The sequence below is a fragment of the Nitrosomonas sp. JL21 genome (genome assembly GCF_009833095.1).
GTDB lineage: Bacteria > Pseudomonadota > Gammaproteobacteria > Burkholderiales > Nitrosomonadaceae > Nitrosomonas.
The window spans coordinates 1-57671 of the sequence record NZ_QRCB01000040.1 but is presented as its reverse complement, the minus strand read 5'-3'; the positions used below and the strand labels follow the sequence as shown (position 1 = coordinate 57671).

Sequence of the window (57671 nt, the reverse complement as noted above, 5' to 3'; positions counted from 1 at the left end):
TAAACCCAGAGATCCGTTTCAACCATTTATCATTTCAGCGTACTCTCAGACTGTATTGATTCGGAAGTATCGCCGCAATGCGGGTTTGGCGCTGATCTTGTGCTTAGTAGGCATTGCCGCTACCGGCTGGTTGGTGCGCATGCAGGGATGATCAGCGCCGCAACAGTCATTGCTTTTTTGAACGCCAGAATAATGTTGATTTCGCCAAGTGATTCCAGGTGCTGTCGGAAGGTGAAACTAATCTGCCGGCTTCGAGTTCGAGAGCGCCACAGATGCGGCCAAGTTCAAAACTGAGCAACGGCGATTGCTGCGGAAAAGAACGCAGTAGCTGCGTGCCAATGCGCAGGTCGTTTTCATACCCGAGCTGGTCTTGTAAAGCCGCCAATGCTGTGATGAACGGCTTGGTATGCTTTTCTTCATAGAGAGCGGCAAAAGTTTCCGCGGTGTAGCGCATCTTTTTAGCGGCAATCCGGGCTTGATGGCGTTGATCAGGATCGAGTTTGCTGAAATTGCGGCACCGCGTGCGCAATTTCTGCCAGCGGCGCTCGAGTGTGATTTTCGACCATGTTTTGACGCTCTGCGCCGTTTGAGAACAGGATGGGACTAATAGGCTGCGGCCGATATCGAGCACGACCTGGGTGAATGAAGGCGAGAGCAAGTGAGTCTGCGCTTGATGGCGAATATGCCGGGCGTGATCGGACAAGGCGTTTAATGCAGCCTGGTCCCAGCAGAAATCGGCAGGTGATGGCGCCAGCTTCGCTGCTAACCCAGGTAAGGAGTCATGCAGAAAAACGTCCCAATCGCGCGCCGCATTGAGGCCATTCATCAGTTTTCGTAACTGATGCTCCCACGGGAAGGTTGTTTGTCCCAGGGATTTAGCGAGCATTGCACCGGTGCGTAGTCGCCGCAATCCGATCCTGAGCTGATGCAAGTATTCGATATCAGGTTCATGTTCCAGAAAACCTGGGATATTGGTGACGGTATGCGCCAATGCATCATGCATGAGGATATGCCAGGCTTCGCTCGGAGTGTGGTGTGGGAGTATGTTGGCCGGCGTTGATTTGACGGGTTTGGCGTTGGTAATGCCGCTCAATAGATAACCGCGTTCCGCCTTGCTGCGCGGTTCGAGGTGCAGCGGCACATCCTGCAATAGTTGCGTGGCGATATCAAACAGAGATGCAGGCGCGCCGGATTTGAGCTCGATTTCCACTTCGCATAGGGCCTGCTGCTGCCCTCCGGCGGTTATATTGCCATGATCCAATGCCACTTCAGCGTCTCCCGCCGGGGTTTCGATGTGCCATGTCGTGCGCTGAAATTCAGTCGTGAATAAAGGTGCGACATGTTTCAACGTAATGCCCGTCAGTAAACTCATTGCGGTATCCGGGAGAAGCGAGAAATCGGGATGCCCGCCACCGGCAATGAGCACCTCCCATTCCGGGCGGCTTGTCAATGCACCAACCGATTGCGTTTCTGCTTTCAGCGTTTGTATCCATTGCCGGCCCACACGTCGCAGGCGTAACGCAATGCCGCGCCGCATCAACTCATGTTTGGGCGTATCAAAATAAATGCTGAGCAATCGCCTGCGTTGCGGGATCACTCCATTCAATACCGGATGACGCCGGATTCGGGCGGTGTGACGAGGCAGCAGCGCCAGTTTGAGTTCAATTTCCATTTCTATTTTCGTGTTCATACCCGGATGAGCCATAGCCCGTCAATTTCAGAGAGGCGGCTATAGCCCGAGCGGCTGCTGAATTATTCAATTTTCAGGGCATCGAAATCGATGCCCTCGGGAGGCGGTGGCGTTTTCAGCTTCATGCTTTCCACCGCTGCAACGACATGTTCGGCGACGATCAGATTGCGGTACCACTTATGATTGGCCGGAATGACATACCACGGCGCGCAATCGGTGCTGGTGGCCGACAGCATATCCTCGAATGCTTCAGTATATTTTGACCATAACTTCCGTTCTTCCAAATCGTGGATATTGAATTTCCAGCGTTTCTCAGGGTCGTCTATGCGTTCTTCGAGTCGTTGCTTCTGCTCATCCTTGGAGATATGCAGGAAAAATTTCCGGATCACCGTGCCGTTCTCGGTGAGTAATTCCTCAAATTCGTTGATCTGGTCGAACCGTTGCTTGATCTTTTTCGCTGAAATGAGCTGATGCACGCGGGTAATCAGCACATCTTCATAATGCGAGCGGTTAAAAATTCCGATCTGGCCTTTGGCAGGCGCTTTCTGATGGACGCGCCACAGGAAATCATGCGCCAGTTCTTCGGTGGAAGGCGTTTTGAAGGTAACCACCTTGCAGCCCTGTGGATTAACGCCGGACATGACGTTCTTGATGGTGCCGTCCTTGCCGCTGGTATCCATGCCCTGCAAAACGATCAGCAACGAATGACTGCCATGGGCATACAAGCGTTCTTGCAAATTGCTCAGTCTGCCGATCAATTTTTCGGTAGCGGTTCTGGCGTTCTCCTTGTCATCATCGCTCTTTTCGTAATCGCCGGTATCATCGGGATCGCAATCTGATAGTGCTAATGTGCTGGCAGGTTTTACTCGATAGTTTGTCATGATTGTTTAGAAGAGTTACACAGATGAAGGTGGGCAAAGAAGTCATCATCAAGCAGTCGATATCGTTGACATCGGTTCTTCAGCGCCGGGAAATATTCCGATCCGCGCCACGCCATCCTCGGTAATCAGACCGCGATACATGGCACTGGTGTTAAATCGCATGGCATGATTGCCGTGTGCATCCAGCACGATCAAACCGCCTTCACCACCAATGGCGGCAATTTCAGCCAGTGTTTGATCAACCGCCTGCAGCAGTGGCAGTCGTTGCAGGCGCACTTGTTCAGCGATATGAAATGCCGCGCAGGTACGTATGAACATTTCGCCGGTTCCGGTTGCGGAAACCGCTACAGAGCGATTATCGGCGTAGGTGCCCGCACCGATGATCGGGGAATCTCCGACGCGTCCGAAGCGCTTGTTGGTGAGTCCACCCGTTGAAGTGCCGGCAACCAGATTGCCATGGCAATCCAACGCTACAGCGCCGACGGTGCCGTGTTTCTGGTCGCTATCGTAAGGCGGGGGCGCGGCGTCGTTGTCATGGTCGAGCATCAGCCGATTTTTGGCGATAGCTTTTTGCAGTTGATCCCAGCGGTGCTGAGTGTGGAAATAGGATGTATCGACGATTTCCAGCCCCTGTTCAGCAGCAAATTGGTCAGCTCCCGCGCCAATCAACAGCACATGATCACCCTGGATCATCACGGCATGGGCTGCGCGGATCGGATTTCGGGTAGTAGTAACTCCAGCCACGGCACCGGCCATCCGGGTAGCACCGTCCATGATCGATGCGTCCAGTTCGATGCGTCCGGTATGTGTGAAAACGGCGCCCCGGCCGGCATTGAATAATGGCGAATCTTCCATCACGGCGATTGCGGCAATGACGGCATCGGCGCTGTTTCCGCCGGCTGCGAGGATAGCATGCCCTGCCATCAAGGATTGCGCCATAGACAGGTGATAAGCTAGCTCGCGCTCGGCTGAGAGTTTGTCGCGCTGAACTGCGCCGGCGCCGCCATGGATCAACAAGCGGAAGGGAGCGCCGCTGGTGAGTGTTTCTTGGGTGTGGGCAGTCATGGAGACAATAACGATAATCGAAGGTTGACGTTAACGATGATCGAATGTTAGCGGACAATCAGTACTAACACCACTGACGAATGGTGACGCAATCTCGGAGTCGTAAGATATTCACTCATGAGCTGCGCTTTTTCATCGATTCCATCTTGCCTGAACATCGTTCGCAACCTTCTTCAAGCGATCTTTAGGATGAGATCCGGAGCTTTTTGCCAGCAGTGTACTGCTGGCAAATTTATGTGATTCGCCCGTACCCGCTAAATCACGGCGATATCAGTATTTGTCATCGCTAATCCGATAGATAATGTGGCGATTTGCTGTGCCGCGGCGGCGCCAGTGCCGTCGGCATCGTAGAGTAATGCACCGGTTGCGCTGTTATAAATGATGTGATCGTTCGTATCCAGCGCCTTAATGCCCACTCTGAATTGCGCTGCTGGCAGTATGTTTGCCACTGCCCCCAATGCCGGGAACACGGCATTGTCGAGCTGGATCGTGTCATTGGCAACGTTAAAGTCGAAGATCGTATCGACATGCCCTTTCGTTGTGAACGTGAAAAAGTCATTGCCCACGCCGCCGGTCAGACGGTTCGAACCCAGTCCGCCATTGAGTGTGTCGTTGCCAGCTCCGCCATTCAACTGATTGGCGGCATTGTTGCCGGTGATGATGTTGTTCAATGCGTTGCCGGTGCCATTGGCTGCTGAGGTATCGGTCAGCACCAGATTCTCGATATTCGCAGGCAAAAGATAAGTCAAACGGCTGCTGACTGTGTCAACGCCTTCGTTGGCTTTTTCAAACACGACATCACCCGCATTCTCGACCAAATAGGTGTCATTTCCCGGGCCGCCGAGCATCGTATCGGCGCCGGACCAGCCCGCTAGCGTGTCATTGCCGGCATTGCCCACCAGTACATTATTAGCGGTATTGCCGGTCAGATTGTCATTGAACGCGCTGCCGATCAGATTTTCAACCTTGCTCAGCGTGTCCAGTCCAGAACCGCCGGTATTCTGCTGTGTGGTCAGATTCAGGTTGACCGTGACCGCGGATGCAGCGGCGGCATAGGTTATGGTATCGTTGTTCGACGCCGTGCCGGTTAGTACATTATTGACTGCCGTGGCGGTCAGGAATGAGCCAGCGCTCGAGGTAAAGCTTTTCGTTGCTGTCAGCGCCGCAGCGGTGCCATCTGAAATGCTGGCATCAACCGAGAAATTGCCGGTGAAATTAGCTGCTGGAATGAAAATGACGCTGGCGAGTAACGCATTCACATTGGCCAATGTGCCACTGGCGCTCCAGGTCCCGTTTGCGGCATTGTAAGTCGATGTCACCGTGCCCGAAGCGCCCGTACTCAAACTACCCGCAGTAGAATTAGACAATTTCAATGTCGCCGTAATCGCCGCGCTGTCGGGATCGCTTACGACGATATTCTGCAAATTCAGCGGAGTTCCCTTGGTATATTTCTCCGCAACCGTGAGGTTGGAGACGTTCGGGGCATTGTTGTTGATGTAAAAACCTGCAGCGAAATTAGAATAGCTACCATCACTATATTCACCAGTGACATAAGCATCTAAATCCCCATCGCCATCGATATCGGCTAAGGTATCAAGAGAAAAGAAACTATGCCGGCCATCACCTGCAGGAATACCAAATGGCGCACTAATTTCAAAAGTAAATAGCGGATTATTCGCCGCTCCGATATTTTTCCAAAAAGATGAATTTGTGAAGGCATCCAAATCTCCATCACGATCGACATCAATAAAATCTGGTGGAGCAAAAGCATTTAGACCAAAGGCATCGGTTTGCGGTGCAGAAAATACCGGGTTACTGGAAGTTCCGGTATTCCTAAAGAATAGGTGATTGATAAAGACGTCCATGTCCTGATCGTTATCGATATCCACAAAGCTTGGTCGCGCGTCGTAACCGGCATTGTTTAACCCGAACGGATTGTTCTGAGATAGGGAGAATATTGGATTTTTTGCAGTGCCTGCGTTGAGGTAAAAATTTGTATTACCTGCTGCGTCCCCAATAAATGCATCCAGATCCTTGTCATTATCAATATCTACAAAAGCAGGACTGGCGAATTCTCCCGCATCAGTTAAACCAAATGGATTCACGAGGGGGATATTAGTGAAAATACCATGTTGAACTGTTCCGGTATTTTTGAAAAAAAGTATGCTACCTTCTTCGTTTTTTTGGGAATACGAATAGTCCAACCCGACAAAAGCGTCCAAATCCCCATCGCCGTCGATATCAACGAACGTTGGATCCATTGAGTAATCAACCTGAGGCAAGCTCGTTCCCCAACTCTCGAAAAAAGGGCTAAAGCCTTCACCCTTATTTTCTAGTGGTTTTATGAGTTCATCCAAATCTCCATCACCATCGATATCTGCAAAAGTCGTACTTCCCATCTCCATATCTAAACCAAATGGATGACTGCCAACCGAATAAAACTTGGGATTTTGAGAAGTTCCGATATTTCGATAAAACCAGATGCCATCTCCATAATAGCTATCCCATCCCGCAAAAACATCCAAATCGCTGTCACCATCGATATCAACAAAGGAAGAACTGGTACTATTTATTGAATCGCTTAAACCGAAGGGGTTAATAATCGAAGCAGCAAAAGCAGGAGCTTGAGCCGTTCCAATATTCTTAAAAAACGAGGTATTACCTCTATAGCTACCCACAAATACATCCATATCGCCATCGCCATCGATATCTACAAAAGTGGGATTCGCTGCGTAATCTGCGATTGAAGTCAAACCGAAAGGATTGGCTTGAGGAATGGCAAATCGAGGAGTAGTGCTCGTGCCTATGTTTTTAAAAAATTGTATCGTACCGTTATATTGACCTATGAATGCATCCATATCGCCATCACCATCGATATCGATAAATGTTGCTTTGGCCTCAAAACCCATATTCACGAGACCGAATGGATTGGTCTGTGGGGGAGCAAACACGGGATTCCTTACTGTTCCGGTATTCCTAGAAAACAGCGTATTCCCATCGCCATCATTTGAAAAAATATCCAGATCCCCATCATGATCGATATCAACTGCACTTTCCGGTTTAATGCTCAATCCCGTCAATGGTAAAGCGCCCTGTGCAAAAATTGGATCAGCCATGCGATGCTCCTTTTTATTTAAGTTAATGAATGGGATTTTGTCGATCAATTAAGAGTAATGCATCACTGCTTGATATTACCCATAAGCTGCTGGATGATCTCGTTTTACATTGCTGCTAAATTTCCGAAGTATGGGAAATGGGCACGGTTGTGCCATTTAAAACAGTAGAGCGTATCAATATTTTTGAGGCGACGTTATCGAACGTGAGCCGGTTTTTTGTCGCCAAGTTCCAGCACGTCAGCTGCCGTGAGTTGTCGGCTCATATCGCCATCCCAGGTTGAATTGAATGGTAAGGTGTTCTGCACGTGGAGGGCATGGTCAAGATAGGCCTGGAGCGTCAGGTTCGGTTGCGTGATGGGAATGGCTATGGCTCTGGGGGTGCGAAGCGCTTCATTGAGGGCTTTCGAATTGATGTGGGCTTGAGCGCGCCCGTCGAGTTTCCCTTTGGAAGCTGTTCGTGCGATGCTGAGCGATTTCTTCAGCAGACCCTGATGATTGCGTTTGTCATCTTCCAGAATGGAATAGGTTTGGACATACAGCGTATGGTCGCGCCAACCCAGCAGGCGGGGTTGATTGACGATGCTGACCGGGGTTCCGACGGGTACCGCGTTATAGAGACCAATGATATCTTCAGGATACATGCGCAGACAGCCGTGGCTGCCGCGAAGCCCTATGCTGGGAGGTTTGTCCGTGCCGTGGATAGCATACGTCGGCCAGGCGAGCTTCAATACATGGGTGCCCATCGGATTATCCGGCCCGGGAGGTACCACTGCAGGCAGCGGATTGCCGTTTTCGGCGTGTTCCTTGCGGATTGAAGGTGTCGGAATCCATGCCGGATTTTCCTTTTTCGAAGCGACCCGGGTCGTGCCTTCGGGAGTTTTCCATTCAACCCGGCCGATCCCGACCGGATGCGTGATGACCCTCTGCTGCTCTCCCGGCTTTACTTTCGGATAATAGAATAATCGCATGGCCGCGAGGTTGATGACGATGCCTTCCCGTGGAGCGTTCGGCAGCACGAACTGGGTTGGAATGATGATTTTAGCGCCTGCTTGTGGTAACCACGGATCGATGTCCGGATTGGCGCTGACGATTTCTTCATAGCCCAGGTTGAAGCGCCGTGCAATATCGGAGAGTGTATCGTCTTTACTTGCGGTGATGATCTGGACATTGCCCACCACATCATCGCGACTGGAATCTATGCCAAATTCATGGCTGGCCAACGGAATCGGCAGGGATTGCATTGCCAGAGGCGGAGGTGTCGTTTGCTGAAATAGAAAAGTTTGACAACCACTCAGCAGAAAAAGGCTTCCGAAATATACGAGAGAATAGCGAATAAGAAACGATAACACTGATTGGCGATTGCGGCAGCGCATCGCTATTATGTGATTGGAAGTTCGGTGAACGTGCTGAGTAATGAAGGGATTCAGAGGGTTGAAAGAGCCTTTTCGTATCCAGACCATAAGACAGCGAATTGAAAATGAGGTTGGCAGTCCGGTAAATGTACAAGGTTTTCCGGCTTGACTCAATCAATTCCTTGGTTGGGCGCGACTAATCCGTTGCGAAATTTCCACATAAGCGTGCCCAGGCTGCGCCAATCGTCCTCATTGCTCCATTATTGGCACCATGAATCTCTTTCTTTCAGCCAAATCAGGGTATTCCATTTATTGCTGTGGTCAATCATATGCAGAAAATTATTCTGTACAAGTGCGTTTTTAACAGCAAAAAAAAGTAGTTGAGTGGTATGATCATGGCCAATTCAATAGGAGCAAGAAGATTGCTTTCCGTCGTGCAAATGGTTCATTTCGTGAACTCATGGATTCTGGCCGTCGGCATTGCCGGCGGTGTTTTTTCAAATATTGAGGTCGTTCATGTCTTTTAGCATAGCCAATCTGTTATCCCAACACCGCACAGACAAATTTGACTTGCATGAGCGGTATTTGAATGGGCAAATGGTCAGGGTTCTGAAAACGATTGGATATGACAGGAATTATCAGCGGGCGGTGGGTCAATATTTATACGACGAGCAAGGCAATGAGTATCTGGATTTACTGAGCGGATTCGGCGTATATGCATTTGGCCGGAATCACCCGATCATCATTCAAGCTTTGAAGGAAGTGCTGTCGCTGGACATGCCCGATCTGGTGCAACTGGATGTTTCGGTGCTGAGCGGTTTGTTGGCCAAAGCGCTGCTGGATACGACGCCGGACAATCTGGAACGGGTGTTCTTTTGCAATTCCGGCACCGAGGCGGTGGAAGCAGCCATCAAGTTTGCCCGCTATATGACCAAGCGGAATCGTATCATCTGCTGCGACCATGCCTATCATGGCTTGACGATGGGTGCCTTGTCATTGAATGGCGAACAGATTTTTAAGGATGGTTTCGGCCCTTTGTTGCTCGATTGCGGTTCCGTTCCCTTCAATGATCTCCCGGCACTGGAGAGCGCGCTGTGCAACCGGGACGTTGCCGCTTTTATCGTTGAGCCGGTTCAGGGGAAAGGCGTGAATATTCCGGACGACAATTATTTGCCGGAAGTTGAGCGATTGTGCAAGAAATATGGCACGTTATTCGTCGCAGATGAGATTCAAACCGGCCTCGGGCGTACCGGGAAATTCTGGGCGATCGAGCATTGGAACGTGAGACCGGACATGATATGCATGGCCAAAGCGCTATCCGGCGGTTTTGTGCCGGTCGGTGCCGTGGCGATGACACAGCAGATCATGGACAGTGTCTTCAATCGCATGGATCGCGCGGTCGTTCATGGCTCCACGTTTTCCAAGAATAATATGGCGATGGCAGCTGGACTGGCCAGTCTGGAAGTGATCAGAACCGAGCAGCTGGTCGAAAAAAGCGCTACTGTCGGTGCTGAAATCATCAGGCGCATCAATGCATTGACCGGTCAATATGAATTCCTGAAGGAAGCGCGCGGAAAAGGTTCGATGATTGCGGTCGAATTCAAATCGCCCAATAGCCTGAAGCTCAAAGCTGCATGGATGATGTTGGAGGCGGCCAACAAGGGACTGTTCTGTCAGATGATTACGATCCCGTTGTTCAAGGAGCATCGCATTCTGACGCAAGTGGCAGGACATGGCATGAACGTCGTAAAGCTGCTGCCCCCTCTGATTCTGAACCAACGCGATGTCGATCACGTCATCGATGCGTTGACCAAAACAATTGCCGACACTCATCAGGTGCCGGGTTCCATTTGGGAACTGGGTAAGAATCTGGCCAGTCATGCGCTAAAAGCAAAAGCCGGTTAACGTTTAATGAATGCCGAACATTCCAGCGAAGTCCATTATTTATGGTGGTTGATCCTGGTCTGTGTGACAGGCGGTTTGATTTATCTGTTGAGTCCGATCCTGACTCCATTTCTACTGGCTGCCGTGATTGCGTATATCTGCAACCCGATGGTCACGCATATGGAGAACCATCATATTTCGCGCACGACAGGCACCATATTGGTGATGTTGCTGCTGCTGGGTGTGTTTGCGGCGCTGATTTTGATCATGGTGCCGCTGTTCGAGGAAGAAGCGCGGCGGGTGATCGAGAAATCTCCGGCTTATCTCGATATGTTCAAGACGCATGTGATTCCCTGGCTGGAAACGAAATTCAAGATCAGCCTGCAGCTGGACATGGCCATTATGAAAGAAGCCCTGGCCAAGCATTGGCAAAGTGCCGGTGGCCTAGCGGCGAAAGTATTGCCTTCGTTGACGATCGGCGGTATGGCGGTCGTGGAATTTCTGGTCAATTCATTGCTGGTGCCGGTGGTACTGTTTTATCTGTTACGGGATTGGGACATCTTGCTTAAGCTGATTGATGAGATGATTCCGCGTTCCTGGCACCAGCAAATTTTGCAACTGGCTCAGGAAACGGATCGGATATTGGCGGAGTTTTTGCGCGGCCAATTAGCTGTCATTGTGCTCATGAGCATATGCTATATTACCGGCCTTTGGTTGATCGGCCTAGAATTTGCGTTGCCGATTGGATTAGTGGCGGGGATTCTGGTGTTCGTGCCGTATCTCGGCATGATTGTCGGCCTGACGCTGGCGACATTTGCCGCACTGATGCAATTTCAAAGTTGGAGCGGCGTCATCCCTGTATTTGCAGTCTTCGGTTTCGGTCAATTGCTGGAAGGCATGCTGATTACGCCGTGGCTGGTCGGTGACCGTATCGGATTGCATCCGGTCATGGTCATTTTTGCATTGCTGGCATTTGGCCAGTTATTCGGTTTTTTCGGTATTTTGCTGGCATTGCCCGTCAGTGCCGTTATGCTCGTGTGGTTGCGTCATCTTCATCGACGTTATCTGGAAAGCAATTTTTACAATTGACGGCTGTGAGTGACGAATTCACGCCCCTGATGAGCAACTCCGCATGCAACAACTGTTGTTAGACATTCAACCGGTGCCCTCGCCAACCCTGACGAATTTTGTGTCAGGACGAAATGCTGAACTGCTGAGCATGCTGTCAGCAATAGCGTCGCAACAAGACAATGAGCGCTTTGTATATGTCTGGGGCGGTTTCGGGTGTGGTAAAAGCCACTTGCTGCGGGCGATGGTGGATGCCTATACTCAAAAGAATCTAAAAGCGGTATATTGCTGCGCCAAAAACTGGGATGAGTTTGTGGATGATGAATCCATCGATTGTATCGCCATTGATGACATCGATGCTTTGACGCTATCAGGTCAGATTAAGTTATTTAACATTTACAATCAGTTGCGTGATGAAGGTCACGCAGTGCTGCTGATGAGCGGCATGGCCGCCCCAATACATCTGGACATGCGCCAGGATCTGGTGACACGCCTGGGATGGGGGTTGGTTTATCAGGTATTTGAGTTGACTGAAGATGAAAGAATTCAAGCGATGCGGCAGCATTCGGCGGGCCGTGGCTTTGAATTGTCCGAGGAAATTTGTCGTTATCTATTGCGGCATGGCCGCCGGGATTTACGGTCATTGCTGATGACACTGGATGCACTGGATCGTTATTCTCTGGTTCACCAACGGCAAATTACTATTCCTTTATTACGAGAATTATTACAGGTGGTTTAATGAATTTAGCGTTATTCGATCTCGATAACACATTGATTGCCGGCGATAGCGACTTTCAATGGGCGCAATTTTTGATTGAGAAGAAGGCCCTGGATCGCGAATTGCACGAGGCCAAAAATATTGAATTCTATGAACAATATAAGGCGGGAACGCTGGATATTCATGAGTTCCTGGATTTTCAGCTCAAACCTTTGGCGCGGCATCCACGGGATCAGTTGGAAACGTGGCGCAGCGAATTCGTGCAGAAAAAAATTCTGCCATTGATTGCGCCTGGAACACGCCAATTGATCGAACGTCATCAAGTGGATGAAGATTTATGCATCATCATCACTGCGACGAACAGTTTCGTAACCGCGCCGATTGCGAAGATGTTGGGTATCGATCATCTGATCGCGACAGAACCGGAAGAAGAAGGCGGGGAATTCACCGGCCGGGTTTCCGGAATCCCATCGTTCCGTGAAGGAAAAATCGAGCGATTGGAAAAATGGCTGGATGCACATAATTTGACGTGGTTGTCGTTCTTGCGGAGCTGGTTCTACAGCGATTCGCTCAATGACTTGCCGCTGCTCAGCAAAGTCACGCACCCGGTGGCCGTCGACCCGGATCCCACACTGAAAAGCCACGCCGAGAGAAATAATTGGCCGATCATCAGCTTGCGTTGAGGTGGGTTGGTAGTTGATTGTTCAAGGAAACGGCCTAGTTTGACTGATCAGAGAAGGGTTATGCGATATCAAAATGTGGTTCTGTGATTGATTGAAATTGAGATGGCACAAGGATTAGCGCTGATCAAAGGCTTTGCTGACGAAGCGTTAACCGGTGAATGGAATGGCTATCGTTCATCACGGCTAAACCAGCAGTATCGGGTTATCTATAAAATCAACAACAATGAAGTTTATGTTCTCGTTGAGCAAATTTCACCGCACGATTACCGGAGGAAAAAATGAGCGAATATCAATTGGCAAAAAAGACATGCGACGTATCAGTCGGCGAGTCGGTAAAAATTATCCGTGAACTCCGAGGATTAAGTCAGAACGCGCTGGCCGATCTCACCGGCATTCCACAATCAACGCTCTCTGCTATCGAGCATGACAAAATCAATTTGGGAATTGAACGCGCAAAAATATTGGCAAAAGCCCTCAAATGCCACCCGGCGGTACTTGTTTTTCCCGGATGGGATATTGAAGCCGCTGCATAATACTCTTGCATAGCTGGATGTTGGGCTTTATTCGGCAGCCCAACCTTGCTAAGTCTTATTGTTGTTGGCTTGAAAATAAACTGGGACTGAGAACTTTAAAGTCTGAATTGTCATCTGCTCATTTTTACTGGAAAGCTCTCCATCTACAGCCGCTTTGACAATTTGAATAATGGGAATGGAGACTTCACTTTTGCCGCTTTTACTTTTTTCTTCTGATACGGAGACGTGAACTGAGAATTCAATCATCTGTGGTTCTAGTTGTATTTGGCCTTCAACAAAGCCAGGAGCAATAGAAAGTGGCGACTGTTCTTTTGCATTGTTGACGGCTGTTGTAATGTCCAATAAGGCCTGCTGCACGAAGTCTTTAAGAGTAATACTCATTGTTCGATTTCCGTATTGCTATTGAACTAAAGTGCAAAATGACGCGAACAAAAGAGTCAGATCTTGACATTATTCCCCCATAAAAGCTCCGCTGCATAGCCTCGGTGAATTATTAAACCTTCCCTAATCCTCTCGCCTTAACTGCGGAAACAAAATCACATCGCGGATGCTCGGGCTGTCGGTCAGCAGCATGATCAACCGGTCGATTCCGATGCCTTCCCCGGCTGTGGGCGGCAATCCGTATTCCAGCGCGCGGATATAATCCGCATCGTAATGCATGGCCTCGGCATCGCCGGCATCCTTGGCTTTGGCTTGCTCCTGAAAGCGCGCCGCCTGATCTTCGGGGTCATTCAATTCCGAGAACCCGTTCGCGATTTCCCGTCCGGCGATATACAGTTCAAACCGGTCGGTAATGTCGGTATTGTGATCATTGCGCCGCGCCAACGGAGAGACTTCTGCCGGGTAATCGATGATGAATGTCGGCTCAAACAACAGATGCTCAGTCGTTTCATCAAATAACGACAGTTGCAGGCCACCGACTCCGTCGTGCGGGTTAAACGGAATATTCAAGGTTTGCAATTGGCCGATCAGAAAGTCACGATCGTGAAGTTGCGTGTCGGAATATTGCGGATGAAATTTTTGTATCGCTTGCGTGATGGTCAACCGCAGGAACGGTTTTGCCAGATCGAGCGTTTGGCCCTGATAGCTGATCTTTGTGGTGCCGAGAACCTTTTCAGCGATTTCCGCTAACATTCTTTCAGTGAAATCCATCAGATACGTATAGTCCTGGTACGCTTCATAGAATTCCACCATCGTGAATTCAGGATTGTGTCGCGTCGAAATTCCTTCATTGCGAAAGTTGCGATTGATCTCGAAAACCTTTTCCAATCCGCCGACGACCAACCTCTTCAAATAGAGCTCGGGCGCAATGCGCAGATAGAGCGCCATGTCCAAGGCATTGTGATGAGTGGAAAAAGGCCGTGCCGAAGCACCGCCGGGTATGGGATGCATCATCGGCGTTTCCACTTCAAGATAACCTCGGGCGACAAAGAATTCGCGCATGGCCTGGATGACTTTCGAGCGTACCGTGAAGACGCGGCGGGTCTCTTCATTCGTGATTAGATCAAGATAACGCTGCCGGTATTTCTGTTCCTGATCGGTCAGTCCATGGAATTTTTCCGGCAGCGGACGCAGCGATTTCGTCAGCAACTGCAAGTCTGTGACGCGAATCGACAGCTCGCCGGTTTTGGTTTTGAACAAGGCACCTTGCGCTCCCAGAATGTCGCCCAGATCATGATGCTTGAATGCAGCGTGCACAGCGGCGCCGGTATGATCGTCCGATACATACAGTTGAATCCGTCCGCTCATATCCTGGATGGTGGCAAAACTCGCCTTGCCCATGACGCGCTTTAACACCATGCGTCCCGCTACGGTTACTATGACCGGGTTGGCATCCAATTGGTCTTTTGAATGATCGTCGTACTGTTGGTGCAATTCGGCAGCTAAGTGCTCACGACGGAAAGTATTTGGGAAGGCGTTTCCGCTGTGTCGCAATTCAGCCAATTTGGCACGACGCTCAGCAATGATTTGATTTTCATCCTGGGCAATGGAGAGTGGGTTTTCCTGAGTCATATGAAGTTTGATATCTGAAAAATGAGTGATTACCGGCATTACCGATCCTGGAGCGCGAATCAGCACGTGCTTATAGCGAAATGTGCAATTATACGCCGGAAAGACCGGAATTCAGCAATGGACTTGAAGGAAGGGGTAGGAGGCCGGACGGATGATCCATCGATTGATACGATGGGCCTGCATTCGCTGCAGTGCGGGGTGTGGTATGCTTTATGGATATGAAATCGACATCCTATACGCATATAAACAGATGTTGGAAATTATTCGATGGAATTCAACCCCATGAGAAATGTTCAACGCAGATGATCTGAAGCAGGTTTCGATTGAGTGAGCTGGTCTACGATCTTATTCCAAGCTGTTCCAAATAATTCAAACAGCGTGCCTCCGCTTTCCTCGGCACTAAGGGCATACATGGGTAATGAGGAGGCGCGGCAATTGCAAGCCCGCTGTAGAACGAAGTGATCAGGATCATTTGGCAAATACGTACACAGAACGGTAAGCTCATGTTTTTTGCACAATTCATTTCTCAGATTCTCAAGTTGCAGAGCAGTATCGTGCAGTTCTCGTTGCCACAGAATATCTAGCATTTCCCCAAAAGCGCGCACTTTGCCGTATGCGGCCTGAGCTGCTTCAATTTGACTGCCAAAAAAAGTATGGAAATAATGTTCATCGATGGCGTCATCGATCAGAACTGTCGACAACAGTAATTCAGCATCGTACAGCTTGATCTGACCTTGAGCTTTGTAGGAGGTCATATCCAAACCGAGCGCTTGCAATTTCGACCACACGGACTTTCTCAACGCCGGTCTGGCAGTGATGATGACTGCCTCATTGTTCAGCAACCCGTCGCTGATATACTGCGTCAATAATTCGGCTTGCACCGTCTTATCTTGACAGACCTGAACCTTATGACTATAGGTCGATGAAGTCATAAGCTTTGTTCGATAAGTATTCATATCCTTGCAAAACCAAAAACTTAATAATAACGAAATAAAAACGCTGCTTGTGCAGCAGATCATCAAACAATTAAGAGTGTCGGTGGCGTCTCTCCCACAAATTGGATATAGTAATCCCCTCTTTTATCAGGATCCACGACGCCATCATAAATAGCGAACATCCATGCTTCGTCAAAATATTCTTCATCAAAATAATCAGGAAATTCCATGCGAACGGGGTAAAGTGCCAGCAGATTTCCAGTCGATCTTTCGATGATTTTGATTTTTTTCAACATATTAATCTCCAATGGATGTTTTTGTTGTCTAAACCAGTCTCGCTCGGACTGAATAATTACTACATAATTAATTTCCAGAACATAAAAGAATATGTTCGCATATCATTTGTCATTCGTCTGTACGCTAACCCACATTATTCATCTATAAGCGGCATCTGCCTTTGTTCTGAGAGATTTTGGATACTGCATCCGCGTTCAAAAACGGAGAGCTGCGGCCTCGATAAAAGAGCTCCGAGACCGATTGCTCTCTCATCGATCTCGATGCCGGTTTTTTGCAGCAGCGTTGCGGATTGCCCATCACAACCGATGAGCGCTAGGCATCTCTAATGAAATCGATGGCAGCGCTCTCTTGTGCGAGTTTCTCTGCGGCTTGTGCATTCACAATCTGGGAAGGTCATTGTGCTCGCTATTATCGCGAAAAGTGCTGAAGCCATGCTCGGGAAGTTTCATGGGCTGAGTTCATATGTTTTATCCTGAATCAATCGACGAAAAAGCGCAGCTAGTGCTGCCGTAGATTTACTTCACGGAGTGAGTTGCGGTTGATTGGGACGAGGATTTGCCTGCAACGCTTTTGCGGGAGTTGGATTTGGAATCCTGATGTTTTTCCTTGAATTGAAGAACTTCCTGGACGACTTCATCTCCATCGATCCCCGCTTTCTCCAGTTTAGGAAACATGATGCCTTCTTCTTCCTTGACGTGATGCTTGATATATTCCGACAGCACGGTGACTTTGGCATCATAGTGACTGTCTTCCGGATCCATTTTTTCCAGCTCTTTGATTAGGTTTTTTGCTCCGGCATGCTCGACGTCGGCTTCATCCATGACATCGGGGTCATCGATCGATTCGCGGGCAAGCGGATACACGATTTTTTCTTCCACGAGGGTATGGAGCGTCAATTCCTTGCAGATCAGGCTGACGAGTTCTGCTTTTTCATCATGGCTGTTCTTTTTTTCATGCAATTCCTCGAATTCCTCAAACAGAGCGGTTACTTTGTCATGATCCTCTTTTAATAATTTGATTAAAGGCTTGGCAGTGGTACGGGTTGATGTGGCCATGATGATGACTCCTGACAAATATGAAAGTAGGCGCCAGCATGAACTGAATTTTTCTTCGGATCAGTGCGGTAACAGACGAAAAGGATGATTCGGAGGAAAGGGTGGATTTTTAGAAGGATATGCGTCAGCTTTGTTAGACAGCTCTGGAAGACTGCAACACGACGTAATCCGATGTGGGAATCAGGTGAAAGTGCTTGATTTTCTGTAAAAACGATGTTTCCGTCTGAATTCGCGTTGACTGAGGCTCGCTACTTTTTCAAAACATCCGGAGAATATCTTCGGTTGAGAATACTTCGATCTAGGCGTTGAAGCGGCTATGGTAAATATTCATGATCGGCTCATGGGTCGCGTCTTGCGAACTGCATAGCGCATCACGCGCCAAAATAACGCGGTAATCAAAGTCGACTGCTCCGAGTATGGTCGCCAGCACACAAATGTCAGTCTCTCTGCTTGAAACGATGAGGGTATGGATGTTGCGCTGTTGTAAATGTTGATGCAAATGAGTTTCCACCCATGGGCCATAGACATGTTTATCCATCACGGTTGCGGGTGGAACGAACGCTGCCGATGCAGGCATGAGCTCCAGCAGCGCTGGATCGATCTTTTCCAGCGTCATATTTTGCCAGCGTTCATAATATTTCTGCCATATGGCATATGCCATGGGCTTTGCTGTGATCAGTCACAGGAATGAACCGCGTAAAAATCGTCTGGGCAGGATTCATTTCGGTCAGCGCTATGATTTGAGGCAGTATCTTTACCGCCCATGGCGTGCTCCACTCGGTTTGCTCAGTAAATATGCGCTGCATATCGACGCACAAATGTACGCAATGATCGGTCAATAGATTCTTCATTGTTTACATTGGGCATAGCTTTCGCAGATTTGTCCCGAGATCGCTAAAAATCGTATACCAAGCGGGACGTGATCAGCCATTCCGTCTTTTGATCCTCATTCAAGTGCGACGGGCCGCCGCCGAATTGAATGAAAGCTTTCTTGCTGAATCCATATTGAATCTGCGGAGTCAACCGGTAGCGGTAGGTATTGCGGATTTCGCTATTCAATTCGATGCCAATGGCGAAATAATGAAAGCGGTAGAATACGCTATTATTCACCAAGCCGACGAATTCTCCGTCCTCATTAAAGCGGGTGCGCCGCGCCCCAAACATATTCATCATGCTCCATGACTCTGAAAATTTGTAATCATTCAGGTAAAGCGCTTCGGCGCCAAATTCTTTCTCATCGTTTTTTCTCCGTCCGATGATTTGCCAGCCGTGGATCATCCTCCGCTGAAATAATTCGCCGAGCGTTCCTTGCAAGGACACTTTATACTCACTCAATGTGGCATTATCGACCGGGAGCTCGAGTTCGATTGCATGGCCTTTTGCAAAGGAATACTCAATCTCGGGTGACCACTGGAATTGGCCCGTGCGGGTCGAGTAATCCAATAGCGTATTGATCTCGAGTTCGCCTTTTTTCGTACCAAGCGGATCAACTAAATCAAATACCATCGGCTCCGGCCTTCCGCTGGGTAAGCCGGTTTTATCTGCAGATGCAATCGAGGTAAGCGTGAAAGTGAGGCAAAGAAGGTATCTCAGCGCTGGAAACTTGCTACGGCGACGAGCCACCCTTTCGTGGCCAGCAATGTCGGTCATGGGCTGTTCGTCAAGCTCATGAGTAGTGTTTCTGGAGCTTGACCGCGGAAATATTCCCATCGCCTTCCAGTACCATGCCCTCGAAATCCTGGTAAGAGAGCGCACCTTGTTCACGTGCCACTTCGTTCAAGTCTTCAATATCCACCATGTGCTTTCGCATCATCGCACGGTCAAGCTTACCATCGCGGTACAGCACGATGGGATCTGGATTCAAAAAATGACGAATGACGGTAATCCGTTCGGAGAAATATCCCAGAATCAAAAGGGTAATGACACTGCATATCGATCCCCAATAGCCTGCTTCATCAGGGGTTAGACCTAAATCGCTGGCCTCGGCCACCAGCGCGACAATGACCAGATCCTGCGGGCCGCGCTGCGCAAACACCCGTCGTCCTACGATTTTCAATCCCATCAAGATGAAAACATAAACCGTCGCTGTTTGCACGACGGAGAGCAGCAGCAATTCCCACGCCGGAAAGAAAAACATATTCACATGAACTATTGCAATCGTAGATGAGCGACTTGATTCAAGGCGTCAGGATGACTTTGCGGCACTCCTCTTCCTTCTTGTCGAACATTTGATAGCCTTACGCAGCCTGCGCAAGCGGCAGGCGATGGCTGATGATCTCGTTCGGATGGAGCTTGCCCGCTTGTATCGCCCCTAATAGTTCCGGCAAGAACCGTTGCACATGGGTTTGGCCCATTTTGAAAACTAGTCCTTTTTCGAAAGCATCGCCGAACATAAAGCCATGAATGAACCCGGCATAAATGCCCGGCACACTGACAACGCCGCCTCGGCGCACGGCGGCAATACACTGCCTTAATGCTTTACCGCTGCTGCCTTCCAGTTTCATATTGGTCAGCACCGTTTCCAGCACACTGCCTTTGGCTTCGAATCCCACCGCATCGATGACTGCATCGACGCCGCGAAAAGCTGTATCTTCAATGATAACCTCTGCCACATCCACTTCATCGAAATTCAGAGGAATCACGTCGTAGGTCATGCGCGCGAATTCAAGCCGGTAAGGATGATGGTCGATCATGAAGATTTTTTCCACCCCCAGCATCCGAGCGCAGGCAGCCGACATCAGACCGACTGGCCCGGCCCCAAAAATGGCAAGGCTCGAGCCTGCGTCTACCTCTGCGTTGAGAACCGCTTGATAGTCAGTCGGCAGAATATCGCTCAGAAACAAAACCTGCTCGTCCGCCAGGCCATCGGGTATTTTGATCGGCCCGATATTGGCTTTGGGGACTCGTGCATATTCTGCTTGTCCTCCGGAAATTCCGCCATACAGATGACTGTAGCCAAAAATGGCTGCACCGGGACGAATCTTCTTTTTGTTCAGAATGGCACCACGATCCGGGTTGGTTGTTTCGCAGGCGGCAAACATTTTTTTATCACAGAAGAAACAATCTCCACACGCAATGACGAAAGGCACGGCGACGCGATCGCCCTTTTTCAGCACACTTACGCCGCTTCCAGCATCGACTACAGTTCCCATGAATTCGTGTCCAAAAATATCGCCTTCCTTGACTTCAGGGATTTTGCCACGATACAAATGCAGATCCGAACCGCAGATGGCCGTTGCGGTGATTTTAAGAATGATGTCATCAGGATCCTGCAGCACAGGATCAGGTACGTTATCGACACGCACATCGTGGCTGTCGTGATAAGTCAGGGCTAGCATGCGAAGTCTCCGGAAAAAATATAGGGCGATTAAGTCTCTTTAATTTTACGTTTCTATGGAGCTCTGAAAACTACTGTGCTCGGTCAGGCCGTGCCTTTGAAACAGCGATGAACTGAATAGATTTCTTAAAATCTTTGGCTGCGCTTATTCACTTCTTTTCACCTTATTTTCCCGCGGCAAATTAACTCTTCAGAGCTGGCACAATCTTTGTACCCGAGAATTAATTCTTGGTCGATTTCCTGATTCTATCGGCGTCATCTTCCATGCGATCGGCTTTATCTTCCGCGGCTTTTCGGACTTGTTTTGCATCGTCTTCTTTGCGATCGGCTGCTGCTTCACCGCGTTTCTCGAGCGCATCGCGGGATTTTTCATCCGCTTTTCTGACTTGATCGGCTTGGTCTTCCAATCGATCGGCTTCCCGCTCTGCACTATCGCTAGCAGAGAAACTGAAGGTCGCGCCAAGGAGTAAAAGGGTAAAAACCGATAACAGGAGAGCATTTGTTAGTAATTTCATTTTTGATTCCTCATAAATAAATAGGTGTATTCAGAAACTCAGAAATGTACTGGCGAGAGTCAAGTCGGTCGACATCAGAAGGACAAGGGCTCGGGAATTTTTAAATCCGATTTCACTGTCTACCGCCCGCTCTAGCATAGTTTTGTTTCAGAGTTTCAAACGAAAAGTTCGATCAATCGGCTATACACATGCATCGCTTCGCCCATTTGATCAATATTCCCATCAGCACTAACTATAAGTCAGCCATTGCACTTTCTTATGTTTGAACTGCGCCTGTCTGTTCGACAACGTACGGTCTACTGGCCATTCCAACATAGCTGCAAGTTGTGGCCGTGAAATGATATTTGTGTGGGATGCCGTACAGATTCGGCCTGACTGTGCGGCCTATAGTGGCTATGAAAGTCGTAATTGGATTGTTTTTATAACTAACGAGATGGAGATGACAATGAGTTACTTAGAACGCGATACCTATGGCATGTACAAAAATGAGAACGACAGTGGCCCAGGCCCGCAGCTCATGGGTGCCGAAACACTGATTGGCAATGATGTCTATAACCTTCAGGATGAAGATCTGGGGGACATCAAGGAGATCATGCTGGATATGGATAGCGGTGAAGTCAGCTACGCTGTCTTGTCGTTCGGCGGATTCTTGGGAATTGCTGACAAATTATTCGCGGTGCCCTGGGATGCGCTGAAACTGGATACCGAAAACAAGCGCTTCACGTTGGATGTCGATAAAGAAAAATTGGAATCGGCACCGGGATTCGATAAGGATAACTGGCCCGACATGGCCGATCCCACGTGGCAGAATTCCATCCATTCGTATTATGGTACGACCCGGGAAGGAACTTCCGCGGGACAGAGAACAACGCGGGAATAAGCAAAGGGTTTTCTTTAAGCGTGTTCTTCAAAAAGAGCCGCGAACGCGGCTCTTTTTACTTCAGTAGCTAACATGAATGAGTAAGCGATTTCACTATTTGCACCATTTTCAATGGTGAGCAAGGAGTTATTCCCTGAAAACCAGGGTCAGCAGTACCTGAAACTTCTTTTCCTTCAATGTTAGATTCCGAACAGATCTGTATTTTTTAAGCACGTACGATCAAAAATACTCATTGAATCTATCTGAGGGAAAAAAATGAAAAAAAATTCTTTGATTTTTTTAGTTATTGTTGGATTGAGCAGCTTTCTGATGGGAATAACGAATGCGCTCAGTAAAAATGAGAACGTCTCGCCAACTCATAAGCCTGACAAACCGGATAAGCATGATGCGGTGCAAGAGGCCCAGACCGTTCAGAGCGCTCCCAATCCGAGTAAGGAACAGAAAAAAAGTGAACATGACCGGTCTGAAGTGTTTTCCCCTTCAAAAGCTGCGCCCATTACTGTGGATCTCAATAATCAAATCGATAAGGGAAAAGCGACAGGATTTGATTTTTCACGGGATCCCTTCAATGCCAGCAAGCCCAAGCAAACATTTGATGAGGTGATGAAAAAAGACATCGCTGAGCGCGATGAGGTGATGAAAACCCAGCAAAAATTGCTGCAGAGCCGCTATGACTTGAAACCCCGCCTCGATCCCAGCGTCACGATGACACGGGGCAAGCCTTTAGCCGTTGGCCCCACTGCTCGATTGCAGGGCGATGCTACTTGGCAAAAATTGGCGCAAATGTCGTCAGATGATATTCGCGCTAACAATCTGTTTCCTTACCCAGCGCTGCCGCATCCCAAGCACGCCAGCGGCGGGCAGGTATTTCCCCCTCATCAAATCGCGATGTTCCCGAGACTGGAACGGTTCGACGTAGACTTCGATTTGCCTGAAGCGTTTTTGCCTGAGTTTCCCCCGGCCATTTTTCTGCAGAACAGACCGGAATTAGGCGATGTATCACGGGGTGAAGTCGTGTCGATCAATAATTTTTATGAACTGTTCAAGGATATTCTGACGCCGGTGCAATTGAACGGACTGCAAATGCTGCTGACCCCGCTGCCGCAGGAAGAATTCAATCCCACCGACGATCGTAAAAGTGCTCACCCCAGCTTGGGCGTGGCCTGCTTGGATTGTCATGTGAACGGCCATACGACCGGGCAATTTCATTTGAGCCCTGATATCCGACCCGAGGAGCGGCGTTTTCGGTTGGATACGACCAGTTTACGCGGCATGTACAATCAGCAGATTCATGGGTCGAAACGAAGTTTGCGCTCTGTCGAAGATTTCACCGAATTTGAATTCCGTACGGCCTATTTCAATGGCGATCCGATTCGCGCAATGAAAAAAGGGTTTCCTGTCATCGACCGAGTCCATGTCAGCCATATGGCTCAATTCCAGAATATGCTGGATTTTCCACCCGCTCCAAAACTGGATCTGCGCGGCAAACTCGATCATTCCAAAGCGACGGAAAGTGAAATCCGGGGCGAATCGGTTTTTTTTGGTAAAGGGCAATGCGCCAGTTGCCATCAACCGCCCGCTTATCTCGATCATCAAATGCACGATCTGAAACTCGAGCGTTTCCTCAAGGAAGGCGGTGACGGACCCCTGAAGACATTCACGTTGCGCGGCATCAAGGATAGTCCGCCGTATTTGCATGACGGCCGATTGCTGACGCTCGAAGATACGGTGGAATTTTTCAATCTGGTCCTGGGATTGAAATTAACTGACGAAGAAAAAGCCAATCTGGTGGCTTACTTGAGAGTGCTGTAATGACTCGCGCCAAAAAAATGAAACTAATCATGGATCTGATTGCTGTGAAATATCAATGAAATTTTTCATGTGCATGGTTTCTATAAGAAAAGACTCAATCGAAAAGGAGCATTCCGATGTCGACGAAAAAAAATTCTACGCCTTTGACTACCTTGCCAACAGCATTGAAAAAATACCAAGAAGGTAAAATCGGTTACATTTTGTTATGGCTGCTGGGAATTCCCATTCCGATCCTGTTCATGATCTTTTTATTACGAGGATGTGATTAGTTCTTCAATTTCAATACAAAATGAGGGCCTGCTTGCAATATGTGAGCAGGCTCTTTTAATTTTTAGGTTAGGAACAAATGCCGTAGCTTTTCAAAATTTCTTGAACAGAGATATCATGGGGCTGATTGCATTAGGAGCAGTGGTATACTGCACTTTCTGGTTGCAGCTCGTCGCAACAGGGCTGCGTGGCGCATAAATCTATAATCGCGCGCCGATAGGCACGATAATGATGCGATTTGAATGCATATCTGAGGCAATGGCAGCTTGACTGGTGATCAGTGCTGCCGGTATTTCCAAGATAATTATTTTCAGGGATTCCCATATCAATGAAGTTTCTTGCTTGCGTGTTGTTATCGATGATTTCCGCTCTGGCAAACGCTGTCGAGCCCGACTCGGCTGAAATACCTGATACGTTGGAAGAGCGGGCCAAGCCCTGCATCATCTGCCATAAAGAAGCCGACCGGATAGATCGGGATGCCTATTTTCCCCGTATCGCCGGTAAACCGGCGGGTTATCTTTACAATCAATTGCGTAATTTTCGCGATGGCCGGCGCTTTTATCAACCCATGGCCATCTTGCTGGAGAATATGTCTGATGAGTATATGCAGGAAATTGCCCAATATTTTGCATCCCTGCCATACACCTATCCGACGCCGGTAGCTCAGGCTCTGTCATCCGATGATATTCAGTCAGTTGAAACCTTGGTTAATTCCGGCGACCCAGCGCGAGATCTTCCGGCGTGCAATGCCTGTCATGGAAAAGCACTGATGGGTGTACAACCGTATATTCCGGGTCTGCTGGGCTTGCCTCATGCCTATGTGGCGGCACAGTTCGGCGGTTGGCGCAATGGCGGGATCATGCGCGGTCAGACGCCTGACTGTATGTCGGAAATCGCAAAGAAACTGACTCAGGAAGAGGTCAATGCCCTGGCGATGTGGCTCCCGAGTCAACCTTTATCAGGGGAATCAGCCGGAACGGATGCGCTTGCACCGGAACTGGCGCAGCGTTGCCGGACTATCGTGTCCGGGAAGGATGTGATGCAATGAAACGTTTAGGTGGATCGAGTTTTGGAAGTCAGTGGCACATCATCGTTGCTGTTGCCGTCGGTTTGCTGTCGATAGGACAGGTTGCGGCAGCTCCGACGGTGGCTGATTCAAGCGGTGAGCAGGTTCAGCGCGGAGAGTATCTGGCCCGGGCGGGTAATTGTATGGGCTGCCATACAACGCGCGGAGGGGAACCTTATGCGGGCGGCCGTAAGCTGAATACGCCGTTCGGGCGATTCATCACACCCAATATAACGTCGGATAATGAAACTGGAATCGGTCGCTGGGATCAGGAAGATTTTTGGCAGGCATTGCATTACGGAAAATCGAAGGATGGACGTTACTTGTATCCTGCTTTTCCCTATACCGAATATACCAAAGTCACACGGCCGGACGCCGATGCGATTTTTGCCTATCTGCGTTCCCTGCCTGCCGTTGTACAAGCCAATCCGTCCCACACGCTATATTCACCCTACGATAATCAATGGCTCCTGCGTCTGTGGAGAACGTGGTATTTCAATGAAGGGGTCTATCAGCCGGACAAATCCAAAAGCGATGAATGGAATCGAGGCAATTATCTGGTTCAGGGACTTGGACACTGTAATGCCTGCCACACGTCCCGGAATGTATGGGGCGCGAGCCAGGATGATAAGCTGACTGGCGGTGAGATCATGGGCACTTATTGGTATGCGCCCTCGTTGATATCACCGACAGAAGCCAGTGTGAGTCAATGGTCGATCGAGGATATCGTTGAACTGCTGTCGACGGGCATCAACGGCCATGCCGTGACTTCTGGCCCGATGGCGACGATCGTGCGGCAAAGCCTGCAATATCTATCGAACGAAGATATCCGATCGATGGCGGTTTACCTTCAATCCCTGGGTGAAAAGCAAGACATTGCCAAAACGCCTCGCAAAGCGCCGAAAATGCCGGAACGCGTGCAGAAATATTTAGCGCAGGGAGAAGAAGTCTATCAAAAGCACTGTCAAGATTGCCATGGTAAATCAGGCGAAGGCGTGCCAAAAATTTATCCTCCGTTGGCAGGGAATCGAAGTGTCACCATGAGTTCTCCGTTGAATACCATCCGTAGCGTGCTGTATGGCGGGTATCCTCCTGCTACCGCCGGTAATCCGCGACCGTATGGCATGCCGCCCTATCAGCATCTCATTCACGATAATGAAATTGCCTGGGTAGTGTCCTATATCCGGAATGCGTGGGGGAATGTCGGCAGTCTGGTGAAACCGGAGGATGTCGATAAAAGCCGGGGCAGTGAATTCTGAAAATATAGTCCGACGGCGAATTATTGATCTGCTGGTGTCAACGGCATGAGGAACTTTTGATTCATTGACTGCACCAGCCAATCGCTTCGTTGCGCGGTACTCACTTCTTCGCCTATCTGGTCGATAGGCTTTGGTTGCTGCGTTCCAGGTGCCTATCGCTTCATCTCGTTTGCGTCAGCATGACTACCTTGCGTGCTCAAATAAAAGCTTTGTTCTGAAAACCAATACAAAGAATCAGTGCGAACTGACGAGATTTTGTTAATCACGCCCTTCAATCGGATTTGATTCCTTCAAAAAATCATAAATTATCAACTGAGCACTAATCCATAGGGAAGCTATCTTTCAATAAATTGCCCTATCTCAGTATCATAGCTTCAATCCCTTATCCCTTCATTGCCGTAGCTCTCCATTCACAGTCTTTAAAAATAGCTTTAAGTAAAGTTACTTCAAAATCTCAAAATTGCTTGCCTACAAAGTAAAAATTTTACCTTTTTCGGGACAAATGACTTGACCGTTTTAAGCAGTCAAGCCGTAATGTACTCATTCTGATCGCCGAAAACGCTTTATTGGCGCCATTCTCTACGGTTCTTATATATCTTTTGATTAAAATCAAGGCTTCGGGACAGATACCTTCTAGACGACAGGGTTTTGCGGGTTTAGCATGGAATGGTCGTGGTTGCCGGGCCTTGGTCATTATTCTGCGCCTGCGGCGGTGAGGTTTGAACAGTTATCCGCAAAGCTATTTCTACGGTTGTGCCATCCGGAACGAGCATTGCGGAAATGGGGAGCGCTGAAACCACCGCTTGGAAGAGTTACTGGAATAAAACACGCCTGCGGTGTTGCGAAGCTTGCGTGTTTGCATATGAACACTCTTAGTTGCGCGTCGTGCCCGGGCGCTTGTCGAATCATTGGCGGCAAATAAACGCGGTCATGCCCTGAAAAGTGCTGAAAAAGAGGCAAGCGAAATGAAGTGAAAATCGCAGTTTATGACTAATAAGTGTGTATTTTGATCTAATTTGGAGTCCGCATGGACGAGCGCAGTAATTTTTCAAAACTTTCCAAAGCGGCAGCTACGACTCATGCACGTCATTATTTTTATTCCTTTATGGAGGGTAATAACATGGCAACGAATATTATTAATTTATCGAGTCTCGACGGCAGTAATGGGTTTCGGATGGATGGGGTGGCTGCTTATGATCTGTCGGGTTTTTCACTTCGTAATGCTGGAGATGTCAATGGCGATGGGTTTGATGATGTGGTTGTTGGTGCTCCTCAAGCTGATCCGAATGGTAGTTATTCCGGTTCAAGTTATGTGGTGTTTGGTAAGGCTAGCGGTTTTGCAGCCACGTTAAACTTGTCCGGCCTTGATGGTAGTAACGGTTTTCGTCTGGATGGGATGGCGGCAGATGATTTTGCTGGCAATTCAGTCAACAGGGCGGGCGATGTCAACGGTGATGGGTTCGGTGATCTGTTGATTGGGGCTATGTTAGCCAGCCCAAACGGAGCTTATGCAGCCGGTTCCAGTTACGTAGTATTTGGCAAGGCATCCGGTTTTGATGCTGTAGCGGATTTGTCCAGTCTTGATGGAAGTAATGGGTTCGAAATGGATGGGGTAGCGAATGGAGATCTATCCGGCCAATCGATCAGCAATGCCGGAGATGTCAATGGCGATGGGTTTGATGATGTGGTTGTTGGTGCTCTTCAAGCTGATCCGAATGGTAGTTATTCCGGTTCAAGTTATGTGGTGTTTGGTAAGGCTAGCGGTTTTGCAGCCACGTTAAACTTGTCCGACCTTGATGGTAGTAACGGTTTTCGTCTGGATGGGATGGCGGCATATGATGTTGCTGGCATTTCAGTCAACAGGGCGGGCGATGTCAACGGTGATGGATTTAGTGATGTGATTGTTGGGGCTCATGAAGCTGATCCAAACGGCAGTGGATCTGGTTCTAGTTATGTGGTGTTTGGCAAGGCTGATGGTTTTAACGCAACATTGGATTTGTCCAGTCTCGATGGTTCCAATGGTTTTCGGTTGGATGGGGTAGCGGCGTATGATTTTTCGGGTTTTTCGGTGAGTAGCGCTGGCGATGTCAATGGTGATGGACTTGCTGATCTGATTCTCGGTTCTTTAAGCAATTCTAGTTATGTGGTGTTTAGCAAGGCATCGGGTTTTGGCGCAACATTCGATTTGTCAAGCCTTGATGGCAGTAATGGGTTCAGGATAGATGGAGCGGCGGCTGGTGATTTGCTGGGTTTATCGGTGAGTAATGCTGGCGATGTCAATGGCGATGGTCTCGCTGATTTATTGGTTAGTGCTCCAAATTCTAGTCCGAATGGCAATGCCTACGCTGGCTCTAGTTTTGTGATATTTGGTAAAGCTGCTCGTTTTGACGCTACTTTTGATATCTCAACTCTTAGCAGCAATGACGGTTTGCGGCTGGATGGAGTGAAAGCGGGGGATGTGTTAGGAAATTCGGTTAGCGGAGCAGGAGATATCAATGGGGATGGTTTTGCTGATTTAGTTGTTGGCGCTCCTCAAGCTGACCCGAACGGCGAAGCCTCAGGTTCATCTTACGTCATCTTCGGCAGCAACTTCAACGGCAAAGTGACGGACATGGGCACGGCGAAAGCAGACAAGCTCAAGGGTGGTAAAGGGATAGATTGCATGGTCGCTGGGGATGGCGACGATACGTTGATTGGTCGCGGCGGAAAGGATGTTTTTCATGCCGGCGCGGGCGATGACACGATTGAAATTCGCGATACCAAGTTTCAATTGGCCGATGGCGGCGCTGGCCTGGATACATTGAAACTGGACGATAGTCACTTGAACCTGAATCTGACCAAAGAGCGCGGGCATATCAGCGATATCGAAGCCATCGACTTGAAGGGCAACGGTTCCAATAAGCTGACCTTGACTGCGCTGGATGTGCTTAATCTGTCAAGCACCAGCAACACGCTGATTGTCGATGGCAATCGAAATGATCGCGTCGTTGCACACGACAGCGGCTGGGAAGATGACGGCATTTCTCATGGCTATCATACCTTCACGAATGGCGAAGCTACGCTGTTGATCGGCGTTCATGTGACGGCGGATTTCGCCTGAGGAATTGAGTTGTCTATCATTTCAGTGCCATGAGTTTCTGAGATCATGCATTTACTCATGGTGCTGAAAATGATAGATAACAAAATCGATTGGGTATCCATAGCCTAAGATTGTAGTAGGGCTGATCAGAAAGTTTGGGCCTGTGTCAGTTTCTTTCTTGGCACTGTAAGGCACAGAAGGAGAATGTATGAATGCAAATTCTCACGACGTAAATCACTGTCAATGCGAGCGGCTCGCACCTGCGTTAAATCGGCTATTGGAGAGCTGCATTGAAATCAAGACGACCAATACCAAAATCCTGGCCGAGCGCCTCTGCCGTTCTCCTGCAACCATACGCACTCAATTTCAACGGATCCTTATCTTGATGGATGTCCATTGCCGGTATGAAGCATTGCGCAAAGCGGAAGAAAAGGGGTGGGTTCGGTGCAGATGCCGGCAATCCGGTGAGTCTGGTTATGTCGGCAAGGATTAGTAAGTCCAGATAAAGGAATCCAAAATGCGAAAGGATAATGAATGACTACAAGCAGTGCCGGTTTTGCCCGCACTGCTTGTTTTTTCTCATGATCTGCGAATTGAATTTCAAATGTTAATGGTGTCCCTGGCCTATACGTTCCAGCAAGAATTCAAAACTAAGTATATTTCCATGGTTGTTTATACCTTGAAGGAAGGAAAAGGGGAAAGAAAGATCGGGAGGCATACCGGTTACCAAATCGGCTATATTCAACCGTACACCCGGTTTGGGCACAAGATAGCTATTATCGCGCTCGTTAGGTGGATTTGTTACCAGCGTAATCACGATTGTGTTGTTGTCGTTGAACTTCAATCGATTGCTGATAGTGGGGAATTCGGGGGTTCCTTCGACAAAATAGGTATGGAATTTCCCTTTTGCATCCCAGACGCCGATGCGTTCGATGCCTCCGCCAATGAAAGAATATCCCAGCACATCCCCTCGGTTGTTGATTCCCACCGCCCAGGAATGCGGCTCTGTAGGCTGCGGCTCGAGTATTGTAACCACTTTGGTGCGTGGATCGAAACGAATGCCGCGATCAACACGACCATCGATAGAGGTAATGCCGACAATAATCCCTTGATTGTTCATACCACTAACAGAAACAGGCGGGATATCCGGCCCAAAATCCAGTAGAGTGACGCGACCGTTTTTGTAGAGTGCCAGCCTTTCATTGAAGTTTTCATCCAAAGAAGAAATGATTGCAACACCCGGGTCATTGAGGAGAATCACCTGGCTGGAGATTTCACCAGGCAAGCGTGGAATCAGGTGAATTTTTTTACCATAAAACAAGGCGGCCTGAGTAAAGAAATTCTCAGAATCAGTGATAATGTAGCCACCGAGCGTACCGCGTGCATTAGCTACATTGACGTTAAATCCTTTCGAGTTTTTTAGGATAGTCACAGCCTCGTCTTTGAACACCGCAGCGTAGGCTGTAAAAAAAGGTGGGCCATCAAAGAATTCGGTAAAAGCTATACCATATACCCTGTCATCATTTTTTAACGAAACAGGGGCAAAGAGCAATATTTCGGGCGGCATTGCTTGCAAAAATCCATTATAGCTATACTGAGGTGCTTTATGTTTTGCAGAGCCGCCAGCGCTTTTTTCAAGGGATGAGCCTATTTTGCCTGGCTCTTCCAGCGGTTGGTATTTATCAGGATACTTTTCGGCCAGTTTGGCATAGGCTGCGGCAGGAATATTTTTTAGTTGTCCACTTAGGCACGGATCGGCCGTTCTGGCACCTTGCAGCCGTTGCGCTTGCATTGATTCCATGATGTTTTTCCGGTCGAGTTGATCACTTCTGACGAATCTCTTCGAACCTTGCTCCCTGGCAATACACCCCATTTCACTGCCCGGGTCTGCCAGCGCCATTTGAAACGGGAAAAGGCATATTGCCATTGCTGCCATGACAGTTGCGGTAAATCCTTTCTTGATATTATTCATGATAATTTCCTCATTTTTAATGATCATTCAGACATGATGACTTCTGCTGCGGTAACGCCAATGAAAATCGAATCGAATGATTGACCACTATTTCATTGATCTTCGCATGGATCATGCTAAGAAAATCACTCTGCGGGGACAATACTGCAAATGCATACATTTTCGTGGAAGTGCTGGAATTCCGGCATTACGAGCATCGGAAAGTCCAAAGTGTCAATGGCGGAGTAAAAAGGTACCAAATAGCGCGCGAAGAGTGTACCAATTAGGTTAATAAAAAAGAGGGTGTTGACCTCTGGTTCTGCACTCCGCAGGAAGTTTTTCTGTCCATTTAACCATTGATGACTTCCCCGCCGTTCGGGTGCAATACTTGGCCTGTCATATAGCTGGCATCTTCAGAAGCCAGGAACAAAAAGCACGGGGCCACTTCATTGGGCATGCCAGCCCGTTTCATCGGCGAATCGCTGCCAAAGGCCGCTACTTTTTCCGGATCGAACGATGAGGCAATCAACGGCGTCCAGATTGGGCCGGGGGCGACTGCGTTGACGCGTATGCCCTTATCGATCAGATTGAGCGCCAGACTGCGGGTGAATGTGACAATGGCGCCTTTGGTCGATGAATAATCGATCAAATGAGGACTGCCGCGATAAGCGGTCACGGAAGTGGTGTTAATGATGCAACTGCCTTTTTTTAAATGAGGCAGGGCGTATTTGGAGAGCCAGAAGCAGGAGAAGAAATTCGAGCTGAAGGTAGTCATCAATTGCTCGGTCGAGATATCCGAGAGCGACTCGGCTTCCCAATGCAGCGCGGCGTTATTGATGAGAATGTCCAACTGACCGAAGTGCTCGATGGTTTTCTCGATGGCAGTCTTACAGTTTGCTTCTTCACTCAGGTCTGCTTTGATCAGCAGACAGGACTTTCCAAATGCTTCGATTTCTTGTTTGGTCTTCGCAGCATCGTCGGTCTCGCTTAAATAGGCAATGGCAATGTCGGCGCCTTCCTTGGCAAACAAAAGCGATGCTGCTTTACCGATACCGCTATCGCCGCCGGTGATCAAGCATACTTTACCGGCGAGTTTTCCTGATGGGGCGTAGTGTTTGGGTTTGGTCTCGGCAGGTGGATTGAGTTCATCTTCCGAACCAGGCCGGCTCTGATGTTGTTGAGGGCGGACTTGCTTTTTGGGGTTCTTTTCCATGGCACGATATCCTTTCTCAATTTAGAAGATGGATGGCAAGGGCGTGATCATCTCGTCATAACCCATCACTTGACGACGATTTTATTGTCGACCTTCTTTACATCAGGGTTCTGCTGGGTGATGGTCGAGGCGAGTTTGCGTTGTTGTTCATTGTCAACGAAACCGCTCAGTACGATTAGGCCATCCGTAGCTTTGACTTGAATGGCTGCGGCATTCAAATTCTTATTTTCGATGAGCTTGGCGCGGATATTCATCGCCAGCACCGAGTCCGGGTCTGATTCTTCTTTCTGACGGAAAGGAGACGAGGAAGAGCACGCCACCAGGAATACGACTGGAATTAAAAAGTTAATGATCAATCGATGATTCTTCATTTTTTAGTTTCCTTTTTATTTTTTTCTTTATTTTCTTGAGCTGTATCCTTCTTCACATGTTTTTCCAGCGTAGCGCAATGGGCATTGATGGGACGTTTACCGTCATTTTCTTTCTGCATCAGCGCATACAGACTAACCACGGGAGCGGAAGGTAATAACGCCAGAGAAACTGCGCCGCGTATGAGGGCGGTGGCGCCAGGCGTGAAGGTGGGTTTCTTGAAGGTGCCTTCGATGTGTAGTGGCGCGCGTGCAGAAAATACGCTTAAATCTTTAGGATGAGGATCGATGACCATATCGAGTTGTTCCTGCTTGAGATTGATTGAACCCGATCCCAGGAAAATCGTATCGTCGGTATCGATGATCAATTTACTGATCGTGATGAGGCCATTCTTGGTGGGAAGATCCAGAAAAGCACAATTGATTTCGGTATTGCTTTCCTTGTCGAACAAGGCTACCAGTGCTTCGCCCAAGTCCAATCCGGAAAGCTCCACCAGCAGGTCGTCCAATTTGCCGCCTGTCATCAGCATTAGCATGCCGCCATCGGCGGAGGAAAACATGTCTGCGAGTGAATTTCCTTTCAGCCAATAAATCGCTTTGCCCCCAATGATTCCTGCGCTCTCGGATGAAATGTCCCAGCGCTTCAGTATTTCTTTCAGGCGGAGGTGGTGTATTTCGGTGTCGATTTTAGTTTGTACGGGTTTGGCGTTCGCATCGATCTCGACACGAGAAATGACTTTGCCGTGAGCCACGCCAAAATCCAGTGGTGAAAGCGTTAAACGGCCATTTTGGACGATCAAGTGCGTCGTGAGGTTATCGATCGGCAAATCTGTTTGAATGGCCGAACTGGTAAGCTTGATATCAACGTGAATATTTTCCAGTTTTTTGAAATCAATGGGTTTGGTCGGCAACGAGAATTCGCTGACTGCTTGTTTCTTGGCTTCACGCTTTTGAGCGGCAGATGCCGTTTCTCCGGGGCCAGTATCCGGCGCAATGCCAAGCATCGGCCCGAAATCATCCAGATCGATTTTTTTTGACAGGAGATCGGCTTTTACGAAAGGTTGTGTTCCCGATAAATCAATACTGATTTTGCCCTTCAGATCGCTGTCGCCAATTTTTCCGATGAGATTTTTGATTTCCCATTCTTTTTCCCGATCGCTGACATTACCCTTCATGTGATAAGGCGGCAGGTTAGGTAACGGGATTCCGCTGATCTTGGATAAATGAGCGGGGTTGGATCCGCGCACCGAGAATTCCAGATTCATGTCCTTCAATTTCAACGGCTGGCGTGCGGTACCCGCCGCTTTAATGATTGTGCTGCCTGCCTGTAAGGCGGCCGAGAGCGGGAATTCTTGTTTGGCTTCTCTCAATGCTACTAAAGGGCCCGAGTTAATGGTTAGATTGAATTGATCCCCTTTGATGGTTCCAGTCGCTTTGACATGAAGATTGTCGGCACCATGTTGTAATGTTTCTCGAGTGTCGATACGAGCTTCTATCGCGGTATCTTTTTCATCTTTGAACAGCGCCGTACCTTGCTCGATTCTTAAACGCTCAACGTCTACCGGCATGATGTCTTTTTCGAATTCTTGATTCATGAACGGAAAGGTCCAGTTGTTTTCCGTAGCGGAATATTTCTCCAACACCAGTTTGGGATGGATGAGCGCAATATCAGCAATAACGATATGGCCCTTCAAAATCTCCAGCACATCAAGACTCATTCCCAGTTCATCGATTTCCGCCATATAGGGCGATGGGCTGGACGGCACATTGGCCAACGTGATGCGCTGGATCCGGATGCGCGGAACCATGGACCAATCGATCGTCAAATCGCCGTTTATAGTCAGTGTGCGGTCGATGCGCTCGCTGATTTGCTGGGCCAGCAGATCGCGCGACCATTTGGATGTGAGCAGATAATGGCCGCCGATCAGTATGAGCGTGCCGATCATCAAAATAATTACGATAAATTTGAGAATCTTCATAACACATGGCTATCGATCGTCAGCAATGACTCCGAACCGAGAAGTCAGATTCGTCGTAAAACCAGGATGCGCGAAGAACGATGCCGCGACCTCGACATCTTCAAGAATGACCCCCGGCTAATCTGAATTGCCGGTTTGCTTATGATTCGTGCGGGGGTGATCGTCGTGCGACAAAGAAAAAAAAGATGCCCATTACCAACCCCAACCAGAAAGCGATCCAGGCAATTTCAGTTGCGGTTCCGGCCACGCCCGTCAAGCCTAGCGCCCCGGCCACGAGCCCAATGATCAAAAATATGAATGCCCAATAAAACATTCCATTCTCCTTATACAAAATTTACCGGCTAGTTCGAGCTCATACGTGCAATGCAGCCTTTTATTGAGCTGCTCGCGTGAAATGATCAAGCGCATCTTTGGATGCTGTGCGTGCCGCTTCGACATTACCGGCCTTGGCCTCTTTGATGGCGTTGTCCAGACATTGCAGGCCCTGTTCCCGATGTTTGCCATCCACTTTTTCAGCGCTTGCCAATGATGCTTGTTGTTTTGCTTCTTCGGCTTTTTCGATAAGCGTTTTTCCATCCCGTGCATATAACGCTGCTTCAGAATATTGCATGGCTTGGTCCAGATGGCTGCGAGTACCTGCTACCGCATTGGCGGTCAAAACGGTCAACGCCAGTATGCCCCATAACATGATGTTCATTGTTTTTGCTCCTCTGAGTAAATTCATTTGATGCCGGCCCAATTTAGCAGACCGGCATCAGCAGTGAAATCGGAAAGGGTGTTATTGTTTTTTTGCACCTGAATATGCATTTGGAATTTGTTTCTCGGTTTTGTCGCTGTTACCCGGAGATGATGCATTGGTGGCTTCATCATTTTGGGCTCGGTCGGATAACGTTTTAATCTCGCCGGGATCTCGATCCCGTGGTCCCGATGGATCAGTTCCTCCTTCCGTATTGCCGAGTGTCTTATTTTCACCTTGTGCCTGATCCGCTTTGCCTATACCTACACCTTCATCTTTCATCTCCTTGCCCTGGGGCTGGGCCGCTAGTATTGGGGTGCTGGACAATAAGAATATTCCGAGGATTCCGATGGATATCATAAGATTTTGCCAAGAATTGGTTTTGGTGGTATTCATTTTCATTTCTCCTTTTTACGATTAAAAACACAGCAATGTATTCTGCCTTTCGTTAATCTTTATCGAGTGAAATCAATGTCCCGTTTTCATCGACTTTGAATTCGAATTCCTTGCCATCCGGTTTCTTTACTTCGACTTCATAGACGGTGAGCTTTCCGTCCGATTTTTCTTGTTCAATGCTGTCAATTTTTCCGCCTTGGGCGTGCTGATTGATAGCGTCCTGTACTTTTGGCGGCAGCGATGACAGTTCCACGTCTTTGTCGAACATGCCCGCCCAGCTCAAAGAATTTACAGAAAGAACCAGGACTGATCCTAAAATCATTGATCGAATTTTCATAGGTATCTCCATTGTGTATTGATACGATAGGTTATTGATAATCTACCCAGGCGTACGCCGCTTCTTCGGCGTCTGCAAGCGCTTCTTCTTCACTCCCCGCGGAATCAGAAAAGCTTTCATACACGACGATGCCTTCGTCATCCATGATGCGGTAACGTCCGTTCCAATCACCGCTTACGCTATCGAGTTCACTACTGACAAGGATGCTGTAGTTTTTGTACTGTATAGCCATATTGATTTCCTTAAACGTTATCCATCAGTTTATTAGTGCCTGAATCCAAAGTGCGCTTAGTATTTTTTATCCGAAGAGGTTGAGCCGGCGGCATCGAGCAGATTGGGCGACCTCATAGCCAATTGCGCACCGCAGATGCAAGCCAGCAGACCAATCAGATAGCTTAAAAAGATGATCCACAGCAAACCTGCAGCGTAATCTTTCGCCTCGTTCATTTTTTTCTCCAATTCCTCGGTTGCTTGCTCGAAGTTTTGTTGGGCAGCCTGGATCAGTTTGTCGACTTCGGCTTCATCGATATCGAAATGACTGGTGATGATGCCCTTGGCTCTTTTTTCATCGCCTTGAATCAGCGCCAGCGCAACAGCCATCAGAACCTGAGGATCGATTTTTTTGATCGCGCGATCAACTGAGCGCCCATTTGAGGAATGATGACTTGATTGAGAATATGATTTGGAAGCTGAATGCGAACCTGATTTTTCTGTCGAGCCTTCCTTGGATTCTCGTGAATAGTTTTCGGCCCGAGCAGGCGACTGGCCTTCGCGGCCTTCTCTAGCTTCGTCATCGGTATCGTCATCGGTTTTGGCAGATTTTTCATCATCGCTGTCACCATTATCGCGATTGTTTGAAGCATCATCTGAGCTGGCGGATGTAGACTGGATCTCATCGTTGCTTGCTTTATAGGAAGCTGACGATTGAGAGGAATTCTGATCTTTGGATTGATGTTGGCCTGATTCATTCGACCTGCTTTGCGTACCGTTTTTTGCGCCGGAATCTTCTTCGGAATCTTTTGCGGCTTGTTTGGCTTTTTCGAGCGCCTTGTTAAGGTCTTGTTTCAATGAACCGGTCAATGGGTGCAAAAATGACCCTAATTGCGAAGAGTCAATGCCCTTGTGACCGCCAGTCATTCCGCCTGCCATCATGGACACTGCTTGAGCGCCGGTCGAGGTAACCGATTTGGCGGCTCCAGCGGCAGAATTCATGATCCCTGACACGCCAATAGCGCTGAATATGATGCCTATGATGATCGTGCACGACCAAAGGAGGACGCCATGCAGGAGTTCGGTCGATTTGTCCGTTCTTCCCGAAACCTTGCCGGCGAGAAATCCTCCTAAGAAATAGGTGGCTACGACCGTCGCCAAGATCCACACGGTTGCTGCCGTGCCCAATGCAGCGGTTTTTGACGATCCGTCATCGTCATGCAGACCATGAACATCTACTATGCTGAGTCCAATCGCCGAGCCCAGGGTGAACAGCAACCATCCCAATGCAAGGATGAAAACGAGGCCAGATAATATTGAACCCCAATTAATCGTCAGTCCCGGCTGAGCATAACTGACAGGTAACGCATCTTTATTGCTAGACATACCATTTTCCTTCCGTATTTGCTTCTTCAGTCTTCATGGGTATGCAATGAACCTGCGCTGAAATGGCGAAGCTTTTTATACTTAATCAAAAAGTTAAATTATTTTCTTGATGAGAATGAACTTCAGTCCTCAACGCTCGACGGCAGTTTTCATCATCTGCAGCTTTTCAAGAAATCATCTACTTGTTTTTGCGCTTCTTCTTTGGAAATACCGTAGCGGGCCTGTACTTTGCCTACGAGTTCTTCACGTTGGCCGTCGATGACGTCGAGATCATCATTGGTTAATTTGCCCCATTGCTGTTGAATATTTCCGGTCATTTGTTTCCAATTACCTGCGATTTCGTCCCAGTTCATGTGATTCTCCTTGTAGGGTTTGAGCGGTTGAGTTGTGAATTAAGGGTTATTACGATCAACTCTGCTGCGATAGTGTTTGTACTGCTGATATATTTGTTTGAAACAGATCGATGGAGATTGGCTGTGCCGGTTAACATCCCCGCACTCATCCCACTGATGCAAGTGCCTGCTGAATCAAAAATAAACAAATTACTTTCTCATCTTGCAAAGCAGTATGAAGTCTTATAAATAGGGCGTCTGTACGGAACCGAACTTTGGTTGTGGTGTTGAGATGAGGTTATTTATTGAATAATCAGGTCATTAGCCGCGATGGTTTTTGCGGCCATTGATGATACGTACCGCATACGCATAATGCTCATCACTCTCCAAAATGAAATTGCCATCAAATAGGATACCTTTTTTATTCTTTAAGTCATTGAAAGAAATACGTAAACATTCTTTGATCGAAGAATTGATGTTTTTGCTGAGGATGGTCAGATACATACAGATGTAACCAATGTTCAGTTCGAAATTCTTTTTCTGCAGGATATCCGACGACAATTGCCCCAGATATTTTGATAAGCTGATGAGCGTGAAAATAGGGTCTTTGACCCGCTCATCATCAATGGGCGTAACGAGATCGATGCATTTGTACAGCGTAAGATATTCTTTTTGGCAAAGTATGATGAGTTCCACTAAGGTATTGCCAATATATTTTCTGCAATCAGCGCCTGTGAGAATCGAGTCTGACAGTTTCCCAAATTCAGCCGTTAAGTGCAGTGCGAGCGTTTGAGTCGTCGTTCCGCGTATCAAATTTCTTTCTTCCGCCCACGCAACGACGGTCGGTATTAAAACTTCCATGGGTTTAAATAAAATTTGGAATAATAGCGAGGGAGTGAAGAAAAATCGGTGCGGTTTCCCACACAATCGAGCTGTGCTCTAGGCGGAGTGGGATGTTGCAAGCGGTGGGTTGCTCATCTCTCCATGTTCCATAGCGCACAGAGCAATTTCATGCCGATGTGGCATATTGATAAAAATTTCAGGGAAATAGCGCGAATCCACTATGAACATATCCCCTATGTTTTTTCTTAAGGTTTTTATTTTTTGCCTCTTCGAGATTTTCTCTTTCAATAGCCAAGCCTATCAAACTGTTCAGTTATCCACCTCCAATCATAGAGAAACAACCGCAGACCCAACAGCGGTTAAATTGAATGACATCCTGAAGAGCATCCATGCGCATCGGAAAGAAATCGAAGAAAAACTGCAATTATTGAGTGAAGCAAAAACTGAGCAAGAGAAGGAAAAAATCCAGTCGGGGATCGATACGATTCAGCAATCCATAGAAGCTCAGGAGAATTCATTTGAAATGATACTTACTGCCGGCATCGAGTTGAGCGACGATGAAACTTCGGCATCGAATGAATTCGATTGGCAAAAGGATTTGATAGAGATCTTGCAACCTTTCCTGCGCGAGCTTCATAAATTGACCGAAAACAAGCGCAAATTAGATCATCTGAATTACCGGATAACGTTTCATCAATTACAGATACAAAAAATTAACGAAGCGCTGAAACATATCACCATCATCAATACTGATCACTTGAGTAAGGCAGCGCTGCAGAATTTTGAGCACATCCGGCAGAAATGGCACGATCAATTGAAGGAGAGCACTCATCTTTTCGAGGTGGCTCAACTACAGCGCAATGAAATGATCGAGTTCAAGACCAGTCAGGAAAATTCGCTGATGGATTTCTTTGAGGAATTCTCAGCAGGGCGAGGCGCTACTTTGTTTTTAGCGTTGATGGCTTTCGGCGGTGTTTATTTCATCATGATGCTGTTTATGAGGTTTTGTAGCTGGATCTTGAATCGCCGCTGGAAGACAAGGAGCTATTATCAGCGTGTCGTGACCGTGGTGTATCACCTGTTGATGGGAATCGTCGCGATAGCGGCCTTTTTTTATGTTCTCGAAGTGCGGGATGATGCGGTGCTTACCGGCATTACCGTGTTACTTCTAATTACGGTGGTATGGGTGCTCAAGAATTCGATCTCGACCTTCATCGATGAATTAAGATTACTGCTGAATACAGGTTCCGCAAGAGAAGGGGAATGCATCATCTATAACGGCATTCCGATGCAGATAGAATCCTTGCACTACTATACCAAACTTAGCAATCCATTCTTGCCGGACTTGAAATTGAGGCTGACATTGTCCGAATTGACCAAGTATGTTTCCCGTCCGGTCTTGCCGGATGAACCCTGGTTTCCGTGCAGGAAAGGAGATTATGTGATGATGTATGGCGATATCTATGGAAAGGTGAAGCATATTACGCTCGAGAATATTGTCTTGTCATTGCCTGATGGAACTATGCCGATCACTTATAACATCGAAGATTTTTTTTATGCCAACCCGAGAAATTTTTCCTATGGCTTCAATGTGACGACTGAATTCAGCATGGATACTCAACAATTGGAAATCAGCCGAACCGAAATTCCCAGTATCATGTCAGAGGCAATTCGGGAGGGGCTTGAGAAAGAAATCTATGGCCACTCATTGAAGGATGTGTCAGTCCACTTGGTAAAAATCGAATCGTCGTTTTTGGAATATCAAATCATCGCCAATTTTGATGGGGTTGCGGCAGGTGAATTGTATGCCATTCAAAGAGATATCCAGAGATATGCGATCGATATTTCAGAAAGAAAGAAATGGTTGGGGTCTTAGGGGGCTTTCAAGGAGGTGTTGCTATGCAGTTTTTCTGTATTGAAGAACTACTCTGCGCAGACTTTGATTACACAATTTAAATTCGATATTGCTGGGATGAAGTATTTATTTGTATGGTAGCGAACTGACGCTGATTCTTAAAAGAAAAATAATATTGATTTTCGAGGAGTTTCGCGATGACGACGTTACATTCAAGTTCTATGCCATTCGAAATAAGCTGCTCTGCTCCGGTGCCCATACCGCCGGAGAGAATACCTCCGCAAGAGAAACCGCCAGAAATTATTTCTCCCGAGCAGGTTCCCCCTGTAACTCTACCTCCTCAGGTGATTCCGCCCGATCGAATTCCTCCTGATAACGACTCGCCTGATTCGCTTCCGCAAAAGTAAGTTTTTGGGTATAGGTTGCATACCCATCCATGGCTTAATTCGATATCATTCAGGATCAGCAGAAGTGCAACATGAAAGGAAAATCAGATGTTTGAATGGATAGCGGATCCCCAGGCATGGATAGCCTTGGTTACTTTAACGGCTTTGGAGATCGTTCTCGGGATCGATAATATCATTTTCATTACCATCCTGGTTGAACGGATTCCGGAGAATCAACGCGCATTTGCCCGGAATGTGGGACTCAGCCTTGCGATGCTTACCCGATTGGCATTGTTATTTTCGATCTCATGGATCATGGGGCTGACTAAGCCGTGGTTTGCCGTGCTGACCTATGAAATTTCAGGCCGCGATATCATTTTGATTGGGGGCGGACTGTTCCTGATAGCCAAAGCGACGCGCGAAGTTCACAGCAGCTTGGAAGGGGTCGATGAGCAGGGAACTACCTCGTCGACAGCGGCAATAAGCATGAGCGTGATATTGCTACAGATTGCTGTGTTGGATATCATTTTTTCGCTTGATTCGGTAATTACTGCGGTAGGTTTGGTCGATCAGATCTCTTTGATGGCGATTGCGATTGTTCTGGCCGTGAGTGTGATGCTGATATCAGCCAAGGCTATTGGGGATTTTGTCAGTGACCATCCTACGATCAAGATACTGGCGCTGTCGTTCCTCATTCTCGTGGGTGTTACGCTGATGCTGGAAGGGTTCGATGTGCATGTTCCAAAAGGGTATATTTATTTTGCGATGGCCTTTTCAGTGACGGTTGAGATGCTGAATCTTCGCATGCGGAAAAGACGAGCGGCGCCAGTCAAGCTTTATAAGCGAATTTCGGAATGAGCGATAGGGCATGACGCTGCTCTTTTTCATGCGCGCTGTTCATCAATATCGGACAGTAGGGTTTATCTGGGATGTCGTAGCCACTGAATTAATAAAATTGTCTCGGAAAAATTCAAGGCGTGACAGATTATCAAATTCGATCGCGTGCTAAACGGATTCCCGAGAATTGCCAGCGGGTTTTTGCAGGGAAGAAATTTCGTAAGCTTACCCGAGCCCGTTTTGCCGGGGTTATGCATGAGCTGCCGCGTAAAACATATTGATTGACCATGGATTCACTATTGTATTCACCCACAGCGATATCCCAAATGGTGGATGTGGGCTTGTTCTTGCCAGGCTTTTTAGGGTTGTAACCTGGATAGGGGGAATAGCTTGATTGAGTCCATTGCCACACGCTACCGAAGAGTTCGCGAATTTTGACTGTTTCATCGGGAATTGTCCGATGAGGGTGAAAAAAATTGCTGTCTTCCAGACTTTCGGGGCGCGTTTGCTGGCAAGCCGCATTTTCCCACTCTGCTTCGGTGGGAAGGCGAGCATCGCTCCATTGTGCAAAAGCGCTCGCTTCATATAATGAAATATGCATGACCGGTAGATCTGGATCGAGAGGAACAAGTCCATGCAGTGTGTATTCCTTCCATTCGTTATTTTCCTGGCGCCAGTAGAGCGGGCAACGAGTGTCTGTTGACTTCATCCATTCCCAGCCTTCTGAGAACCAGTAACAGGGATTTTCATAGCCCTCGGCGTTCAGAAATTCCATGTATTCTCGATTGGTAACCAAGCGCGATGCCAGCTGATATGGGTAGAGGTAATGCTTGTGGCGCGGTGATTCATTGTCGTAGGCGAAGCCCTTGCCTTCAAAACCAATTTCGATGACTCCACCCGAAAAGTCTTGCCACTCTAGCGGGGAAGCTTTGTCCGAATTCTTTGAAGTCGGGAGGGAGAAGGAGCGATATGCTGGGTTCATAGGATTCTGCGCTAGCAAATGCTTAAGGTCAGAAAGCATAAGTTCTTGATGCTGGAGTTCATGGTGGATACCGAGAATGATCATTTGCAATAATTCGTTATCTTCGTTCCAATTGTTCAGCAATTGGGTCATGCGTTCATTGACGGTCTGGCAGTATTCCCGAGTGACCTTCAGGGACGGGCGAGTGTAGAACCCACGCTTGGGATCGGGATGGGGTACGTTCGACGCGTTATATGAACTGAACATCGTAAGAAAGTCAGGATGAAAAGGCTTGAATGGTTTCTCATGATATTGAAGAACAAACATTTCAAAAAACCATGCCACATGTCCCAGATGCCATTTGATGGGACTGGATTCCGGCATGGTCTGCACGCAACAATCTTCTTCCACCAATGGATCAATCAGTGTCAGAGTGCGCTTTCGAGCCGCAAGATATTCATTAAGTAAAAATTCGCATTGCATAGAGTTCAGTGAGACTACGAGGCGATTAGTCCTTGTTCAAGCATAGCGCTATTTTTTGCTAAAAGGCTCTGCTGAAAGAATAGAGGTTTTATGATTGAGCCTTATCTTACAAAAAATTCTTTCTGCAGATCAATATTCGTTCGGCAAATGAGCAGCTAGCTTGTTAGCCAGATTGTCGTTAGTTTGAATTTCAGTGATTGGATCAGTATCGAAAATGATTGGTTGCATTAATTTCAGATGAGACCGTTCGTAGCGTAGTGTTGCGGCTCAATTTGCTGACTGACTCTACGCCTTATTGAATTGCCGAAAGGGGTTTTCTTGACGCTCGGATAATTTAACAACGTCATTATATTTTGGTTCGGAGTCTATATATAGCTGACAGCTTTTATCCATATTCGGCTACTTATGTCTAGAGTGAATCCGATGTTGGAAAAAATGCATCAGGAACTATTCCTGAGTAAAAAAGTCGGATATTTTGTTGGAATTAGTTTTTGTTTGTGATAGACTACTTTTAGGTAAAGAAAAGTCTTATATTTCTTGACCTTATGTTCAAAAGGGTTAATGAATACCATTAGGCGAATTTGATGGTTTTCATTAGTGAATAACAATGTTTCTTCCAATTTACATTAAATATATAGGGAATTAAGATGGAGATACCTTTTGTTTTTTTGATAAACCTTCGACCGAGGAGCTTACCATGAAGTTAATTGTGAAAAACTTATCAGCCTGCATTAAAGCTTTTCCAACTTACACTGAACCATGGAGGAATTGAAATGACACTATTTATTTATGACTGGAGAGTGCCCATAAAACAAGCACTAAAATTAACATCTAGTTTAGTAGCGCTAACCCTGCTAGTCTCTTGCGCTCAGATGAGTCCATCAGTGTCTGCACCAACAGGGATTGCGGGAAATGACCATAATGCCTTAGTAAAATATTACGAAGGTGTCGCCAAAGATGCAAAATTAAGGTTGCAAGAAAATAAGAAAGTACTTCAGGAATATGAAGCACATCCTTATTACTTTGGTAGACAAGGTCTGGAAGTTAGATCGCATGCTGCTGCAAATATTCGGGCATACGAGAAAACTTTGAAAGAAAGTCAGGTTTTTGCTGATTTCCATAGAAAAATGGCAAATGAGCAAGTCGGACAAAAAAGTAATGAAACTAAGACAGTAGAAGTAAATCAAGATCGTGACTTTGCATCGGAAACCTCAGAGTACTCAGAGTATTCTGGAAGCAAAGGTCTTTGAGAAAGTGACGAACAACCACCGATCCATTCGGTGGTTGGTCTTTCAGCCAGCAATCTCCTCCGCAACATATCAACTAGTTCATCTACTCTCAGAACGGGAGTAAAAAATCCAAAGAAAATAAAATCTGATCTTTATTGCCCGCAAATGGTCGATAAGCAGAAGTGCGATAAGCATCAACCCGGTCATATCGAATATTAGGTCGGATACTTAATTTTTTTATCGAATCCCATCGTAGTTTTAACGTCTTAGCTATTTTCCAGTTAATCCCTATCGTTGCAGAATAATAATCTGCCGGGGTTATTGTCACACTACTTAGATTGCCCGCATAGCTCACCGGTGTGCCATTGACAATATTGGTGGCTGCTGCGACCCGGAAAGGTGAGGGATTACGAAAACCATCTCGATCGCGAAACCATTCTGCGCGGGCTCCTATCGATACATTTTCTGTGAGGTCATAGTATAGATGTGTGACAACACCCATCCACTGTGCATCTTTGACTACATTGGTGTATTTCAAATTATTCAGTAAAACGCCATCTGCGAAGCCGTGAACATGATGGAGAACTAGTAGGGTTTTAGGATTAATTTTATGTTGCAATACGATGTTGTACATTCCCCAGGATGTGCTGCTTCGGGTAGAGGTTTCTGCATAGGTGCCAGTTATATTGAGGGAAGTTGCAAGGTTATCGCTAGTCCAGGTTATACCTGCGATTCCTCCCCAATTACCCCACTGTTTATCCCAACCGCCATCCCATCCGCCTGTGGCGCTGCCCGTAACTGCGCTTCCCATGACTGACCAATTACCATTGATCGCATAATTGGCTTGTATCCCGGTATGGGTAAAAGGTTCTCCTGCATTGAAGGAATAGGAGCGCGTATAGAAAAAGTTATCAGGGGCTGGTACTGTTTCAAAGCCTGTAGGAGAATAAAACCGTCCGATTTTAAGATTAAGGCCATTTCTGCCAATGGGCACGTGAGCTTCCAGGTAAGTTTGCGGAAGCGCGATTCCATATGTTTTTGTCGAAGCGCAGCATAAGTCGAGATCCCAATTGCTTCTTTTGAGGGGGGAACCTGAATTGACGTCATATGTAGGCACCCCAAAAGCCTGCGTGTAAATCGCATCAGTTCCAAATAGAAAACCGATCCGACCGCCGAAATCCCAGCGATTTGTCTCCGAAATCACGGGGCGTTGAAGAAAGATGTTCAACTGGTTCAATTGAAATCGATTGGCCTGATCGGCGAATGCGACCGGGCCATTGAATCCATTGCTTTGACTTGGGTTAAAGGTAGCGCCGCCATTGATCCAGCCTCCTAGTTCAATTCGATTATCCTGGGCAAATTTTTTTAAATTGCTAGCGTGAAGGTGAGTCGATGTAACTGTGACAAGAATCGCTTTGCTTATTACAACTAATAAAAACCATCGTGAGTGTTTCATCGTTGAGTGTTGAAGGATATATAGATTAATTATGAGTTGGGAAATTTTCCACAGTACATAAATTATAAAGATAATTGCAGTCAAGTAAGGAACATGGGATGCTCTTCATCCTTAACAGCCGTATAGTATTCAGGATTTGGTAATAATTCACAAGATCAGATTGTTGGGATGTACTTCCAGAATGGTTTAAAGCGGACATCGTTCTGCGAAGACAAACCTCAGCGAGAAATAAAATGCTATCTTATGAGTCTATAGAGGATTCAGTATTCAATATTCAGGCATTGAGGACGCATACGAAGAAACTTGAGCAAGAACGATTGAGGTTGATAGAGCAGTATAAGTGGGTACTAAAATGAGTAACATTAGACTTGGTTTGACCCAGATCTTCGACGGTATTGAGATCATCGCTAATACCTTGCAATTCTTAAAGAGATGACTGACAAACGGTTCCTGAGAGAACACTGATGCATCCTTGCAGTGCAAGGATGCATTTATATTGCAGTTGATTTGTTAAAAAATATTTGGAATTACTGCTGGTCAATCAATTGACCTTGAGTGCGCCACCTCGTCCCAGGCCGCCTTCGACATCCTGGGCTTCATAATTTTTGAGGGCGCGCACCATGCCGTTATAGGCATCTATGAAGGCAGCGACTGTGGCTTTTCCTGCGGGGGTTTGGGAAAATCCTTGCAAGGATCCACCGGCCCGGCTTCCAAAGGCATTCATCGCAGCACCAAAATTTGTGGCCGTTGAGCTGCCTTCGGACGCAGAGATTTGAACTGCTGAGCGGATATCAAATAATGTCAATGTAACGACGGATACTTTGCTTTCCATGGATCCCGACAAAGCGCCACCAACGGCAGGATGCACGAATCCTCCCACTATTCCACCCAATGCGGCGCCCATTTGCCCAGTCGATGCATTGTTGATGATGATGCTGGGCTCCAAATAGTAATCAGCGGCTACGCGTTGCCCTTTCTGTTGTTTTGACCCGGTACGATATTCGCCCGAATTGCGCTGGATATCCGTGACACGTGAAAGGCGGCTATCGGTACGCAAATTACCGATCGAGGTGATGACAAAACAGTTCGACTGCTGAACGGCTAGGCGGATCAAGGGTTCTATCGTGGTGATGTGCGTATCGCTGCCAAACCGGCCGTACCAGTCAGCAGCTCTGCCGTCGTCAACGGCTAAAGTTCCTAAGGTTTTCTCACACCGCTCCAGTGATTGGTTTGCGCCAACACTGGTACCTCCACCTGCAGCGCCGGAAACACCCGTATCATAGGTGCCCGGGGTGACTGTTGCACATCCGGTTAATGCGATCAGGCTAGCAGCTACGGCAACGCTGCATTTTGAATTCATTTTGGCTGTCATTTACTATTTTTCTCCCTAAAAATTAAGTGATAACGACGTTGAAAACATAATATTAATAATTCCTCAAGAAGAGTGCCAACGATGCACTAATCTTGAAATCTTCTCAAAGAGGTAAATCTTCGAATGATTCATGGGAGAACAGCGGGATAAGGAGTGTCTGATGGAAGAGGCTGCACAGGAATCCATCGATTACGGCCCCAATACCAGTTGTATGAATAATTGCGATACCAGCCATTGTAAAAATTGGGGCGCCAGCGATTTTCCCATTGATGCCGTGCTTGCGCTGATTTACGGGCTTTGGTGGCTTCTTTCAATAAAATGGCGGCTTCTTTGTCGCCTCTATTTATTGTAATTGATAGCCATCTTTCTGCCTCACCTGGATCTGCGCCCATCTCGCTGAGACCGGTCAAATACAGCCTTCCCAAAGCCATTTGCGCTTTCAGGTGGCCACGTTCTGCGGCGTCGCGCATCCATGTGATGGCTTGGTAACTGTCTTGGCGAATCCCGTCACCTCTGAAGAAGCGCAAGGCGAGGTCATAAGCAGCGCTTGAATCTTGCGCAGCTAGTGTTCGCAGTGCCTCGATTTGTGGATTTTTCTCAGCGGTAACGATTGTTGGTGAATCAGGCGCAGTATATCCTTTAGGCCGATCAACGCAGCCTCCGGAGTTGCAAATTTGAACGATTTCGATTGCAGATTGATGGGTTGTGCACGCCATTATCAAGGCCAATGAACTCCATGCACATGATTTTATTATGGTTGACGGCATTTTGCGCATAACCGCCGCTCTATATTGAATAGCAGTAATACTGTGTCGAGTGAGCGCAGAAAGTGTGGAGTTCAAGATAGCTTGGCTATTCACTTAGTCAGGATTTTTACGAAATCGGCAACGATTCAACATTGCAAAAATTTCCCCGCATGATAAATAAACCCCATTATTCTTTCAATAGGCTAATCAATTATTTATACAAAATATTTGCGATGACCAATACTGAATCCTGCCAATTAACCTGCACTTGCTGTTCGTTCGATACACACCCCCAGTTTTTTTACGCCACGAATGATTCCGAGCTTAGCAACGCTGACTTTAACCCACGGTGATCGGAATTCAGTCAGAATGACCTGGGCGAGATGTTCCGCAAGCGCTTCTAATAGAGAAAAATGCTTCTCTTTCAAAATCTTGTTAATTCTTTCAACAACTAATGCATAATCGAGCGCATCGTGAATGTCGTCTGATCGGCATGCGCGGCTGGTGGGCAGTGCAATTTCCAGATCGATCTGAATCGTTTGCGGAACGATGCACTCCCACGGGTAAATCCCGATTAAAGTTTTTGCCCGGAAGTCGTGTAGAAAAATAATATCCATTTGTGATTAAACGCTAAAATGACAGGGCTTGGAAGTTGATAAATGAAAAGGATAGTAGTGGTGCGAAATAGTCGGGATTCTATTCCATTTTGTCGAGGTGATGCTAATTGACGATCGTAGTGTGTGTTCTGCTGGCTTATTTATTGGGCTCCGTTTCTTTTGCGGTAGTTTCAAGCTGGATTTTTAAATTGCCTGATCCGCGAACGTATGGTTCTGGAAATCCCGGTGCAACGAACGTGCTGCGCAGCGGTAAGAAAATCGCGGCTGTTTTGACATTACTAGGGGATGCCGGCAAGGGCTGGCTTGCGGTGGCGCTGGCACAATATTATGCACCCCTATTGGGTTTTGGTGATGAAGGCATTGCCATCGTTGCGCTGGCTGTGTTTTTAGGACATGTTTTTCCGATATTTTTACGTTTCCAAGGCGGTAAAGGTGTTGCAACGGCTGTGGGTGTGCTACTCGGGTTGAATGTATGGATCGGTTTGATGGCAATTGCAACCTGGCTCATCGTTGCGCTGATATGGCGTATTTCTTCCTTGTCTGCACTGGTTGCGGCGATATTGGCGCCGATTTACACAGTGGCTATCGTAGGTGCTGGAGAAAGCGCAGGCGTGGTTTTGTTAATGTCGTTGGTGTTGATTTGGCGTCATCAATCTAACATTATGAACTTATGGGCCGGTAAAGAAGGGGTGATCGGTGAAAAAAAATCTTCTTCTGATTCTTAATTAATCATCTGATTGTTCGATTCTTTCCAAATCCCAACGAGCTTTGACGGTGAAACTCCGGGCGGGTTGCCAGTTCTGGTGAAGGGTGGTCTGCAATCGCATGGCGCCAGCAAAGGCAATCATGGCGCCATTGTCGGTGCAAAATTCAAGCTCAGGATAGAAAACGGTTGCGTTCTGGTTAGCTGCTCTGTGGTTAAGAGTGTTGCGCAGTTCTGTATTGGCGCCAACTCCTCCGGCAACGACCAGTTGTTTGAGTCCCGTTTGTGCCAATGCGGCCAATGATTTTTCTGTTAACACATCCACTACCGCTTGCTGAAAAGCGCAGGCAATATCGGCGCGAATTTGTTCAGTGATGTCTTGTTTATTGATGAGCGTTAGCGCCGCAGTTTTGAGACCGCTAAAACTGAAATTGAGATTTCCGCTATTGAGCATCGGGCGCGGAAAATTGAAGTGTCCGGGTCGGCCTTGTTGGGCAAGTTTTGCTAAAGCCGCACCACCGGGATAATCGATTCCTAATAATTTTGCTGTCTTATCAAAAGCTTCTCCGGCTGCATCATCCACCGTTTCGCCCAACAAATGATAGTCACCCACGGCATTCACCCGCATCAATTGCGTATGCCCCCCGGATACGAGTAAGGCGACAAATGGGAATGCCGGCGCTGGCCTGGATAATAGCGGCGATAGTAAATGACCTTCCAGATGATGAATGCCCAGTGCCGGAATATTGAGTGCAAAACTGAGTCCCGCGCCAATACTGGCGCCTACTAACAGAGCGCCCGCGAGCCCTGGCCCTTGAGTATAGGCTATGGCGTTGAGTTGATGCAGATGACAATCTGCCGAATGCAAGGCTTGCTTTATCAGCGGCAGAACGCGCCGGATATGATCGCGCGAAGCCAGCTCAGGCACTACACCACCGTATTCGCTATGTAGGAGTATTTGGGAGTGGAGCGCATGGCTGAGTAAGCCTCGCTCTGTGTCAAAGATTGCGATTCCGGTTTCGTCGCAAGAGGTTTCGATACCTAAGACAAGCATGAATATGGGAAGAAAAGACTTAGAGTTTTATTCTTTTGATAATAAATCTCTTGGTGTTATAATCCAAAACTTTTGTTGCGTCGGATGATTTAACGGGATTCTGCTGCAAAGAAATTTGACTTTTTCACATTATATCTCACTAACCGAGGGTTTTGCTTATTTATGACCACTATTAAAGTTAAGGAAAATGAACCATTTGAAGTCGCTATGAGACGCTTCAAACGATCGATAGAAAAAACCGGAATATTGACTGAGCTTCGTGCTCGCGAATTTTATGAAAAACCGACTGCTGAGCGGAAACGGAAGCTTGCCGCGGCAGTTAAGCGCAACTACAAACGATTGCGCAGTCAATTATTGCCGCCTAAACTTTATTAGAGTCGTGGATGAGTATCAGCATTATTACTTGCTTAGTCGGAAATCATCGTTATGAGTCTGAAACAGCAAATTACTGATGACATGAAAGCAGCTATGCGCTCGGGTAATGTCAAGGAGCGGGATACCATCCGGTTATTACAAGCGGCCATTAAGCAGCGTGAAGTGGATGAGCGCATCGTACTCGACGATGCGGCGGTAATCGCGGTGATTGAGAAAATGCTTAAGCAGCGCAGAGACTCTATTGCACAGTATGAAGCCGCACAGAGAATGGATCTGGCTGAAAAGGAAAAAGACGAAATTCTGATTCTGAGCGGTTATATGCCCCAAGCATTGAGTGATTCTGAAATAGAAGCTTTGATCGGTGAGGCAGTCTTCGCATCATCAGCAAAGAGTATGCAGGATATGGGCAAAGTGATGGCATTACTGAAACCTAAATTGGCTGGTCGCGCTGATATGGGCAGAGTATCGGCGCTCATTAAAGCAAAACTGTCGAACGGATAAACAATGTTCTACCTTGGTGTTCGCGACACCAAGATCCTCCGGTCGTTGAATTTCTTCAATTGTTTGCTGAGCGTTTTGGGTATTACAATCGATGATTCCTCAGCCCTTTATTCATGATTTGCTCGATCGTGTGGATATCGTCGATGCGATTGACCGACATGTCCCTCTCAAGAAAGCAGGCGCTAACTTTGTCGCGTGCTGTCCATTTCATAATGAAAAAACCCCTTCATTCACGGTAAGCCAGACCAAACAATTTTTCCATTGTTTTGGATGTGGAGCGCATGGTAACGCAATCACTTTCCTGATTAACTACAGCGGCTTGAGTTTTGTTGAAGCAGTGCATGAGCTAGCAGTTTCCGTGGGAATGCAGGTACCTGCGCAACCCGGTGCGGTTACTTCAAACCAAGCCATTTCTGAAGGTGTTGCTGTATCAAAAGATACTGAGGATCACGCGCATTCCGAGATCTCTAAACAAGTATTGGTTTCAGCGCTGAAAACTGCTACTCAGTATTATCGGGAACAGCTTAAGACTTGCGAGAAGGCTATCGACTATCTCAAGCAGCGCGGATTATCCGGAAAAACCGCGGCTCATTTTGGGTTGGGTTATGCACCGACTGGATGGCGCAATCTGGAAGTTGTTTTTCCTGACTATCAATCGGCAAATACTCGAGATGTACTGGTAAAAGCAGGATTGATAGTGAGTTCTGAGGATGGCAAACAATATGATCGATTCAGAAATCGCGTCATGTTCCCAATACTAGGTCCGAAAGGTCAAATTATCGGCTTTGGGGGAAGAGTCTTGGAGCAAGGGGAGCCGAAATATCTGAATTCTCCAGAGACTGTGTTGTTTGATAAGAGTCATGAATTGTATAACTTTTTTTCGGCTCGCCGCGCTATTCGTGAAGCAAATTGTGTGGTAGTGGTGGAAGGTTATATGGATGTGATTGCGCTCTGGCAACATGGAGTCGACTATGTTGTGGCTACTTTGGGCACAGCCACGACAACTCTCCATATTCAGAAACTTTTACGCCAGACTGATCATGTCGTTTTTTGTTTTGATGGTGACAAAGCAGGTAGAAAAGCTGCCTGGCGAGCACTTGAGAATAGCTTGACACTCATTTCGGATGGCAAGTATCTGAGCTTTTTGTTTTTGCCTGAAGGCGACGACCCTGATAGTTACATACGTCAGCATGGGAAAGCATCTTTTGAGCGTCAACTTTCGCACGCGATGCCACTCTCAGAGTTCCTGTTCAAAGAATTATGTGTAGGAGTAAATCTGCAGACTGATGAAGGACGGGCAAAATTGATCAATGATGCAAAGCCATTGCTGCAGCAAGTAAAAGCATCGGCTCTCTCATTCTTACTGCTTAATCGTTTAGCGGAATTGAGCGGGATGAGTCGGAATGAACTTGAAGAGGTATTGCGGATAAAGCGGACTGCAAAATCACAAGCAGTGAAAAATACTTCTAGAAAACAACCGGCTTCACCGTATCGCTGGATTATTCTGGCCTTATTGCATGATCCTGCGTATATCGTAAAACTGGATCGAAATTTACTTGTCTCATCGGACGGGAAGAATTCTGAAGTTGTTGCGCTTAAAACGCTGATTGAATTTCTCGAAGAGCATCCACAGTTGCTCGAAAATAAATCTTCGTCTTCGCTATTGACATATTTTCATGGCAATCCAAATATTGCATTATTAGAAAATATCGAAAGTGAAATTCTCGAATGGAGTGATGTCATTGATATTGAATCAGAATTCATGGGGGCTCAAGAAAGATTACAGCAAATACAGCGCAAGAATAGAATGACTGAATTGCATAACAAGCCTCTCAGCGAATTAAGTGAAGAGGAGAAACAAGAATTGCAACGATTGGCTATGTTATGAAATGAGTTCCGGGTGTCAGTAATATCGAATTTTGATATACTCTGACGTTTAAGCTTTTAATTTATCCAAATTTGTTGGAATCAAATATGTCAAAAATAAAAGCGGTCAAATCCAAAGATAGTGAAGTTACTGATAAAGAAAAAATAACGGCAAAGAAAATAAAAGATACCCATAAAGAAATGGTAGAGAAAGAAGAGTCGAATCCATTAATGGTCAAAACTGAAAAGAAAATCAAAAACTCGATCAGCGAAAGTATTGATGAGGTAGTGCAAGCGGCAGTTGCTCTGGACGATGCTGAGAATGGTGCTAGCAAGAAAAATAGGGGGAGAGCATCCAAGAAAACCAAAAATGGGTCTGGGGACTCATTCGATGAATTAGAACCTATTTCTGTTTCTTCAAATAGTAATGCCTTGCCGCAAGACATCGAAGCTCGCCGCATGCGTTTGAAAATACTCATTGGACTGGGTAAGGAACGTGGTTACCTGACCTATGCCGAAATCAACGATCACTTGCCCGACGACATGCTGGATGCAGAGCAGATTGAAGGCATCATCAGCATGATCAACGATATGGGTATCTCAGTGCATGATGAAGCGCCCGATGCTGAAACCTTATTAATGTCGGATGCGGCTACGACCGTTGCGGATGAAGATGTGGCGGAAGAGGCAGAAGCGGCACTTTCCACGGTTGACTCTGAATTTGGTCGGACTACGGATCCTGTTCGCATGTATATGCGAGAAATGGGATCTGTCGGTTTATTGACCCGCGAAAGTGAAATCGAGATTGCCAAACGTATCGAAGGTGGTCTGCGTCATATGATTCAGGCGATTTCAGCATGCCCTCCCATTATTGCGAGCATCGTCGATCTGGCCACTGACATTGAGAAAGATAATCTTCGTATCGATGAAGTAGTCGACGGACTGCTTGATGCTAACGCCCAGGACATCATGAACGAAGAATTCTCTGAAGAATCGCTTGAGCAGGAATTGGAAGCCGGTGATCTGGATGAAGAAGATGAAGATGAAGACGGTGACAGTGCTGCGGCAGCTGCCAGTGCCAATTTATTGAAGTTGAAAGCTGACGCATTGGAACGTTTCAACGTGATCCGTGCAGTGTATGTTGATATGCAGACCTTGCTGGAGAAGGAAGGGCCTTATCATCCAGGCTATATCGAATTACAAGATAAAATTTCATCTGAACTGATGGCGATCCGTTTCTCGGCAAAAATGGTGGAACGGCTGTGTGATACGCAACGCTCGCTCGTGAACGATGTCCGCAACTACGAGCGTAAGATCATGGATCTGTGTGTGTCGAAAGCAAAAATGCCGCGAAATCATTTCATCAAGACTTTTCCGGGCAATGAAACCAATCTCGAATGGGTCGTCGAGGAAATTGCAACTGGAAAATCCTATAGTCAAGTACTTGATCATTTCAAGCCAGCGATCATGGAAGAGCAGCAGAATTTATTGGCGCTCAGAGACAGGATTGGTATTCCTATCAAGGATCTGAAAGAAATCAATCGCAAAATGTCGACGGGCGAAGCAAAAGCACGTAGAGCCAAGCGAGAGATGACCGAGGCAAATTTGCGTCTAGTCATTTCGATTGCCAAGAAATATACCAATCGCGGATTGCAGTTTCTTGATCTGATTCAAGAAGGAAATATCGGTCTGATGAAAGCTGTCGATAAGTTCGAGTATCGGCGAGGCTACAAATTCTCAACCTATGCTACCTGGTGGATACGTCAGGCAATCACACGTTCGATTGCCGATCAAGCGCGGACCATTCGTATTCCAGTGCATATGATTGAGACGATTAATAAAATGAATCGCATTTCACGCCAGATTCTGCAAGAAACCGGGCAGGAGCCCGAGCCCGCAGTTTTGGCGCAAAAAATGGAAATGCCGGAAGAAAAGATTCGCAAGATTCTGAAAATTTCTAAAGAACCGATTTCCATGGAAACGCCCATCGGTGACGATGAGGATTCGCATTTAGGTGATTTTATCGAAGATGCTGCAACAATGGCGCCAGCAGATGCGGCGGTTTATGCGAGTCTCAGAGGTGTCACCAAGGATATTCTGGATTCGCTAACTCCTCGTGAAGCTAAAGTGTTGCGTATGCGTTTTGGGATCGAAATGAATACAGACCATACACTTGAAGAAGTGGGTAAACAGTTCGACGTGACGCGTGAGCGCATTCGGCAAATTGAAGCCAAGGCTCTGAGGAAATTGCGTCACCCCGCTCGCTCCGAGCGATTGCGTAGTTTCTTGGATACCGGAAATAACTAGAATAGATTAAAACTCCAGGGTCTGTAGCTCAGTTGGTTAGAGCAGGGGACTCATAATCCCTTGGTCGTAGGTTCAAGTCCTACCAGACCCACCAATAAATTAAGCACTTAGAGATGAATAATCCTAGGTGCTTTTTCTTGTCTGCTGGATGTAGGCATGGTGTAGGAAAATTATATAAATGTAGCTTCATAATGTATTCTTCGAGTTTCTGCCCAACAACAAAAGTTGGTACTGATTTTTTTTGGTCAATTATCACAATGGATCTTCCTGTGGTGCCCAACATTTCTAGGATTAGCGCGGGTTTTATGTCAATAATGGCAGCGCCCTTTCATTCCCATTAACTACACTGTCGATATGTAAGGTAACCATTACCGAATTATTTGGGACTTCTAAGAGGTGTTACTTATAATTTAGTTGGTTTTTGATAACTGAAGTAATTATTTAAGAATTAATATTCCACAATCTTATATGAGAATTCAATCGTTAATCTCTTATACTTTTTTTTGTTTAATCTTAACTATAAAAATAGATGCATTTGCGATTCAAATATTTGAAATGCAGAATGACGGTTGTTATCCGGTCTATCGGATTGAGAGTGACATAACCCAAGGAGATTCTATAATTTTTGCTAACGCCATTCATGTAATAAAAGATCAATATCATCGTTTATGCAATGAAAAAAATAACAGAAATAAAATAATTTTTCAGTTAAATAGTATTGGAGGTGATGTTGAAGAAGCAATTAAGATTGGGAGAATTCTAAGAAAAAATGAAATTCTTACTGTAACTGTACCACCAGATGGCGAATGCTTAAGTTCCTGTGTATTTATTTTAAGCGCTGGCATAAGGCGCACAGTATGGGGGAAAGTTGGTATTCACAGGCCATATTTTCCATCGCTCTCAACAGATGAAAACATTCTAAACATCAAACACAAGCGTGAATCTATTCTTACTTCCATAAAGCAATATCTCGAAGAAATGGATGTGAATCCAAGTCTCGTCGATACAATGCTATCGATCCCACCGGATGAGCTAAAAATTCTGACTCCAGATGAATTATCTTATTATCGATTAACTGGTCTTGATGCAAATTATGAGGAAAAATTCATTGCTCAAGCAGCTTCGTCATATGGTCTTACTTCATATGAATACCGCAAACGATCTGCTGCTGTGGAGGAGTATTGTATTCTCTACGCGAGACCAGATCAAACAGCAAGATTTACATTATGCAGGGAAGCAATTTTACTGGACATTTTTGAAGATAGGAAAAATGCGAGACTACAGTTTTATTCTGATAAGATAATTAAGGATAAAGAGAAGGTATATCAAACTCAGTGTGCTGACGAATTGCCTGCTAACGAAAAAAAAGAATGCTTTACTAGTGTTTTGAATTTTAAAATGAAGAAGTGAATTAATAAGTAACCCGGCATGAAATGGATTTGCATCAAACGATAAGTATTACGAGAGAATTGTTAACTAAGCTGATGATAAGTAATTGAGCGTAGGAGTTCTGGTGGGCTTAAACTTAATATGTAGTAATTCAGACAGCCTGTTGAAAAACCCCTAATACTACGTCGAGTTAATAATAAAAAGGAGCTTCACTATCGACCACCGGTAAAGATCAATGCAAGGCAAGCAAACGCACCAACAGGAATTATTCTCGACGA

The 57671-nt window shown here is 47.0% G+C and carries 59 protein-coding genes and 1 tRNA gene (1 of these 60 running past the window's edge); 26 read left to right on the top strand and 34 right to left on the bottom strand.

Annotated features, from left to right (window positions below; all coding sequences use genetic code 11):
• On the top strand, positions 1-151 hold the end of the coding sequence (locus ABF87_RS12105; protein ID WP_160829401.1) for a GIDE domain-containing protein. The gene continues 770 nt to the left of window position 1, outside the view; only the last 151 of its 921 coding nucleotides appear in the window; its start codon lies beyond the left edge, outside the window; it ends in the stop codon at positions 149-151.
• Positions 152-166: 15 nt separating this feature from the next.
• Here the strand turns inward: ABF87_RS12105 and ABF87_RS12100 are convergent, their stop codons facing one another.
• From ABF87_RS12100 to ABF87_RS12080, 5 genes are all read right to left on the bottom strand, one after another.
• Positions 167-1690, bottom strand: a complete 1524-nt coding sequence (locus tag ABF87_RS12100; RefSeq protein WP_240143664.1) for a CYTH and CHAD domain-containing protein — start codon at positions 1688-1690, stop codon at positions 167-169.
• A gap of 62 nt (positions 1691-1752) precedes the next feature.
• Entirely contained in the window at positions 1753-2571 is an 819-nt protein-coding gene (locus ABF87_RS12095) for a polyphosphate kinase 2 family protein (protein ID WP_160829374.1), read from the bottom strand.
• A 48-nt stretch (positions 2572-2619) separates the two neighbouring features.
• Entirely contained in the window at positions 2620-3636 is a 1017-nt protein-coding gene (locus ABF87_RS12090) for an isoaspartyl peptidase/L-asparaginase (RefSeq protein ID WP_160829373.1), read from the bottom strand.
• A gap of 254 nt (positions 3637-3890) precedes the next feature.
• Positions 3891-6752 (bottom strand): FG-GAP-like repeat-containing protein, encoded by a 2862-nt coding sequence (locus tag ABF87_RS12085; protein ID WP_160829372.1) that lies wholly within the window; start codon positions 6750-6752, stop codon positions 3891-3893.
• A gap of 194 nt (positions 6753-6946) precedes the next feature.
• The gene (locus tag ABF87_RS12080; RefSeq protein ID WP_240143663.1) at positions 6947-7993 is read right to left on the bottom strand and encodes a L,D-transpeptidase family protein; all 1047 of its coding nucleotides are present in this window, start codon (positions 7991-7993) and stop codon (positions 6947-6949) included.
• 506 nt (positions 7994-8499) lie between these two features.
• On the opposite strand from ABF87_RS12080, the gene ABF87_RS15350 reads away from it, so the two are divergent.
• The 7 genes from ABF87_RS15350 to ABF87_RS12050 all read left to right on the top strand — a co-directional run bounded on the left by ABF87_RS15350 (position 8500) and on the right by ABF87_RS12050 (position 12990).
• Positions 8500-8631 carry a hypothetical protein gene (locus ABF87_RS15350; protein ID WP_275689467.1) on the top strand — a complete coding sequence of 44 codons (132 nt, stop codon included), beginning with the start codon at positions 8500-8502 and terminating at the stop codon, positions 8629-8631.
• The gene (locus ABF87_RS12075) at positions 8621-10009 is read left to right on the top strand and encodes an aspartate aminotransferase family protein (protein WP_160829370.1); all 1389 of its coding nucleotides are present in this window, start codon (positions 8621-8623) and stop codon (positions 10007-10009) included. Before ABF87_RS15350 ends, ABF87_RS12075 begins: the two co-directional genes overlap by 11 nt.
• 6 nt (positions 10010-10015) lie before the next feature.
• Positions 10016-11077, top strand: coding sequence for an AI-2E family transporter (locus tag ABF87_RS12070; protein ID WP_160829369.1), 1062 nt, complete (start codon positions 10016-10018; stop codon positions 11075-11077).
• Positions 11078-11120: 43 nt separating this feature from the next.
• Entirely contained in the window at positions 11121-11795 is a 675-nt protein-coding gene (hda, locus tag ABF87_RS12065; protein ID WP_160829368.1) for a DnaA regulatory inactivator Hda, read from the top strand.
• On the top strand, positions 11795-12457 hold the full coding sequence (locus ABF87_RS12060) for an HAD family hydrolase (RefSeq protein ID WP_160829367.1): 663 nt from the start codon (positions 11795-11797) through the stop codon (positions 12455-12457). Before hda ends, ABF87_RS12060 begins: the two co-directional genes overlap by 1 nt.
• 87 nt (positions 12458-12544) lie before the next feature.
• Entirely contained in the window at positions 12545-12739 is a 195-nt protein-coding gene (locus tag ABF87_RS12055; protein ID WP_205012696.1) for a type II toxin-antitoxin system mRNA interferase toxin, RelE/StbE family, read from the top strand.
• The gene (locus tag ABF87_RS12050; protein ID WP_160829366.1) at positions 12736-12990 is read left to right on the top strand and encodes a helix-turn-helix transcriptional regulator; all 255 of its coding nucleotides are present in this window, start codon (positions 12736-12738) and stop codon (positions 12988-12990) included. Before ABF87_RS12055 ends, ABF87_RS12050 begins: the two co-directional genes overlap by 4 nt.
• Before the next feature lie 48 nt (positions 12991-13038).
• Here ABF87_RS12050 and ABF87_RS12045 read toward each other — a convergent pair whose 3' ends face one another.
• The 6 genes from ABF87_RS12045 to ABF87_RS12020 all read right to left on the bottom strand — a co-directional run bounded on the left by ABF87_RS12045 (position 13039) and on the right by ABF87_RS12020 (position 17951).
• Positions 13039-13371, bottom strand: coding sequence for a trypco2 family protein (locus tag ABF87_RS12045; RefSeq protein WP_160829365.1), 333 nt, complete (start codon positions 13369-13371; stop codon positions 13039-13041).
• 123 nt (positions 13372-13494) lie between these two features.
• Positions 13495-15003, bottom strand: a complete 1509-nt coding sequence (lysS, locus tag ABF87_RS12040; protein WP_160829398.1) for a lysine--tRNA ligase — start codon at positions 15001-15003, stop codon at positions 13495-13497.
• A 293-nt stretch (positions 15004-15296) separates the two neighbouring features.
• Positions 15297-15935: an MEDS domain-containing protein gene (locus ABF87_RS12035; protein ID WP_160829364.1), complete on the bottom strand. Its 639-nt coding sequence runs from the start codon at positions 15933-15935 to the stop codon at positions 15297-15299.
• An 86-nt stretch (positions 15936-16021) separates the two neighbouring features.
• The gene (locus tag ABF87_RS12030) at positions 16022-16234 is read right to left on the bottom strand and encodes a hypothetical protein (protein ID WP_160829363.1); all 213 of its coding nucleotides are present in this window, start codon (positions 16232-16234) and stop codon (positions 16022-16024) included.
• 516 nt (positions 16235-16750) lie between these two features.
• Positions 16751-17290, bottom strand: a complete 540-nt coding sequence (locus ABF87_RS12025; RefSeq protein WP_160829362.1) for a hemerythrin domain-containing protein — start codon at positions 17288-17290, stop codon at positions 16751-16753.
• 298 nt (positions 17291-17588) lie between these two features.
• Positions 17589-17951 (bottom strand): isochorismatase family protein, encoded by a 363-nt coding sequence (locus ABF87_RS12020; RefSeq protein ID WP_205012695.1) that lies wholly within the window; start codon positions 17949-17951, stop codon positions 17589-17591.
• Here ABF87_RS12020 and ABF87_RS14780 point away from each other — a divergent pair.
• The gene (locus ABF87_RS14780) at positions 17950-18132 is read left to right on the top strand and encodes a hypothetical protein (RefSeq protein ID WP_205012694.1); all 183 of its coding nucleotides are present in this window, start codon (positions 17950-17952) and stop codon (positions 18130-18132) included. The genes ABF87_RS12020 and ABF87_RS14780 overlap by 2 nt on opposite strands.
• Positions 18133-18184: 52 nt before the next feature.
• Here the strand turns inward: ABF87_RS14780 and ABF87_RS12015 are convergent, their stop codons facing one another.
• The 4 genes from ABF87_RS12015 to ABF87_RS12000 all read right to left on the bottom strand — a co-directional run bounded on the left by ABF87_RS12015 (position 18185) and on the right by ABF87_RS12000 (position 21142).
• A complete protein-coding gene (locus tag ABF87_RS12015) occupies positions 18185-18940 on the bottom strand; it encodes a hypothetical protein (RefSeq protein ID WP_240143662.1) in 756 nt (251 codons plus the stop codon).
• Between the two features lie 16 nt (positions 18941-18956).
• On the bottom strand, positions 18957-19427 hold the full coding sequence (locus tag ABF87_RS12010; protein WP_240143667.1) for a YetF domain-containing protein: 471 nt from the start codon (positions 19425-19427) through the stop codon (positions 18957-18959).
• 100 nt (positions 19428-19527) lie between these two features.
• The gene (locus ABF87_RS12005) at positions 19528-20628 is read right to left on the bottom strand and encodes a zinc-dependent alcohol dehydrogenase (RefSeq protein WP_160829360.1); all 1101 of its coding nucleotides are present in this window, start codon (positions 20626-20628) and stop codon (positions 19528-19530) included.
• A 220-nt stretch (positions 20629-20848) separates the two neighbouring features.
• Positions 20849-21142, bottom strand: coding sequence for a hypothetical protein (locus ABF87_RS12000; RefSeq protein ID WP_160829359.1), 294 nt, complete (start codon positions 21140-21142; stop codon positions 20849-20851).
• A 445-nt stretch (positions 21143-21587) separates the two neighbouring features.
• Here ABF87_RS12000 and ABF87_RS11995 point away from each other — a divergent pair, with 445 nt between their 5' ends.
• From ABF87_RS11995 to ABF87_RS11970, 7 genes are all read left to right on the top strand, one after another.
• The gene (locus ABF87_RS11995) at positions 21588-22022 is read left to right on the top strand and encodes a PRC-barrel domain-containing protein (RefSeq protein WP_160829358.1); all 435 of its coding nucleotides are present in this window, start codon (positions 21588-21590) and stop codon (positions 22020-22022) included.
• 255 nt (positions 22023-22277) lie between these two features.
• Positions 22278-23834: a cytochrome B6 gene (locus ABF87_RS11990; protein WP_160829357.1), complete on the top strand. Its 1557-nt coding sequence runs from the start codon at positions 22278-22280 to the stop codon at positions 23832-23834.
• Positions 23835-23950: 116 nt separating this feature from the next.
• Positions 23951-24103, top strand: a complete 153-nt coding sequence (locus ABF87_RS14685) for a hypothetical protein (RefSeq protein ID WP_164503229.1) — start codon at positions 23951-23953, stop codon at positions 24101-24103.
• A gap of 326 nt (positions 24104-24429) precedes the next feature.
• Positions 24430-25149, top strand: coding sequence for a cytochrome c4 (locus ABF87_RS11985; RefSeq protein ID WP_160829356.1), 720 nt, complete (start codon positions 24430-24432; stop codon positions 25147-25149).
• Positions 25146-26426 carry a cytochrome c gene (locus ABF87_RS11980; protein ID WP_160829355.1) on the top strand — a complete coding sequence of 427 codons (1281 nt, stop codon included), beginning with the start codon at positions 25146-25148 and terminating at the stop codon, positions 26424-26426. Before ABF87_RS11985 ends, ABF87_RS11980 begins: the two co-directional genes overlap by 4 nt.
• Before the next feature lie 1027 nt (positions 26427-27453).
• Positions 27454-29526 carry an integrin alpha gene (locus ABF87_RS11975; protein WP_345789912.1) on the top strand — a complete coding sequence of 691 codons (2073 nt, stop codon included), beginning with the start codon at positions 27454-27456 and terminating at the stop codon, positions 29524-29526.
• Between the two features lie 187 nt (positions 29527-29713).
• On the top strand, positions 29714-29998 hold the full coding sequence (locus ABF87_RS11970; RefSeq protein WP_160829354.1) for a response regulator transcription factor: 285 nt from the start codon (positions 29714-29716) through the stop codon (positions 29996-29998).
• Positions 29999-30112: 114 nt separating this feature from the next.
• On the opposite strand, the gene ABF87_RS11965 is transcribed toward ABF87_RS11970, so the two are convergent.
• From ABF87_RS11965 to ABF87_RS11910, 12 genes are all read right to left on the bottom strand, one after another.
• Positions 30113-31477: a hypothetical protein gene (locus ABF87_RS11965; RefSeq protein WP_160829353.1), complete on the bottom strand. Its 1365-nt coding sequence runs from the start codon at positions 31475-31477 to the stop codon at positions 30113-30115.
• 328 nt (positions 31478-31805) lie between these two features.
• Positions 31806-32669, bottom strand: coding sequence for an SDR family oxidoreductase (locus ABF87_RS11960; protein ID WP_160829352.1), 864 nt, complete (start codon positions 32667-32669; stop codon positions 31806-31808).
• A gap of 65 nt (positions 32670-32734) precedes the next feature.
• The gene (locus ABF87_RS11955; RefSeq protein ID WP_160829351.1) at positions 32735-33040 is read right to left on the bottom strand and encodes a BON domain-containing protein; all 306 of its coding nucleotides are present in this window, start codon (positions 33038-33040) and stop codon (positions 32735-32737) included.
• Positions 33037-35016 (bottom strand): AsmA family protein, encoded by a 1980-nt coding sequence (locus tag ABF87_RS11950; protein WP_160829350.1) that lies wholly within the window; start codon positions 35014-35016, stop codon positions 33037-33039. The genes ABF87_RS11955 and ABF87_RS11950 overlap by 4 nt, the downstream gene beginning before the upstream one ends.
• Positions 35017-35155: 139 nt before the next feature.
• Positions 35156-35329: a DUF1328 domain-containing protein gene (locus ABF87_RS11945; protein WP_160829349.1), complete on the bottom strand. Its 174-nt coding sequence runs from the start codon at positions 35327-35329 to the stop codon at positions 35156-35158.
• A 60-nt stretch (positions 35330-35389) separates the two neighbouring features.
• Positions 35390-35713: a small metal-binding protein SmbP gene (smbP, locus tag ABF87_RS11940; RefSeq protein ID WP_160829348.1), complete on the bottom strand. Its 324-nt coding sequence runs from the start codon at positions 35711-35713 to the stop codon at positions 35390-35392.
• Between the two features lie 81 nt (positions 35714-35794).
• Complete coding sequence (locus ABF87_RS11935; RefSeq protein WP_160829347.1) at positions 35795-36148, bottom strand: hypothetical protein; 354 nt, start codon at positions 36146-36148, stop codon at positions 35795-35797.
• A 52-nt stretch (positions 36149-36200) separates the two neighbouring features.
• The gene (locus ABF87_RS11930) at positions 36201-36485 is read right to left on the bottom strand and encodes a PepSY-like domain-containing protein (RefSeq protein WP_160829346.1); all 285 of its coding nucleotides are present in this window, start codon (positions 36483-36485) and stop codon (positions 36201-36203) included.
• Between the two features lie 31 nt (positions 36486-36516).
• Positions 36517-36717, bottom strand: a complete 201-nt coding sequence (locus tag ABF87_RS11925) for a hypothetical protein (protein ID WP_160829345.1) — start codon at positions 36715-36717, stop codon at positions 36517-36519.
• Between the two features lie 56 nt (positions 36718-36773).
• Positions 36774-38081: a hypothetical protein gene (locus ABF87_RS11920; RefSeq protein ID WP_160829344.1), complete on the bottom strand. Its 1308-nt coding sequence runs from the start codon at positions 38079-38081 to the stop codon at positions 36774-36776.
• 152 nt (positions 38082-38233) lie between these two features.
• Complete coding sequence (locus ABF87_RS11915) at positions 38234-38434, bottom strand: CsbD family protein (protein ID WP_160829343.1); 201 nt, start codon at positions 38432-38434, stop codon at positions 38234-38236.
• Between the two features lie 300 nt (positions 38435-38734).
• On the bottom strand, positions 38735-39274 hold the full coding sequence (locus ABF87_RS11910) for a hypothetical protein (RefSeq protein ID WP_160829342.1): 540 nt from the start codon (positions 39272-39274) through the stop codon (positions 38735-38737).
• Positions 39275-39476: 202 nt separating this feature from the next.
• Here ABF87_RS11910 and ABF87_RS11905 point away from each other — a divergent pair, with 202 nt between their 5' ends.
• Positions 39477-41132, top strand: a complete 1656-nt coding sequence (locus ABF87_RS11905) for a hypothetical protein (protein WP_160829341.1) — start codon at positions 39477-39479, stop codon at positions 41130-41132.
• 279 nt (positions 41133-41411) lie between these two features.
• On the opposite strand, the gene ABF87_RS11900 is transcribed toward ABF87_RS11905, so the two are convergent.
• The gene (locus ABF87_RS11900; protein ID WP_160829340.1) at positions 41412-41549 is read right to left on the bottom strand and encodes a hypothetical protein; all 138 of its coding nucleotides are present in this window, start codon (positions 41547-41549) and stop codon (positions 41412-41414) included.
• Positions 41550-41605: 56 nt separating this feature from the next.
• Between ABF87_RS11900 and ABF87_RS11895 the strand changes: the two genes are divergently transcribed.
• A complete protein-coding gene (locus ABF87_RS11895; RefSeq protein ID WP_160829339.1) occupies positions 41606-42355 on the top strand; it encodes a TerC family protein in 750 nt (249 codons plus the stop codon).
• 130 nt (positions 42356-42485) lie between these two features.
• Here ABF87_RS11895 and egtB read toward each other — a convergent pair whose 3' ends face one another.
• On the bottom strand, positions 42486-43778 hold the full coding sequence (egtB, locus tag ABF87_RS11890) for an ergothioneine biosynthesis protein EgtB (protein ID WP_160829338.1): 1293 nt from the start codon (positions 43776-43778) through the stop codon (positions 42486-42488).
• 773 nt (positions 43779-44551) lie between these two features.
• Between egtB and ABF87_RS11885 the strand changes: the two genes are divergently transcribed.
• Entirely contained in the window at positions 44552-45028 is a 477-nt protein-coding gene (locus ABF87_RS11885; RefSeq protein ID WP_193568010.1) for a hypothetical protein, read from the top strand.
• An 88-nt stretch (positions 45029-45116) separates the two neighbouring features.
• Here the strand turns inward: ABF87_RS11885 and ABF87_RS11880 are convergent, their stop codons facing one another.
• From ABF87_RS11880 to ABF87_RS11865, 4 genes are all read right to left on the bottom strand, one after another.
• Positions 45117-46463, bottom strand: a complete 1347-nt coding sequence (locus ABF87_RS11880) for a porin (RefSeq protein ID WP_160829337.1) — start codon at positions 46461-46463, stop codon at positions 45117-45119.
• Between the two features lie 541 nt (positions 46464-47004).
• Positions 47005-47835 (bottom strand): hypothetical protein, encoded by an 831-nt coding sequence (locus tag ABF87_RS11875; RefSeq protein WP_205012693.1) that lies wholly within the window; start codon positions 47833-47835, stop codon positions 47005-47007.
• Positions 47836-47963: 128 nt separating this feature from the next.
• On the bottom strand, positions 47964-48563 hold the full coding sequence (locus ABF87_RS11870) for a sel1 repeat family protein (protein ID WP_240143661.1): 600 nt from the start codon (positions 48561-48563) through the stop codon (positions 47964-47966).
• A 275-nt stretch (positions 48564-48838) separates the two neighbouring features.
• Positions 48839-49198, bottom strand: coding sequence for a dihydroneopterin aldolase (locus ABF87_RS11865; protein WP_160829335.1), 360 nt, complete (start codon positions 49196-49198; stop codon positions 48839-48841).
• A gap of 107 nt (positions 49199-49305) precedes the next feature.
• Between ABF87_RS11865 and plsY the strand changes: the two genes are divergently transcribed.
• The gene (plsY, locus tag ABF87_RS11860; RefSeq protein WP_160829334.1) at positions 49306-49923 is read left to right on the top strand and encodes a glycerol-3-phosphate 1-O-acyltransferase PlsY; all 618 of its coding nucleotides are present in this window, start codon (positions 49306-49308) and stop codon (positions 49921-49923) included.
• Here the strand turns inward: plsY and tsaD are convergent, their stop codons facing one another.
• Entirely contained in the window at positions 49924-50955 is a 1032-nt protein-coding gene (gene tsaD, locus ABF87_RS11855) for a tRNA (adenosine(37)-N6)-threonylcarbamoyltransferase complex transferase subunit TsaD (RefSeq protein WP_160829333.1), read from the bottom strand.
• 162 nt (positions 50956-51117) lie between these two features.
• Here tsaD and rpsU point away from each other — a divergent pair, with 162 nt between their 5' ends.
• From rpsU to ABF87_RS11825, 6 genes are all read left to right on the top strand, one after another.
• Positions 51118-51330 carry a 30S ribosomal protein S21 gene (gene rpsU / locus ABF87_RS11850; protein ID WP_013648785.1) on the top strand — a complete coding sequence of 71 codons (213 nt, stop codon included), beginning with the start codon at positions 51118-51120 and terminating at the stop codon, positions 51328-51330.
• Between the two features lie 51 nt (positions 51331-51381).
• A complete protein-coding gene (locus ABF87_RS11845) occupies positions 51382-51831 on the top strand; it encodes a GatB/YqeY domain-containing protein (RefSeq protein ID WP_160829332.1) in 450 nt (149 codons plus the stop codon).
• A gap of 91 nt (positions 51832-51922) precedes the next feature.
• A complete protein-coding gene (gene dnaG, locus ABF87_RS11840; RefSeq protein WP_160829331.1) occupies positions 51923-53719 on the top strand; it encodes a DNA primase in 1797 nt (598 codons plus the stop codon).
• An 86-nt stretch (positions 53720-53805) separates the two neighbouring features.
• Positions 53806-56004 carry an RNA polymerase sigma factor RpoD gene (rpoD, locus tag ABF87_RS11835; RefSeq protein WP_193568009.1) on the top strand — a complete coding sequence of 733 codons (2199 nt, stop codon included), beginning with the start codon at positions 53806-53808 and terminating at the stop codon, positions 56002-56004.
• A gap of 17 nt (positions 56005-56021) precedes the next feature.
• A tRNA-Ile gene (locus tag ABF87_RS11830) sits at positions 56022-56098 on the top strand.
• 374 nt (positions 56099-56472) lie between these two features.
• Entirely contained in the window at positions 56473-57414 is a 942-nt protein-coding gene (locus tag ABF87_RS11825) for a hypothetical protein (protein WP_160829330.1), read from the top strand.
• Positions 57415-57671 lie beyond the last annotated feature (257 nt).

Bases quoted from the DNA above. Each gene is read 5' to 3' on its own strand.
- ABF87_RS12020 (WP_205012695.1), bottom strand. From the start codon at position 17,951: ATGGCATATGCCATATGGCAGAAATATTATGAACGCTGGCAAAATATG.
- ABF87_RS11910 (WP_160829342.1), bottom strand. From the start codon at position 39,274: ATGGAAGTTTTAATACCGACCGTCGTTGCGTGGGCGGAAGAAAGAAAT.
- ABF87_RS12060 (WP_160829367.1), top strand. From the start codon at position 11,795: ATGAATTTAGCGTTATTCGATCTCGATAACACATTGATTGCCGGCGAT.
- dnaG (WP_160829331.1), top strand. From the start codon at position 51,923: ATGATTCCTCAGCCCTTTATTCATGATTTGCTCGATCGTGTGGATATC.
- ABF87_RS11945 (WP_160829349.1), bottom strand. From the start codon at position 35,329: ATGTTTTATTGGGCATTCATATTTTTGATCATTGGGCTCGTGGCCGGG.
- ABF87_RS11915 (WP_160829343.1), bottom strand. From the start codon at position 38,434: ATGAACTGGGACGAAATCGCAGGTAATTGGAAACAAATGACCGGAAAT.
- tsaD (WP_160829333.1), bottom strand. From the start codon at position 50,955: ATGCTTGTCTTAGGTATCGAAACCTCTTGCGACGAAACCGGAATCGCA.
- ABF87_RS11880 (WP_160829337.1), bottom strand. From the start codon at position 46,463: ATGAAACACTCACGATGGTTTTTATTAGTTGTAATAAGCAAAGCGATT.
- ABF87_RS11935 (WP_160829347.1), bottom strand. From the start codon at position 36,148: ATGAATACCACCAAAACCAATTCTTGGCAAAATCTTATGATATCCATC.
- ABF87_RS12045 (WP_160829365.1), bottom strand. From the start codon at position 13,371: ATGAGTATTACTCTTAAAGACTTCGTGCAGCAGGCCTTATTGGACATT.
- ABF87_RS11980 (WP_160829355.1), top strand. From the start codon at position 25,146: ATGAAACGTTTAGGTGGATCGAGTTTTGGAAGTCAGTGGCACATCATC.
- ABF87_RS11955 (WP_160829351.1), bottom strand. From the start codon at position 33,040: ATGAAGAATCATCGATTGATCATTAACTTTTTAATTCCAGTCGTATTC.
- ABF87_RS12070 (WP_160829369.1), top strand. From the start codon at position 10,016: ATGAATGCCGAACATTCCAGCGAAGTCCATTATTTATGGTGGTTGATC.
- rpoD (WP_193568009.1), top strand. From the start codon at position 53,806: ATGTCAAAAATAAAAGCGGTCAAATCCAAAGATAGTGAAGTTACTGAT.
- ABF87_RS11930 (WP_160829346.1), bottom strand. From the start codon at position 36,485: ATGAAAATTCGATCAATGATTTTAGGATCAGTCCTGGTTCTTTCTGTA.
- rpsU (WP_013648785.1), top strand. From the start codon at position 51,118: ATGACCACTATTAAAGTTAAGGAAAATGAACCATTTGAAGTCGCTATG.
- ABF87_RS11950 (WP_160829350.1), bottom strand. From the start codon at position 35,016: ATGAAGATTCTCAAATTTATCGTAATTATTTTGATGATCGGCACGCTC.
- ABF87_RS12095 (WP_160829374.1), bottom strand. From the start codon at position 2,571: ATGACAAACTATCGAGTAAAACCTGCCAGCACATTAGCACTATCAGAT.
- ABF87_RS11995 (WP_160829358.1), top strand. From the start codon at position 21,588: ATGAGTTACTTAGAACGCGATACCTATGGCATGTACAAAAATGAGAAC.
- egtB (WP_160829338.1), bottom strand. From the start codon at position 43,778: ATGCAATGCGAATTTTTACTTAATGAATATCTTGCGGCTCGAAAGCGC.
- ABF87_RS12000 (WP_160829359.1), bottom strand. From the start codon at position 21,142: ATGAAATTACTAACAAATGCTCTCCTGTTATCGGTTTTTACCCTTTTA.
- ABF87_RS14685 (WP_164503229.1), top strand. From the start codon at position 23,951: ATGTCGACGAAAAAAAATTCTACGCCTTTGACTACCTTGCCAACAGCA.
- ABF87_RS11985 (WP_160829356.1), top strand. From the start codon at position 24,430: ATGAAGTTTCTTGCTTGCGTGTTGTTATCGATGATTTCCGCTCTGGCA.
- ABF87_RS12005 (WP_160829360.1), bottom strand. From the start codon at position 20,628: ATGCTAGCCCTGACTTATCACGACAGCCACGATGTGCGTGTCGATAAC.
- ABF87_RS11970 (WP_160829354.1), top strand. From the start codon at position 29,714: ATGAATGCAAATTCTCACGACGTAAATCACTGTCAATGCGAGCGGCTC.
- ABF87_RS11960 (WP_160829352.1), bottom strand. From the start codon at position 32,669: ATGGAAAAGAACCCCAAAAAGCAAGTCCGCCCTCAACAACATCAGAGC.
- ABF87_RS11845 (WP_160829332.1), top strand. From the start codon at position 51,382: ATGAGTCTGAAACAGCAAATTACTGATGACATGAAAGCAGCTATGCGC.
- ABF87_RS11895 (WP_160829339.1), top strand. From the start codon at position 41,606: ATGTTTGAATGGATAGCGGATCCCCAGGCATGGATAGCCTTGGTTACT.
- ABF87_RS14780 (WP_205012694.1), top strand. From the start codon at position 17,950: ATGGGCTTTGCTGTGATCAGTCACAGGAATGAACCGCGTAAAAATCGT.
- ABF87_RS12050 (WP_160829366.1), top strand. From the start codon at position 12,736: ATGAGCGAATATCAATTGGCAAAAAAGACATGCGACGTATCAGTCGGC.
- smbP (WP_160829348.1), bottom strand. From the start codon at position 35,713: ATGAACATCATGTTATGGGGCATACTGGCGTTGACCGTTTTGACCGCC.
- ABF87_RS12080 (WP_240143663.1), bottom strand. From the start codon at position 7,993: ATGCAATCCCTGCCGATTCCGTTGGCCAGCCATGAATTTGGCATAGAT.
- ABF87_RS11990 (WP_160829357.1), top strand. From the start codon at position 22,278: ATGAAAAAAAATTCTTTGATTTTTTTAGTTATTGTTGGATTGAGCAGC.
- ABF87_RS12085 (WP_160829372.1), bottom strand. From the start codon at position 6,752: ATGGCTGATCCAATTTTTGCACAGGGCGCTTTACCATTGACGGGATTG.
- ABF87_RS12015 (WP_240143662.1), bottom strand. From the start codon at position 18,940: ATGACCGACATTGCTGGCCACGAAAGGGTGGCTCGTCGCCGTAGCAAG.
- ABF87_RS11885 (WP_193568010.1), top strand. From the start codon at position 44,552: ATGACACTATTTATTTATGACTGGAGAGTGCCCATAAAACAAGCACTA.
- ABF87_RS12025 (WP_160829362.1), bottom strand. From the start codon at position 17,290: ATGGCCACATCAACCCGTACCACTGCCAAGCCTTTAATCAAATTATTA.
- ABF87_RS12010 (WP_240143667.1), bottom strand. From the start codon at position 19,427: ATGTTTTTCTTTCCGGCGTGGGAATTGCTGCTGCTCTCCGTCGTGCAA.
- lysS (WP_160829398.1), bottom strand. From the start codon at position 15,003: ATGACTCAGGAAAACCCACTCTCCATTGCCCAGGATGAAAATCAAATC.
- ABF87_RS15350 (WP_275689467.1), top strand. From the start codon at position 8,500: ATGGCCAATTCAATAGGAGCAAGAAGATTGCTTTCCGTCGTGCAAATG.
- ABF87_RS12090 (WP_160829373.1), bottom strand. From the start codon at position 3,636: ATGACTGCCCACACCCAAGAAACACTCACCAGCGGCGCTCCCTTCCGC.
- hda (WP_160829368.1), top strand. From the start codon at position 11,121: ATGCAACAACTGTTGTTAGACATTCAACCGGTGCCCTCGCCAACCCTG.
- ABF87_RS11875 (WP_205012693.1), bottom strand. From the start codon at position 47,835: ATGACAGCCAAAATGAATTCAAAATGCAGCGTTGCCGTAGCTGCTAGC.
- ABF87_RS11825 (WP_160829330.1), top strand. From the start codon at position 56,473: ATGAGAATTCAATCGTTAATCTCTTATACTTTTTTTTGTTTAATCTTA.
- ABF87_RS12100 (WP_240143664.1), bottom strand. From the start codon at position 1,690: ATGAACACGAAAATAGAAATGGAAATTGAACTCAAACTGGCGCTGCTG.
- ABF87_RS11975 (WP_345789912.1), top strand. From the start codon at position 27,454: ATGGACGAGCGCAGTAATTTTTCAAAACTTTCCAAAGCGGCAGCTACG.
- ABF87_RS11865 (WP_160829335.1), bottom strand. From the start codon at position 49,198: ATGGATATTATTTTTCTACACGACTTCCGGGCAAAAACTTTAATCGGG.
- ABF87_RS11905 (WP_160829341.1), top strand. From the start codon at position 39,477: ATGAACATATCCCCTATGTTTTTTCTTAAGGTTTTTATTTTTTGCCTC.
- ABF87_RS12035 (WP_160829364.1), bottom strand. From the start codon at position 15,935: ATGACTTCATCGACCTATAGTCATAAGGTTCAGGTCTGTCAAGATAAG.
- ABF87_RS11900 (WP_160829340.1), bottom strand. From the start codon at position 41,549: ATGGATGGGTATGCAACCTATACCCAAAAACTTACTTTTGCGGAAGCG.
- ABF87_RS11965 (WP_160829353.1), bottom strand. From the start codon at position 31,477: ATGAATAATATCAAGAAAGGATTTACCGCAACTGTCATGGCAGCAATG.
- ABF87_RS12075 (WP_160829370.1), top strand. From the start codon at position 8,621: ATGTCTTTTAGCATAGCCAATCTGTTATCCCAACACCGCACAGACAAA.
- ABF87_RS11920 (WP_160829344.1), bottom strand. From the start codon at position 38,081: ATGTCTAGCAATAAAGATGCGTTACCTGTCAGTTATGCTCAGCCGGGA.
- ABF87_RS12030 (WP_160829363.1), bottom strand. From the start codon at position 16,234: ATGTTGAAAAAAATCAAAATCATCGAAAGATCGACTGGAAATCTGCTG.
- ABF87_RS11925 (WP_160829345.1), bottom strand. From the start codon at position 36,717: ATGGCTATACAGTACAAAAACTACAGCATCCTTGTCAGTAGTGAACTC.